Below are 57,671 nucleotides of genomic sequence, written 5' to 3' on the forward strand. Positions count from 1 at the left end.
GGGGTCTCCCCATGTGAGAGTAGGACATCGCCAGGCTTTATATTTAGCACCAAGCTAACCAATGCGGAGCGGTAGTTCAGTTGGTTAGAATACCGGCCTGTCACGCCGGGGGTCGCGGGTTCGAGTCCCGTCCGCTCCGCCACTTATTCTGTACAAACCGATTTTAGGGGTGTAGCTCCAATTGGCAGAGCAGCGGATTCCAAATCCGCGTGTTGGGAGTTCGAATCTCTCCACCCCTGCCATTATCATAAAGCCTCAGCGTAAGCTGAGGCTTTGTTGTATTTGGCTTTTAGAAAAGCCAGTGTTGGGAGCTGGAGCGCGAGCCCGGTCGAATCTCTCCACCTTTCCTTTATTATCGAGTCTCAGCAAAATTAGCGTCCAGAGTCTGAATAGTTCAACATTAACTTAGTAGCGATTTGTAACACTCAATATCTACCAAACATGTCACACTTTCCTATAGTTAAATAACGTCTTTTAGCCGAAGAAAACTTAAGGAAGAACGATGCCAAATGGAAAGAACGATGCCCAAGTGAGGGACATACCTCAGGAAGCTTTTGATTGGTATGATGAATATGCGCATGGGGTTATTGATAGGCGAGAGTTCATGAGGCGACTGTCTGGTTTGGCCGCTTTAGGATTTGCCATGACATCACTGACTGCTGCATTATTGCCAGACTATGCTCAAGCAGAACAAGTGTCTTTCAACGACCCAGAGATTAAAGCTCAGTTTGTAACGTTCCCATCGCCAAAAGGCTACGGTGAAGGGCGTGGATATCTTGTTGTGCCTAAAGATCCTGGCCCATATCCTGTCGTTTTGGTCGTTCATGAGAATAGGGGATTAAATCCATATATCCAAGATGTTGCGAGAAGGCTTGCTAAACTCGGGTTTATGGCGTTTGCACCCGATGCGTTATATCCGGTTGGAGGATATCCAGGTAATGATGACGATGGGCGAGCAATGCAAAGTAATCTCGATAAATCCAAAGTTGAAGAGGATTTTATCGCAGCAGCACATTTTTTGAAGGCTCATGAACAAAGCTCGGGTAAGTTAGGCGCGGTTGGTTTTTGCTTTGGTGGCTACATAGTCAATATGTTGGCTGCAACAATACCGAATGATTTGAGTGCTGCGGTCCCATTTTATGGTACGCCTCCTGTTGACTCGCTAAGGGTAAAAGTGACTGGTCCACTAATGATTCATTTTGCTGAATTGGACAAAAGAGTAAACGGTACTTGGCCTGACTATGAAAATCAATTAAAAGCGAATAAGGCTGACTACCAGGATTTTGTTTATACAGCCGTAAATCATGGTTTTCATAATGATTCAACTGCTCGGTATGACCAAGAGGCGGCTGAACTGGCGTGGAGTCGAACTGTAAAGTTCTTTAAGCAACACCTTACGTAGGTATTAATTGGTTATTAAACCGGCTACATAATATCGCATGGCTTTCTCTTAACTGGTATGATACCAAAAAAGAGGAAGTCCTATTTATGCCACATTTTCGCTTTCGCGCTGTCGAGCCCCAAACGGTTCAACCTTTATCGAAAACTCTAATTGATGATTTAGAGAGTCTGATGAAATCACCTCGTCCTGATTTTACGTTCGAATACATTTACGCAACGTTTTATCATGAAGGTGAAGTTACTCCCGCATACCCTTTTGTTGAAGTACTTTGGTTCGATCGAGGACAAGAAGTTCAGGATAAAGTTGCACAAATTGTTACTCAGCGAGTTAAAGAGTTAGTCGGCAATGATGTTGATGTTGCGGTTATCTTTACGGCTCTGAATCCTAATCAATATTACGATAATGCCAAACACTATTAAACTAAGGATAGATGATGACACCTGTAATTGACACAATAAAAAGTCACCGTTCAATTCGTGCTTTTAAAAATGAACCAATTAATGCAGAGTTGTTGGATCAAATCGTACAGTCTGGTATTGCAGCATCATCTTCTAGTTTGCTTCAGGTCGTATCTATTATTCGTGTAACGGATAAAGATAAGCGTGAGAAACTGGCAGAATATGCGGGAAATCAACCATATGTAGCATCTGCTTCTGAGTTTCTTGTCTTTTGTATTGATTACCATCGTCATTTTGAACTGAATCCGAGTGTGCAGAGTGACTATATGGAGTTGACTCTAATAGGGGCAGCGGACGCTGGAATAATGGCACAAAACTGTCTTCTGGCTGCAGAATCACTTGGCCTAGGTGGTGTGTATATCGGTGGCCTTAGAAACCAAATTGACAATGTCGATAAACTATTAGGTTTACCTAGTCATTGCGCTGTTCTTTTTGGTATGTGTCTCGGATATCCAGATCAAGATCCACAGCTTAAACCAAGGCTACCTCAAAGTATTATCATGCATGAAAATACCTACCAGCCATTAGATAAGAAGATTGTTGAGCGGTATGATAAAGATATGCGTGATTACTATCGTTCGCGAACGTCTAACGCAAAAATATCCGGTTGGTCAGACGAAGCGACAGCAAAGCTTTCTAAAGAATCCAGACCGCATATATTGGGGTATCTAAATTCTAAAGAACTCGCCCGAAAATAGAAAAAAGCCCAATCAGTGATTGGGCTTTTTGATTTAAGTGAGGCCTTGAATTATAACGAACTTTTCCAGTAGTTCTTCTTCCGTTTCTATGTGTTCTGGGTCGGTAATAATACAATTATTAATGGGACACACTGATTCACATGTCGGTGTATCATAATGCCCTTTACACTCAGTACATAAATCAGGGTCTATTTCGTAAATATTCTCACCAAATGAGATAGCATTATTCGGGCACTCCGGTTCACACATATCGCAATTAGTACATTTACTGGTAATTAGCAAAGCCATTTTATTTGCCCGTTGCGTTACGAGTATCTTGTCCTGATTGAAGGTTACGCATTAGTAGAGCGTATGATAAATCTAAGTCTTGAGGCACAGGGATGAAGACAAAGTGACCATTACCTTTAGCATCATCAACAGCCTGTGACTTGCGGTTTTCCATTACTTCCAGATTGAAAATAATGTTTCCCTTTGGTGTCATCAATTCTAGGCTGTCACCAATACAGAATTTATTCTTAACTTCAACTTCAGCTAGGTCACCACGGCGTTTACCGGTAAATTCACCAACAAACTGTTGAGAATCAGAAATTGAATAACCATAATCATAGTTTTGATAAGTATCATGAGTATGGCGACGTAAAAAACCTTCGGTATAACCACGGTGAGCTAAGCTTTCGAGAGTACCCATTAAAGTTTCGTCAAATGGCTTGCCAGCAACAGCATCATCTATAGCTTTACGGTATACCTGCGCGGTTCTTGCACAGTAATAAAATGACTTTGTACGGCCTTCAATCTTAAGTGAGTGAATTCCCATTTTCGTCAGGCGCTCAACATGCTGTACAGCTCGCAGATCTTTCGAGTTCATGATATACGTGCCGTGCTCATCTTCATAAGCCGCCATTTTTTCTTCCGGACGATGACTTTCTGATAGTAAAACCACATCATCGATCGGTTTACCTAGCCCTATTGTGTTCTCGGGACGCTCTTCCAATACGTCGATTGGTGTGGCTTTACTAGGATCAAATTGCTCGACGATTTGACCAGCAGCGTCTTCGGTTCCTTTTTCTACTTTATATTCCCAACGGCATGCATTGGTACAGGTTCCCTGATTTGGATCGCGTTTATTGATGTACCCAGAAAGAAGACAACGACCAGAATAAGCCATACAAAGAGCACCGTGTACAAACACTTCAATCTCGATATTAGGGCATTGTTCGCGTATTTCTTCTATTTCTTCCAGAGAAAGCTCACGGGAGACAATGACTCGACTGATTCCCTGTGATTCCCAAAACTTCACTGATGCCCAGTTTACAGCATTTGCTTGTACTGATAGGTGGATGACCATGTCTGGAAATGCTTCTCTAACCATCATGATCAGGCCAGGATCGGACATGATAAGTGCATCCGGCTCCATATCGATAACGGGTTTTAAGTCACGTATAAAGGTTTTTAGCTTGGAGTTATGAGGCTGAATGTTGCATACAACATAAAAACGTTTGCCCTGAGCGTGAGCCTCATCGATCCCAATTTTTAAGTTTTCGTGATTGAATTCGTTATTACGAACACGGAGGCTGTATCGTGGCTGCCCTGCATAGACAGCATCTGCACCATAAGCAAAAGCGTAGCGCATGTTTTTTAGGCTTCCGGCTGGCGATAATAGCTCCGGAACAAAAGTAGTTTCTGATGTCATTGCTCTTTCCAAATCTGATTTCAAGTCAGGTCAATACCACCTAATGGTATTGAGAGGGCGCAAATTTTACGCCAAATATATCCCTATGACTAGTACTGTTTATCAACAAAAAAGGGAGCCACTTGGCTCCCTAAGTCTTATTCTTTATCAACTAATCTTGATTTGGCAGCCCACCTAGGACGTCATATAAATTAGGAAGGAATGCTCCTAATTCGCCGCAAAGAAGAGAAAAGTCCGCATCAAAACGAGCTGCATGTTCTTCGCGTGGAATATCATCATTTTGATCCTTTAGATCATCGCTATATGTAAGGCGTTTTAGTGATGAGTCCTCAGCGAGTACAAAAGAAATTCGGTCTTGCCAGCTTAAAGCCAACTTAGTCACCACTTTATTTGACTCAATGTGTTTTAGGATTTCGTCACTGGTTAAATCTTGATTTTTACAACGTATCGTTGCGCCATCGTCAAGCAGCGACTTGAGTTCTGCCTCTGCCATGATTTCAAAACCAGCAGGGATATTCCCAGACTGAATCCATCCAGTGAGAGTTGTTTCTATTGCCACTTCAGGAATTGCAGGTACAACCGGAAGGCTTCCCATTGATTTACGCAAAAGTGCGATGACATCTTCAGCCTTCTTGTAACTGCTTGCATCAACTACAATCAGGTTTTTTTCTGGCATAACCAAAACGTAAGTTAGCTGACTCTTACTAAAGGCACGAGGTAGTAAATCAATAATAATATCTTCTTTTATCGTGTCTTTTTCTTTTTTCTTAAGAGGTCGGCCTTCCTGTTCTTCAAGAGTTTCGACTTTATCGGTAAGAGAATCTTTTATGACAGATGCAGGTAGCATTTTTTCTTCTTTTTTGGCACACAACAAAATATTGCCGTCTGCAGTATGAGTCATCATGTCTCCAGATTTACCCATCGCGTGTACCCAGCCAAACTTTTGCTTATCCTGACTACCACATGGCGTAAATTTGAACTCAGAAAGCTGCTTTTCTAATTGATCTGCATCGAATTTTACGTCTTTGTTTACTCGGTAAACGATTGCGTTCTTAAACCACATAATTATCTCTAATACTCCTGACTTGGCTTGATATCTTAAGCCAATAATACGAAAAAGTCTTATCGCATTTTTTAAATATAACAATGAATTTGCTGCTAAAATTATATGAAAATTTGTTTTCAAGGGTCACAAAAGTGTCATAATTATGCTTAATAATGCACAGCGTTGACTGATAAATTAAAGGTAAATAGCTTTATGTCTAGAAGGATTCTGGTAGTTGAGGATGAAGCACCTATTAGAGAAATGCTCTGCTTTGTTCTCGAGCAGAAGGGTTATCAAGCCGTAGAAGCTGAGGACTATGATACAGCTGTAAATCGTCTGGCTGAACCTTATCCAGATCTTGTCTTGTTAGATTGGATGCTTCCTGGAGGAAGTGGTATCAATTTTATCAAGCATATGAAGCGAGAAGAACTGACAAGAAATATCCCTGTAGTCATGCTAACGGCTCGCGGAGAAGAGGAGGATAAAGTTCGTGGTCTTGAAGTCGGTGCTGATGACTATATTACGAAACCTTTTTCCCCTAAGGAGCTTGTAGCTCGCCTAAAAGCGGTCATTCGTCGAGTCACTCCGACCGCAGTAGAAGATGTTATTGATGTTCAGGGCTTAAAATTGGATCCAGTCTCTCATCGAGTAACAGCTAACGATCAGGCGCTAGATATGGGGCCTACCGAATTTAAACTGCTTCATTTCTTTATGACTCACCAAGAGCGTGTCTACAGTAGGGAGCTGCTTCTAAATAACGTTTGGGGTACAAACGTGTATGTGGAAGACCGTACTGTTGACGTACACATTCGTCGGCTGCGTAAAGCATTAGAAGATGCTGGCCATGATAAGCTCATACAAACTGTACGCGGAGCTGGTTATCGCTTCTCAACCAAGTCATAAGGTCATACTAAAGGATTGTAATGGTTGAACGTCTTACATGGAAAAGGCTAGCCTGGGAGCTGGCTTTTTTTTACTTGCCCTGGGTTATTATTGGGTGGATATTTGGCTACATGCCGTGGTTACTTTTGGCAGCGACGGCTATTCAGCTTATCTGGCATTTGAACAATCAAATCCGCCTATCTGCCTGGTTGTGGGATGATAAGCGGTTAACCCCTCCCTCAGGCTCCGGAAATTGGGAGTCTCTCTTTAATGGTATTTACCGCCTTCACCAAAGACATAGAAGGAAGAGAAAAGAACTTACTAACTTAATCCGCCGTTATAGAAATGGTGCTGAGTCGCTTCCTGATGCCGTCGTGGTTTTTAGAGACGAAGGTTATATTGTTTGGTGTAATAAACTGGCCCAACATTTACTCGGGTTTCGTTGGCCCGATGATGAAGGTCAGCCTATATCAAACTTACTTCGCACACCGGATTTTATCAAATACCTTAACAAACGCGATTTTGAGGCTCCGTTAGATATACGTTCGCCATTGAATCCAGAGCGAATGCTAGAGTTGAGGATTGTGCCTTATACCGAAGGTGAACATTTGCTTGTTGTTCGAGATGTGACTCAGCTAAAACAGTTAGAAGGTATGCGTAGAAACTTCTTCGCCAATGTTTCTCATGAATTAAGAACACCCATGACTGTGCTGCAGGGCTACCTTGAAATGACAGAGGACCCAGATATGTTAGTTGGTCCTATGTGGAGTAAAGCTCATGGAGTGATGACTGAACAACTGAATCGTATGAATAGTTTGGTTAATCAGTTACTGACGTTGTCAAAAATTGAAGCTGCACCAATGCATGAGTTGGAAGATGAGGTTGATGTTCCATCGATGCTTGAAGTGTTGGAAAAAGAAGCGATTAGCTTAAGTGGCGAACAAGCTCATCGGCTCTTTTTTGACGTCGATAAAGATCTGAAGGTTTTGGGAGACGAAGATCAGTTACGCAGCGCTATTTCTAATCTGGTCTACAATGCGGTTAAATACACACCGTCAGGTTCAGAGATTCATGTTCGTTGGTTTAAAACCTATCAAGGTGCGTGTCTCGAAGTTCAGGACACGGGAGATGGAATAGAAGCGCAGCATATTCATCGATTGACTGAGCGCTTTTATCGGGTTGATAAAGCCAGATCAAGAGATACTGGTGGTAGTGGGTTAGGGTTGGCGATAGTCAAGCATGCTTTATCTCATCATGACTCTCACCTGAGCATTGAAAGTGAAGTTGGTGTTGGTAGCAAGTTTTCCTTTATTTTACCATTAAGGCTCGTTGTAAGATGAAATGCCTAAAGCTGCTTACTTTACTGGTGAGTTCCATGTGTGTTGCTCATCCTGCCTTATCTGAAGAACTCCATGATTACGATAAAACAGTTGGTGTATCGGGGAGTCTGCTTACGGTTGGGTCGGATACGCTCGCAGGTATCACGACACTATGGGTGGAAGCCTTTAAATCCATATATCCTAATGTGAATGCCCAAGTTCAAGCTTCTGGTTCCTCTACTGCTCCGCCTGCACTGACTGAAGGTACTGCGCAATTCGGACCAATGAGCCGTCCAATGCGGAATCGTGAAGTTGAGTCTTTTAAAAATGCTTATGGCTACAAGCCAACTCAGTTAAGAGTTGCTGTTGATGCGATCGGTATTTTTGTACAACGAGATAATCCTATTAAGGGATTAAATTATCAACAACTTGATGCCATTTTTTCATCAACAATGCTCTGTGGTGCTACAAAGAGGATTACTACCTGGCAGCAGTTGGGAATACCATATCAATGGGCTAAGCGTTCAATCCAATTGTTTAGTCGCAACTCTGTCTCAGGTACTTACGGATACTTCAAAAACAACGTTCTATGTGGTGGAGATTTTGCTAAAAACGTCAACGAGCAGCCCGGGTCAGCCTCAGTAGTTCAATCTGTAGCATCCTCAATCAACACCATAGGGTATTCTGGTATGGGGTATATGGTTTCAGGCGTAAGACATGTCCCTATTGCCAAAGAAGGCAACAACTATGTTGAACCCTCTGTTGAAAATATTCTCAACGGCAGTTATCCCTTGTCTCGGTACTTGTACTTATATGTGAATAAGAAGCCAACCGCTCCATTGACTCCTTTAGAACGTGAATTTATAAAGTTTATTTACTCTCGTCAGGGACAACAACTGGTGGCGAAAGAGGGGTACGTGCCCATTTCTCCAGTTGTTGCTCAACAGGAACTGCAAAAGGTAGGAATTACTCTTCCGTAGTATTTGGTTTTGGCTGATGGGCTATATTTAATGTCCAGCCAGCGCTTTCCCAGTACCCTTTTTCATTATTAAGGTCTGCTTCCAACAGTTTGTTATCAATTAGCCAGTCTTTATCCTCGCATAGAATTGACCATTCATCATCTTTGCTGATGTCAATTGAAACTGATGGGAGAGGTGAGTCGTTCCTCTGACCGTTGAGCACAACAGCAAGTCTAAGTATTCGAATCAACTGTATAATATGTTTCTTTTTATAAATCGTGAATTCATTCATCTCTCCTAACTTGAGTGCTTTGCGATGAAAGCGTGCTAGCGTCGAAATGACCAGTTGCTGCTCACTATTAAAGCCAGGCATGTTGGTATATCTAAGAATGTACGCTGAATGTTTATGGTAGCCCTGCAGACTCATACTTAGGCCAACTTCATGTAGGAGAGCGGCCCATTTGAGTAGTGAGAATAGCTCATCAGTCGTTCTTTTTGGTAAGTTAAGTTGTGATGCTGACTGAACGAAAAATTCACTGGCAAGCGCTTTGACGTTATGAGCATGGGCTAAATCAACGTAGTGCTTATTGGCAAGGTTTTCGGTAGTACGAATTCGAATATCGTCGTATTTAAACGTGTCTTCGACTTCATAGAGTAGTCCTTCTCTTAGCGCCCCATCAGAAAAATGCATTTCTTTGATTTTTAACGATTTAAAGACAGCATGCATGATGGCCAACCCAGCGACGAAGACTGGTTTTCTGTCATCAGAGAGATTTTTCACATCGAGTTCATTGAGATTGTTTGCTTTTAGGCAAGCTTGTATCAAGCTATCTAAACGGTCTTGAGTGATGATTCCATCATCGTGGCCTAAGCCAACAATCGCTTCACGAATGGCTTTTGCCGTTCCTGATGAGCCAAACGCTTTTTCCCACCCGCGTTTTTTATATTGTGCGGATAAGTTTTCTAATTTTTGTTCGGCAGCTAGACTAGCTTTATAAAAGTTCTTTTCCGTTAGCTTACCCTTGTTGAAAAATCGCTCTGTATAGCTTACACAGCCCATCTGCAAGCTGTTGACCAACTGCGGTTCAAATCCTTGGCCAATAATTATCTCTGTGCTACCTCCACCGATATCGACAACTAACATCGACTCTGCTTGTGGTTGGGTATGAGCTACGCCTAGATAGATTAAACGAGCCTCTTCAACTCCGGGAATAACCTCGATGGGATAGGGAATAACTTGATGAGCTCGGGATAAGAATTGATTGCGATTGATAGCTTGGCGTAAAGTATGCGTTGCCGCGATGCGCACATCTTCTTCTTTGAAATCCTGAATTCTTTCAGCAAACATAGCCAAGCAATCCAGGCCGCGTTGAATAGCCTCATCACTCAGTATTCTGTCATCATCTAAACCAGAGGCCAGGTGCACTCTCTGTTTATGTTTACTGATAAGCTGTAGATCATTGTTGACTATTTTTGCTACAACCATATGGAAGCTGTTTGAGCCCAGATCGATTGCAGCGATGTGGCGAGAATTTTCCGTTTCATTGCTCATAAGGCACTTGTCTGCTCTTTTTGCTTGCGCGTCCTTCTTTCTAGAGAGCGGATGTAGTCATAAATAGCGACCTGAGAGCGGATCTTTTTCTTATTTCCCCGGCTCACGTAGGCATTACTCATCTCTTTATCGATCCAGCGCGCTTTTACTGTGTCAGTAAAATGGATATTTAATATATCTATAATACGCTGTTTTAAACGTTCGTCACGTATTGGTGTCGCGACTTCAATTCGATAATCGATATTTCTTGTCATCCAATCTGCAGAAGAAATATAAACGTCAGGGTTACCATTGTTATAACCAATAAAGACGCGTGGGTGCTCCAAAAAACGGTCGACGATACTGATGATTTGAATGTTCTCACTTATCCCTTCAATACCGGGAACGAGAGAACACATACCACGAATAATCATCTTAATTTGTACACCCGCAGTACTTGCTTCGTAAAGTTTACTGATTAATCCCTTATCAACCAGATTATTTACTTTAATGGTTAAACCAGCTTTTTTTCCATTAAAGGCATTCTCTATTTCTCGTTCTATTAGCTTGTATAATCGTGAACGAGAGTTCTGTGGTGATACGATTAAGTGTTTGAAGTCATGGGTTCTGTATGGGTTTTGGATATAACCAAATACGTTACGTACCTCATTGGTAATAACAGGATCGGCCGTTAGTAGAGAAAAATCAGTATAGATCTTCGCTGTTTTTTCATGGAAGTTCCCTGTCCCAATATGCGCATAGCGTTTTATCTCGTCGTCTTCTCTTCTAGAGATCAGAAGAAGTTTGGCGTGTATTTTTAATCCAGGCGCACCAAAAATAACCTGAACACCAGCCTCAGTTAGTATTCTGGACCATTCGATATTTGCTTCTTCATCAAATCTGGCTTGTAACTCGACGACGACGGTTACTTTTTTCCCATTGTGCACAGCATGAATTAATGAGTGCATGAGACGGGAGTCTTTCGCAACACGATAAATATTGATACGAATACTGATAACCTTTGGGTCGAAAGATGCTTGTCGCACAAACTCTGTTATATGGTCAAACGTGTGATAAGGATAGTAAAGCAATATATCCTGAGCTTTGATTGCATCAAATTTGTTAGCAAAGCCTTCAAAGTCAGCACATTTCATCGGTGGTAACGGTTTATTTTCCAGATAATCACGCCCAACGTTGGGAAAAGAGATAAAGTCTTTAAAGTTGTGATATCTATTTCCCGGAACCATACTGTCGTAACTCGAAATCTCGAGCTTATTGCAGAGAAACTCAAGCATTTCACCGGGCATGTTCTTTTCATATACAAATCGTACCGGCATTGCGGTCAAACGTTGGCTGAGCCCTTCGGACATTTGCTCCAATAGACTGTACTCGACTTCGTTACTCAGATCGTATTCCGCATCTCGAGTCATTTTCATCGCATATCCGTTGAGTTCGTCATAGTCAAAGAAACCCTGGAATATATCGTGTAAACAGTAACGTATAATATTATCGAGCAGGATAATGGTTTTGCGCCGCTTGCCTTTTTGTTCTGGGACCATAATAAAGCGTGGTAACTGATCCGTTGGTATCTCGATTAAGGCATACTGTGATTTGTCATCTTTTCGCAAGTCTACGGCGATATACACATATTCGTCTTTTAGGTTATGCAGAATGTCGGCCGATTCATTCATTAGCCAAGGTGTGATATGAGGTAAGACTTTGTCTGAAAAGTAGTGTTTAACCCATTTTTGTTGGTATTCATCCAGTTGGTTTTCATTGACCAAAAAAATGCGCCGACGAGCCATCTCTTTGATCAGTTCACCGTATAGATTTTCGAAATCTTCGTTAAGACGCAGTGCTTTTGACTGCATTTTTATCAGTAAATGTTTATAGCTGTTATTGCCACCTTGCTCTCTATCAATCAGAATACGACGCTTAACGTCAGCAAAGCGAACCTTATAAAATTCGTCTAAATTATTGGAAAAGATACCTAAAAATCGAACACGCTCTATCAGTGGGACGGTTTTATCTGCGGCTTCTTGAAGAACACGTTCGTTGAATGAGAGCCAGCTTAGCTCTTTCTCTATATATAACTTTTCCGAGCTCATTGGGTATTCCCTGAATACATAAGATAATTTCATAAGCGGTGCGAGTAATGTGCAGGAAAGTTTTTTAGACAATATTACTCAATAAGAATAGACGTTATGTGCAAAGTGTTACACTTTTATTGCAAGTAAATATTTACTGGCATTTTTTTGATTTCAGTGAGTTAAGCTTAATTTGTAATAAAAGTGTCAAGTTAACGAAATAAACTGGGAGAGCTTTCTGTCGTATGGATTATCATGCCTCAAATTAGATTCACACTTAAATCATCCGATCGTATCCGGCTGCTCAAAGATCGTTTTGCGCGATATGCAGTGACTGCTGGAGGGGTTAGTGTGCTTGGTGCTCTAATCTTGATTTTTGTGTATCTGCTTTGGGTGGTGATCCCTTTATTTTCTGAGGCCTCGCTCAAAGTCGAAAACTGGCGTTTATCACTGCCTTCGGAACATCCTGTTTTTCTTACCTTAGATGAATACGGACAGCATTCTTTTCTCATTGATGAATCTGGTAAAACGGCTTTTGTGGTTCTGAAACATGAGACGAATAAATCTGAATTGATTCTTAAGTCTCTTCCATTTGAACCTGAGCAATGGTTTAAGCCTGTTGTGGGTAATTGGGCATTGGCTCTAACCAAACAGCGAGAAGCAGTACTGATTGCACCCGATTATCATTATGTTCAAAATGGCGATCAAAAAATATTTTCCCCGAAAATTCAAAAGGTAAAGTTACCTCGTCAGCTCAGTTATTTGATTGCAGATGCAAAGAAAGTCAGCTTTAGCGTTCAAAATGATCGTCTTGCCTTAGCTTTGTACTCGAAAGATAACCACATTTACTGGATATCTCAGCCAATAAATAGATTGTCTGATGGTTTACTTAGAGTCATGGCTCTGCCTAATACAATTCAGGACGCAGAGCAATTACTTTTAACTCCTAATGGTGATCGACTGTTCATCAGAGAGTCTGACAATGAGCTAATTGTTGCTGCACATAAAGATCATAAAGCTTTCATCCAGAGTGTTGTAAAACTCAATAGGAATGAAGATCAAACCATTCAAAATATGACTTTGCTGCCGGGAGCGAGTTCTCTTCTCACCGTGGATAATCATGGTGAAGTTTCCCAGTGGTTTGAAATTCTCAATAATGGTCAGCATGAATTAACCTATATTCGGCGGTTTGAATTAGGCAAAGATCTCGATTTAATTCTTCCTAATATGTACTCAAAAGGTTTTTTTGCGTTTTTCAATAGCGGTACTGTCCAAAGTTACTTTACGACAAGTGAAAAACTGGTGTTGTTCGAAAGAGCTTATCGGTTTGGACCGCAATTAGCCGCTATTTCAAAGAATGAGCGACGTTTAGTGACGGTCGGTAAAGGTTTTATGCAAGTTGCAGATGTTGACCTTGGCTATCCAGAAATATCATTTTCTGCCTTGTGGAACAAAGTTTGGTACGAAAATTATTCACAGCCAGATTATGTATGGCAATCCACATCAGCAAACGATACGTTTGAACCTAAGTTCAGTTTGGTGCCGATTGCTTTTGGTACGATTAAGGCTGCTGCATTTGCCATGCTATTTTCTGTTCCGATTGCCGTTCTGGCGGCTATTTACACGGCTTATTTCATGACGCCCAAAATGAGACGTGTTGTTAAGCCGACGATAGAACTCATGGAAGCTTTGCCTACCGTTATTATCGGTTTTCTCGCGGGTCTTTGGTTCGCCCCTATTGTTGAACGACACCTTGTGTCGACAGTCTTGATGGTGATTGGACTACCGCTTTCAACCATTGTAGCAGGTGCATTATGGCGACTGCTTCCAAAATCGTACAACCGGTGGTCAAGAAGAGGGTGGCACTCTCTTTTGTTGCTGCCATTTTTAGCATTCGTTATGGCTATCTTATTACCTTTAAGTTTCGATATCGAACAGTGGCTTTTTGGTGGCGACATTCGCGTATTTCTTGCCGATTATGGATTCAATTTTGATCAGAGAAACGCACTTGTCGTTGGGTTGGCAATGGGTTTTGCGGTTATTCCAACCATATTCACGATTGCAGAAGATGCTGTTTTCTCCGTGCCTAAGCACCTTTCGGATGGTTCGATGGCTCTTGGGGCGACGCAGTGGCAGACGTTGTCACATTTAATTATTCATACGGCAAGCCCAGGAATATTCTCTGCCATTATGATGGGACTGGGGCGCGCAGTTGGTGAAACCATGATTGTCCTAATGGCAACGGGTAACACGCCAATTATGGACTGGAATATTTTGGAGGGAATGAGGACTCTGGCTGCCACAATAGCCGTCGAGTTACCTGAATCTGAAGTAGGTAGTTCGCATTACCGTATTCTCTTTTTGGCTGCTCTGATTTTATTCATATTTACATTTGCAGTGAACTCTCTTGCTGAGTGGATTCGATTGCGCTTAAGGGAGAAATATCGTGCTCTTTAAAGCCATTCATTTGCCTTTTTCCTTATTACGCTGGTTTCGCTCAGGAGCACCATGGATTTGGTTAACAGGGGGAGCTGTAAGTTTTTGTCTTTTGTCCGTGATGGGTTTGCTACTTTTGATTGGTTGGAAAGGGTTAACTTACTTTTGGCCGGCGCCGCTATATGAGTGGCATACTACGGACGGAAAGATAATAGCTGGTCAGCTTTATGATACTCAGTCTATTCCGATATCCCATATACAATATCTTCCAGCGGCAAAGCAGTTGATGGATAGTGGAGTACAGTCGGTTGACCGCTTGCATATAAAAACCGCAAACCGGGATATTTCAAACACCGATTTTACGGCCTTATTTGATTATGAAATAAAAAATGTAGAAATGCCGTCAGGTTGGGTTGTCTTGGATAGGATTCGTGATGGGCAATTTTTCGGTAAGCCTCTTAGTTATCATACGAAAGAAGGGTTGCACTCGAAAGATATTGCGCTGTATCTCGAAGCTGGCATCGCTCAGGCTCAGAGTATTCGTGAGCAAATTAAAACCATCATCGATGTGAATATTCAAAAAATTAGCTCTTCTTTAGAAAGAATACGATTGGAGCGACGCAAGAGGGAACTTAACAAGAATCTGACGCCAGAGTATGAGTCATCTTATATCCAGAAAAAAGCCACTCTTGATAAGAAGCTGCAAGAGACTGAGCTGTCGTTGGATATGTTACGAGCATCATTGAAAGAGCAGTGGCTGGTGGTGAATGATATTAAAGGAAGGCAAGTCAGCGTTCCTGTCAGTCAAATTCTTGATGCCTGGTATCCCAATAACATGTCTGTGTGGCAGAAGATTACACATTGGGGACATCAGGTTTGGGTATTCTTAAGTGATGACCCAAGAGAATCTAATTCTGAAGGCGGTGTTTTCCCGGCCATATTCGGTACCATTCTTTTAGTGCTGCTGATGTCTATCATCGTTATGCCTCTGGGGGTAGTTGCCGCTATCTACTTGCATGAATATGCGAAAGATAACTTTTTTACTCGAATGATTCGGGTTGCTGTGATTAATCTGGCTGGAGTACCGTCTATTGTTTATGGTGTATTTGGCTTAGGTTTTTTTGTCTATACGATTGGTTCTGGAATCGATCATATGTTTTATGCGGAAAAGCTGCCTGTACCTACGTTTGGTACACCAGGTCTCCTATGGTCAGCTTTAACTCTCGCAGTACTCACATTACCTGTTGTCATTGTTGCGACTGAAGAAGGGTTAACTCGAATACCGACGTCAGTGAGACATGGCTCCATGGCTTTAGGCGCGACACAGTTTGAAACTATCATGCGTGTTGTCTTACCTATGGCGTCTCCTGCGATTATAACCGGGCTTATTTTGGCAATTGCGAGAGCTGCTGGTGAAGTGGCGCCTCTTATGCTAGTCGGCGTCGTGAAATTTACATCAAGTCTCCCAGTGGATGGTGAGTTTCCATACCTCCACCTTGAAAGAAAGTTTATGCATTTAGGGTTTCATATCTATGATGTCGGATTTCAGACCAGTAACATTGAGGCGGCGAGACCACTGGTTTATGCTACCGCATTTCTTTTAGTGACTGTAATTGTTACTCTAAACTTAACCGCCATAAGTATTCGAAATAACTTACGCGAAAAATATCGGACGTTGGGACAGGACTAACCGTATGCCATTAAGCTCCCCATTAGGGTTTGACAATATACTTGATGTAAACAATCTGACTGATCAACAAACCGCTATCGATATTGAGCATCTGAATTTGTTTTATAATTCGGCACATGCATTAAAAGACATTTCAATGCGAATTCCAAAAGGACAGGTGACGGCCTTCATTGGTCCTTCAGGATGCGGAAAATCAACGCTTTTACGCTGTATCAACCGAATGAATGATCTAGTTGAAGGGTGTCGTGTCGAAGGTCAGGTTAAGTTACATGGCAAGGATGTTTATTCGTATGATGTCGATGTACCGACGTTAAGGCGCCGGGTGGGGATGGTTTTTCAAAGACCCAATCCATTTCCTAAATCGATATATGAAAACGTCGTTTATGGACTGCGATTACAAGGCATTAAAAATACCCGGGTTTTGGACGATACAGTAGAAAGGTCGCTTCGCTCTGCTGCATTATGGGACGAAGTAAAAGACCGGCTTCATGAAAATGCGTTTGGTTTATCTGGTGGTCAACAACAAAGGTTGGTCATTGCTAGAGCGATTGCGATAGAGCCTGAAATTATGTTGCTAGACGAACCTACATCGGCGCTTGATCCTATTTCGACATTGACGATTGAAGAACTTATTAATGATCTTAAAACGAAATATACCGTAGTCATCGTTACGCACAATATGCAGCAGGCTGCTAGGGTTAGTGATCATACGGCTTTTATTCATATGGGGAAACTGATCGAATATTCTAATACAGATGCGATCTTTACTTCTCCTGAGAAAAAGCAAACAGAAGATTATATTACCGGAAGATACGGATAACGATCGACCGGAATGCGTGGTTAAGGATAAATCAGATGCAATTTGGACGTCATATATCCGGACAGTTTAACGTCGAACTCGAATCAATACGAACTCACGTTCTAGCAATGGGGGGATTAGTTGAGCAACAGCTATCTCTGGCCATGCAATCGATGAACAAGCAAGACGTCGTGTTAGCAAAAGAGGTCATTCGCGACGATCATAAAGTGAATACGATGGAAGTGTCGATTGATGAAGCATGTACTCGCATTATCGCTAAGAGGCAGCCAACGGCAAAAGATTTACGTTTGATCATAGCCATCATTAAAACCATTACCGATTTAGAACGTATTGGTGATGTGGCAACAAAAATGGCTCATGTTGTGGTTGAAACTCCATCCAGCAAAGACCGTAAATTTCAGGTTTCGCTCGAGCCTTTGTGTCGTCAGGCTATAGCAATGTTACATGATGTGCTTGATGCATTCGCGAGAATGGATGTAGAGGCTGCAGCTCGTCTACACAAGGAAGACGACAAGCTGGATAGTGAATATGAGGCTGTTATTCGTCAGTTAATGACTTATATGATGGAAGACACAACAAATATTCCGCATATTCTGCAGGTTATGTGGTCTGCTCGGGCAATCGAGCGTGTCGGTGACCGATGTCAGAATATTTGTGAGTACATTATTTATTTCGTCAAAGGAAAAGATGTGCGCCACTTGGGTGAACAGTCTATTGATGAACTACTGAAATAATGTGCTTTGCTGTAAATAGAAAAAAGCCGAGGGTTACCTCGGCTTTTTATTTCGACTTTACTTAATTGGCTGGTTATCTTTATTTTTCCAACCCGAGAATCTGGTTGAGCACAGATTCTAAGTATTATTATTTTTTATCTAAGTCAGCAGTGTGCTCAGAAAGGTAAGCTGCAACGCCGTCTGGAGATGCTTTCATACCTGATTTGCCTTTTTCCCATTGAGCTGGACATACTTCACCGTGCTCTTGGTGGAATGCTAGAGCGTCAACCATACGTAGCATTTCGTCGATGTTACGTCCTAGAGGACCATCGTTGATTACTTGGTGACGTACTACGCCTTCTTCGTCGATTAGGAAAGAACCACGAAGTGCAATTCCTGGGCCATTTGGATCAACCACGTCGTAAGCTGCAACAACTTCGTGAGTAGTGTCTGCAACTAGAGGGTATTTAACTTCGCCGATACCGCCTTTGTCTACAGAAGTGTTACGCCATGCGTTGTGTGAGAACACAGAGTCGATTGAAACACCGATTACTTCACAACCTTTTTCTTGGAAATCTGCAAGGCGTTTGTCGAATGCGATGATTTCTGATGGGCAAACGAAAGTGAAGTCTAGTGGGTAGAAGAATAGAACAGCTTTTTTACCTTTGATAAAATCTTTTAGGTTGAAGTTATCTACGATTTCACCGTTACCTAGCACAGCTCCAGCAGTAAAATCAGGGGCTTGACGACCTACTAGTACCATTATTTTGCTCCTAATGATTATATTTACTTCCAAACTTACGCATTCCATATGCGATTTTTGTTTGGTCCGTGTTTGTACGAGACAAACTATAGAACACATTGTAGTATAGAAAAAAGTGAAATAAATAGATTAAGTTAATCGAAAAAAACGATTAACCTGTAAATGCTACATTAAGTGCAAAATATGGATAGGTTATTAAGAAATCTATGAATAAGTGGCCGAGTTTAAAACAAATCCATTATCTGGTTACCCTGTACGAAACCCGTCATTTTAGTGAAGCGGCAGAGCGTTGCTATGTTAGCCAGTCAACGTTAAGTAAGGGAGTACAAAACCTTGAAGAGATGATCGGCTGCCCTCTCTATGAGAAGAAAGACAAAAAGAGCCCTCTTGTTTTTACTCATGCTGGAGAGCAAGTCGTAAAACAGGGTAGAGAATTATTAGCTAAAGGGCAAGACCTTGTGGAACTGGGGAAATTTTGTCAGGGCGATTTAATGGAAGGGCAAGTTAAGTTGGGTTGTATTCCGACGATTGCTCCTTTTCTTCTCGGAGACCTCGTTCAGGAAGTGAATATTCGCTATCCAAATCTTCACTTATTGTTGCGTGAGGATACGACTGCAAATCTGTTATCTGCTCTGAAGAATGGTGAACTGGATGTGCTCATTCTAGCCTTACCTATCGATATAGGTACGATGGAAAGTCGTATTGTAGGGCAGGACCCATTTAGAATGGTGATTAGTCGCAATGAGGTTAATCACATACGAGTACCAATTACGTATGATGATTTGCCTGATGAGTCTGTCTTCCTGTTAGAAAACGAGCATTGCTTAACTGAACATGCGGTATCTGCTTGCAAACTCACAGCGAAGGAAAAGATTAATCCCTTCATGGCGACCAGTTTGCATACCCTGGTTCAGATGGTCGCGAATGGCCTTGGTACGACATTTATTCCGCAAATGGCGATTGATCATGGACTATTGGATAATCAGAATTTAGTTGTCGTCGATCCTCCAGGTCAAAATGCCTACCGCTCAATTGGCCTAGTTTGGCGGCCTAGTTCATCAAGACGTGAAGTCTTTTCACATTTATCAGATTTAGTTTCTGAGTTGCTTTAGAAAATAGTCTAACGTGGTGGCATGTTCGAAATAGTAGGCGCCAAAGGCATCTGAATATGCCTTTGGCGCCTACTATTTCTTATTGATAGATATGTATAAAACATGAACTTTTCATAAAAAGAAAAATATTCACAATGTGAATTTTACAAGTTTAGTGAGAAGAACTTTTTGCCTGATATTCCAACCAAGTTCCTGATCTTATGTACCTTTAATTTTTTACTCAGCTAGTTGTGAAATTATCCTTGTAAAATTCATTATTTAAAAATTACGAAATTAAATTACAACCATTGAAATGCGTTATTTTTCTAACCTTACCTATTTTACTAATCTATAGTCTTATCAATTTTCATTTATCCTAAAATTTTTAAGCGAAATCTACTGTTTCATATAGACTTATGTCTAATACTTTTTCTCTCAAAACCATCCTTTAATCCATCCATACGCTAACGACAAAGACCAAAAATGAAATGCATTCCAGCATCGTTTGTTGTTTTAAAGTTACAAATGGAAGAAGAGGTTTAGAATGATGGAAAATGTAACGGCAGAGTGCTCTGCTCAGCCTCAGTATCATAATCATGAGACGTTAAGCCGCTTGCGAATCATGGCACCAATGAGCGATTTACATAGGCAAGTTATCAGTGAAGAAGCAACGGCATTTTTAGCCGAACTGTGCTCTCGATTTGCTCCAAAAGTCAGTGGGCTGCTGGTTGAGCGACAAAAATTTCAGCATAAAGTCGATCAGGGGACATTACCGGATTTTCTGGAAGAAACGAAAGATATCCGGGAAGGGAGCTGGAAGATACTAGGTATCCCTAAAGACTTACAGGATCGTCGTGTTGAGATCACCGGTCCAACAGAAAGAAAAATGGTCATCAATGCGCTCAACGCCAATGTGAAGGTATTTATGGCGGACTTTGAAGATTCATTGTCTCCGAGCTGGACTGCTCTATTAGACGGTCAGGTTAACCTCCGTGATGCCGTAAACCGAACTATCAGTTATCAAAATCCTCAGATAGGCAAACATTACAACTTGTGCGATGACCCGGCAGTACTTATTTGCCGAGTTCGCGGGCTGCATCTTTATGAGAAGCATGTGACGTTTGATGGACAGGAAATTCCCGGCGCTTTATTTGATTTTGCGTTCTACTTTTTCAATAACTATCGCGAATTATTGTCACGCGGAAGCGGACCGTACTTCTACCTACCTAAATTGCAGTCATTTCATGAAGCTCTGTGGTGGAGTGATGTATTTCATTTTACAGAAGAATATTTCGGACTGGATACCGGGACAATTAAAGCGACGGTATTAATCGAAACCCTTCCAGCTGTGTTTCAAATGGATGAAATTCTTTTCTCACTGAAAGAGCATATTGTCGGCCTAAATTGTGGTCGATGGGACTACATCTTTAGTTATATCAAAACCTTGAAGGAACATGAAGATAGAGTTCTGCCTGATCGCCAAGCTGTCACCATGGACAAGCCCTTTTTAAATGCGTATTCCCGACTTTTAGTGAGGACTTGTCATCGTCGTGGTGCGTTTGCTATGGGGGGAATGGCTGCGTTTATTCCGAGTAAAGATCCAGAGCAAAACAAGCTGGTACTCGAGAAAATCCATCAAGATAAGTCCTTGGAAGCCAAAAATGGACACGATGGAACTTGGGTTGCTCATCCAGGATTGGCAGACACTGCTATGCAGGTATTTAGTCAGGTGTTGGGCGAGCGTAAAAATCAGCTAGATGTGAAGCGTTTGAGTGACGCCCCTGTTTTGGCTGAGGACTTGCTTGAAGCCTGTCCTGGCGAAAAAACAGAACATGGTATGAGACACAACATTCGTGTTGCGTTGCAATACATTGAATCTTGGATTTCTGGTAACGGCTGCGTCCCTATTTACGGATTAATGGAGGATGCCGCAACAGCTGAGATTTCAAGAACCTCGATTTGGCAATGGATAAAGCATGGCCAGCATCTTAGCAATGGCATGTTAATTACTAACGAGCTTTTTGAACAATTTCTAGCAGAAGAAGTAATGGTAGTTAAGCAGGAAGTCGGAGATGAACGTTTTGCCAATGGACGTTTTGAACAAGCGGCGAAATTAATGCAAGAGCTAACGACCAGTAAGAAATTAAACGATTTCTTAACCGTACCGGGTTATGAATACCTTGAATAATAATTTTAATCCAAAACGTGATAACTGACTTCACTGAGTGCAAACTCAGTCAACATGAGGGACAGAAAAATGACAATGAACCGTCAAGAGCAAATTCAGGCATTAGAGAATGATTGGGCAACTAATCCTCGTTGGAAAAATGTCAGGAGAACCTACACTGCGGAAGAAGTTGTTTCGCTTAGAGGTTCTGTTATGCCAGAACATACATTAGCGCAAAGAGGTGCTGATAAACTGTGGAGCCTAGTGAATGGAACAGCCAAGAAAGGTTATGTCAATTGTCTTGGTGCACTCACTGGTGGACAGGCTGTTCAACAGGCTAAGGCTGGATTAGAAGCCATCTACCTATCTGGTTGGCAGGTTGCTGCAGACAACAATACGGCTTGTTCTATGTATCCTGATCAGTCATTGTATCCTGTCGATTCTGTTCCTGAAGTCGTCGAAAGAATTAATAATTCGTTTCGCAGAGCGGACCAAATTCAGTGGGCAAGTGGGATCGATTTAAATGATCCCAAAGCCATCGACTACTTCCTACCAATTGTCGCAGACGCTGAAGCCGGTTTTGGTGGTGTTTTAAATGCTTATGAACTGATGAAACGGATGATTGAAGTAGGAGCTGCGGGGGTGCATTTTGAAGACCAACTTGCGTCAGTGAAAAAGTGTGGCCACATGGGCGGAAAAGTTTTAGTCCCTACTCAGGAAGCGGTACAAAAATTGATTGCAGCTCGCCTTGCCGCCGATGTTGCTGGGACGACAACACTAGTTGTTGCTCGAACTGATGCGAATGCTGCTGATTTAATGACTTCTGATGCGGACCCGTACGATCATGATTTTATTGTTGGTGAACGTACTGCTGAGGGATTTTACAAAGTGAGGGCTGGAATTGATCAGGCGATTGCTCGTGGTCTTGCTTATGCACCTTATGCTGATTTAGTCTGGTGCGAAACAGCCAAGCCAGATTTGGATGAAGCTCGTAAGTTTGCTGAGGCTATTTTGGCAGAGCATCCTGAACAATTACTGGCATATAACTGCTCCCCTTCCTTCAATTGGGAGAAAAATCTCGACGCGCATACTATTGCGAAGTTCCAACAAGAACTGTCTGATATGGGTTATAAGTATCAGTTTATTACCTTAGCGGGTATACACAACATGTGGTACAACATGTTCGACCTAGCTCACTCCTATGCACAGGGAGAGGGTATGCGCCATTATGTTGAGAAAGTTCAACGACCTGAGTTTGAAGCTGCGGAACGTGGTTATACATTTGTTGCTCACCAGCAAGAAGTGGGAACTGGATACTTTGACCGTATGACTAACATTATTCAGGGTGGTAAATCTTCGGTTACCGCGTTAAAAGGTTCGACTGAGGAAGATCAGTTTTAGTTCATCACTGTCTTTAGTGCGGGTAATTAGCCCGCACTATTCATGAGTTTAAAAATCATTATCCCCATCGTCAGTTATTTCGTCTGGTTCAACCTCTTCCTGAATTTCAAGCAGGTTAATGGCAATGGTTACAAAGTCACTGTCAGTGATAATACCCACAAGGCGTGTATGATCCACAACGGGCAAGCAACCAACACTGTGTTTTTGCATATAGAGTGCACTTTCTTTTAAGCCAGCTTTTGGGGAAACCGTCATTACGTCTTTATGCATGATGGTCATCAATGGATTAGACATAGTGTCATCCTGAGATATCGGCTGGCTCAGACTGGATTCCTGAGCGCTGAGGATATCTCTTTGGGAGACGACACCTAACAATTGATCGGCTTCATCAATGATTGGCAGATGATGTATATCATGTTTACGCATGAGTAAACTGGCTTTACGAATAGTATCCGTAGCCGATAGTGTATGGGGATGACGTGTCATCATGTCTTCGACTTTAATCATAATCGTCTCCTTCATCATATTTAACGAAGAATCTAAGTCGTAAAACTGAAGATTCGAATGCAATTAGTGTTTACGAATCATTATTATGTTTTCAATTTCAATGTAGTTTGGAATTGCCTAAAAAGGTGCGAAGTCATCAGCTTTTTTAATGAAAAATCCGAATTTATTATTAAAAGGTATTGCTCTGGGGATGGCGAGTAGCCGAACAGATCATAAGCTGTATCTTAGTGTGACTTGAGTATATACTAGCGCGCTGCTTATGATGACATCAGAAAAAAGTTAGACCCAAATTATGCATGTTTCAGATTTTCACTTCGATTTACCCAATGAGCTCATCGCTCGTTATCCCAAAGAAGAACGCACTGCTAGCCGACTTTTACAGTTGGATGGTAAGACTGGTGAGTTGACGGACCGTACGTTCAAAGATGTATTGGATATTGTTCAGCCAGGCGATCTTCTGGTCTTTAATAACACTCGAGTCATTCCTGCTAGGATGTTCGGGCGTAAAGCGTCTGGCGGTAAGATTGAAGTGTTGGTCGAGCGAATGTTGGACGAGCACTCAATACTTGCTCATGTTCGTTCGTCTAAACCACCAAAACCGGGGGCTGACCTGTTTTTAGGTGATGATGATCAGTATCCTGCCACAATGGTAGCCCGTCATGATGCGTTGTTTGAAATTCGTTTTGAAAACGCAAAAGTGGTATTGGACATACTGAACGATATCGGTCATATGCCGTTGCCTCCTTATATTGACCGCCCAGATGAAGATGCGGATAAAGAACGTTATCAGACTGTTTATGGTGAAAAGCCTGGTGCTGTCGCGGCGCCAACTGCAGGTTTGCACTTCGATAAGCCATTGATTGAACAGATTGAAAAAAAAGGCGTTCAGCTCGCCTATGTGACTCTTCATGTGGGAGCGGGAACATTTCAGCCAGTGCGTGTTGAAGATGTTGAAAATCATCACATGCACTCAGAATATGTCGAAGTATCACAAGACGTGGTAGATGCAATAAAAGAGACCAAAGCGAGAGGCGGTAGAGTTATTGCTGTTGGAACGACATCAGTTCGTTCTTTAGAAAGTGCGGCTCAGAGCGCTATTTCTAAGGGTGTTGAGTTAGAAGCGTTTTTCGGTGATACCGAGATTTTTATCTATCCAGGCTATGAATATCAGATTATTGATTGTCTGATTACTAATTTCCATTTACCCGAGTCAACATTGATTATGCTAGTCAGCGCTTTTGCTGGTTACGAGCATACTATGAACGCTTATCATCATGCTGTGGAGCAGAAATATCGCTTCTTTAGTTACGGTGATGCAATGTTCATTGAAAAGAAAGTCTAACCTTAAAAGGTTACTATTGAGTCAGTCGTCCGGTAGTCGACTACTGATTACTGAAAACTAAAAAACCGATTACTATCAGACCGTCAGATTGTTTCTCTGGCACTGTGGAGGCTTTGTGAAGTTAAAGTTTGAATTAAAGAAAACAAATGGGAATGCACGTCGTGGACAGATTACCTTTGAACGAGGTACTGTTCAGACTCCGGTATTCATGCCTGTAGGGACATATGGCACAGTAAAAGGTATGACACCAGAAGAAGTGAAAGATACGGGTGCCGAAATTATTTTAGGGAATACCTTCCATCTATGGCTACGTCCTGGTCAGGAAGTGATGAAGATGCATGGAGACCTGCATGACTTCATGAACTGGCAGGGACCCATTTTGACTGATTCAGGCGGTTTTCAGGTGTTTAGCCTGGGTGATATCCGTAAAATCACTGAAGAAGGAGTTCATTTTCGTAACCCTGTGAATGGTGAAAAAATCTTCATGGATGCAGAAAAGTCAATGGAGATTCAGAATGATCTTGGGTCTGACATCGTGATGATTTTCGACGAATGCACGCCATATCCAGCAACGCATGATGAAGCGAAAAAGTCGATGGAAATGTCGTTACGCTGGGCACAACGATCTCGAGAGCATTTTGATAAACTGGAAAATCCTAACTCACTATTCGGTATTGTTCAGGGCGGTGTTTTTGAAGACTTACGTGATGTTTCAGTAAAAGGGCTTACCGAAATCGGTTTTGATGGTTATGCTGTGGGTGGACTTGCCGTTGGGGAACCTAAAGACGATATGCATCGAGTGTTAGAGCATACCTGTCCTCAGCTTCCTAAAGACAAACCTCGTTACTTAATGGGGGTTGGCAAACCAGAAGATTTAGTAGAAGGTGTACGTCGCGGGATTGATATGTTCGATTGTGTGATGCCAACACGAAATGCGCGTAACGGACACTTGTTTGTCACAGGTGGCGTGGTGAAAATTCGTAACGCTAAGCACAAAACAGATACAACACCATTGGATCCGCATTGCGATTGCTATACATGTAAAAACTACTCCAAGTCGTATTTACACCATTTAGACCGTTGTAATGAAATTCTGGGTGCGAGATTAAATACCATCCATAATTTACGTTATTATCAACGTCTAATGGCTAGTATTCGTCAAGCGATTGAAGAAGACCGCTTTGACCAGTTTGTGGAAGAGTTTTACGCTCGTCGTGACCGTGAAGTTCCACCACTGAAAAAATAGTCGGGGAAAGGTGATGAAAATGATGACGTGTTCTTGATTTTTCGTCACTTTAACCCAATTGATTGATACAACTAAACAACAATAACTTAGAGGACGTTTCTCGATGAGTTTAATTTCAGTTGCCCACGCTGCGGGCTCAGGTGCCCAACAGGGCGGTGGTTTTGAAATGGCAATTATGTTGGCAGTGTTTGCTGTCATATTCTATTTCATGATCTATCGTCCACAGGCGAAACGCCAGAAAGAGCACAAGAACCTGATGTCATCGATGTCAAAAGGGGACGAAGTTCTAACAAATGGTGGCCTTGTTGGTAAGATTACAAAAATCTCTGAAGACAATGCTTTCATTGCAATCGAACTTAATCCAAATAATGAAGTTGTCATTAAAAAAGACTTTATTACAGCAGTGCTACCAAAAGGTACGCTGAAATCTCTATAAAACAGCTATAGGATCCTCGCTGTGTTAAACCGATATCCTTTGTGGAAGTATTTAATGGTGGTGTGTCTTATCGCCATTTGTGCATTGTATGCTCTTCCGAATATCTACGGTGAAGATCCGGCTGTTCAAATAACAGGGGCGCGTGGCGCCTCTGTTGAAATGTCTACGCTGGATACTGTCACTACTGCTCTTAAAAAAGAGCAAATTCCTTTTAAATCCGCAGCCTTAGAAAACGGGTCTATTCTCGTTCGCTTTAAAGATACGGATACACAAATTACTGCTCGAGACGTAATTAATACTGCTCTGGACAACAACTCCATTGTGGCATTGAATCTAGCGCCATCGACCCCTTCATGGCTTCAGTCAATCGGGGCCTCACCAATGAAGCTTGGTCTTGATCTTCGTGGTGGTGTGCACTTCCTCATGGAAGTGGACATGGATGCCGCGATGGAAAAGCTTATCGGTCAGGAAGAAGAGTCTTTCCGCTCTGAGCTACGTGAAGAGAAATTACGTTACCGAGCGATTAAAACAACAGATAATCATGCGATTGAAGTTGTACTTAAAGATGAAGAGCAAGCTAATCAAGCTTTGGATATTCTTCGCTCTAAACACAATGACATGACGTTCAACGCTCAGGAGAACAATGGCCGATATAGTTTGGTCGCTAGTTTTACTGAGACTCGCTTACAAGAAATTCGTAATTATGCGGTAGAGCAAAATATCACTATTTTACGTAATCGTGTTAACGAGCTTGGTGTTGCCGAACCGTTGGTTCAACGTCAGGGTGCAAGTCGTATTGTGGTTGAATTGCCTGGCGTACAAGATACAGCGCGAGCTAAAGAAATCCTTGGTGCAACTGCCACTCTTGAGTTCCGTGAAGTGGATACTAGTGTCGATGCTTCTGCCGCTGCGGCTGGTCGAGTTCCACCTGGAACAGAAGTCAAACTTGATCGTCAGGAACGCCCTGTTGTACTGAAAAAACGCGTTATTCTTGGTGGTTCTAGTATTACGGATGCAAGTTCAAGCACTGACGAGTATGGACGCCCACAAGTTAACATCTCACTAGATAGTGAAGGTGGTAGCAAAATGTCAGCGTTCTCGCAAAAAAATATCGGTAAGCTAATGGCGACTGTATTTGCTGAGTACAAAGACAGTGGTCGTAAAAATGCAGAAGGCAAAGTTATTCTTACTAAGCATGAAGAAGTTATCAACCAGGCGACGATTCAGTCTGCGCTAGGCCGTAACTTCCGTATTACCGGTATTGATTCAACAGCTGAAGCACATAACCTAGCATTGTTACTTCGTGCCGGCGCCCTGATTGCACCGATTTCTATCGTCGAAGAAAGAACTATTGGTCCATCAATGGGACAACAAAACATCGATATGGGTGTTCAGGCATGTGTCTGGGGGCTTGTGGCTGTTATGATCTTTACGCTGCTGTACTATCGTAAGTTCGGTCTTATCGCTGATATCGCTCTTATTGCAAACCTAGTTATGATTGTTGGTGTGATGTCTTTAATCCCTGGAGCAACGATGACGCTACCCGGTATTGCAGGTATCGTACTTACGGTCGGTATGGCGGTTGATGCCAACGTTCTGATATTTGAACGTATTCGTGAAGAAATTCGTGATGGCCGTAACCCGCAACAAGCGATACATCAGGGTTATGCAAATGCGTTTAGCACCATTGCCGATGCGAACATCACCACGTTAATTACAGCAATTATCCTATTTGCTGTCGGTACGGGGGCGATAAAAGGGTTCGCAGTAACACTTTCCATCGGTATTTTAACTTCTATGTTCACCGCTATTGTGGGTACACGTTGTATCGTGAACCTCCTTTATGGTGGTAAACGTATTAGTAAGTTATCGATTTAAGGAGGCAAACGTATGTTTCAAATTTTGAAAACCAGTGGCACGATTCAGTTTATGCGCTGGTCGAAGTTTGCTTTCGCATTCTCGTTATTAATGATTGTCGCTTCAATCGGCACGCTTGCAGTTAAAGGTCTTAATTTTGGTTTGGATTTTACTGGTGGTACGTTAATCGAAGTCGGGTTCGAGCAGCCAGCAAATCTAGAAAAAGTTCGCACAGCGCTTTCTGACAAGGGATTTGATGATGCTACAGTACAAAACTTCGGTTCTACTCGTGAGGTAATGGTTCGTCTTCGCCCGCGTGATAACGTTGCAGGTGAAGTGTTAGGCAACCAGATTATCAGTGCAATCAAAACCGGAACGGGGCAAAGTGTTGAAATGCGCCGTATTGAGTTTGTCGGTCCTAGTGTAGGTGACGAACTGGCCGAAGCGGGTGGTATGGCTATTATCGTATCGTTGATCTGTATCTTGCTTTACGTTTCAATGCGGTTCCAGTGGCGTTTGTCAGCTGGTGCGGTACTTGCGTTAGCACATGACGTTACTATTACTTTAGGCGTATTTTCCTTTTTACAAATTGAAGTAGATTTAACCATCGTTGCAGCATTGCTTACGGTTGTGGGTTACTCTCTTAACGATACCATTGTGGTATTTGACCGTATCAGGGAAAACTTCCGTAAAATGCGTAAGGGTGAACCTGCAGATATTATGGACAACTCAATTACTCAAACGTTGAGTCGTACTTTAATTACGTCTGGTACTACCTTATTCGTAGTAATTGCACTGTTTGTTAATGGCGGCGCGATGATTCACGGATTTGCATTAGCGTTACTACTTGGTATTACAGTAGGTACATACTCTTCGATTTATGTGGCTTCAGCGTTAGCACTCAAACTGGGCATTACTCGTGAGCATCTAATGCCACCACAAGTTGAGAAAGAAGGCGCAGAGTTTGACAGTATGCCATAGGCATTTGTCGGATTTGTGATAAAAAAAACCGCTGACATGTCAGCGGTTTTTTATTGAATTAAGCAATTATTTGATGATTGCTTCGTTTCCATTTTCACGGATATGTTTAAGCATTGATTTCACTAGACGTGGGCTAGATGCCACAATATTACCTGATTTCATGTAATCAGTGCCGCCAGAAAAATCGGTAACGATGACGCCTGCTTCACGAGCAATCAGTTCCCCCGCAGCCATATCCCAAGGCTTTAGGCCTAATTCAAAGTAGCCATCAACACGACCAGCAGCAACGTAGCAAAGGTCCAACGCCGCAGAACCAGCACGACGGAAGTCCGCACATTCAGTGAATAGAGCCGAAAGAATTTTAAGGTAAGATTCGGAATGTTGCTTTTGTTTAAATGGGAAGCCTGTTGCTAATACTGTACCGTTCAGGTCTTTACCTGGTTGGATACGGATGCGAGCGTTGTTTAATTGCGCGCCTGAACCACGTTGAGCTGTGAAAAGATCGTTTAGCATTGGGTCATAAACACAAGCTACTTCTGTCCTGCCTTTGATGCGAACAGCGATAGACACAGAAAAGTGTGGTAGGCCTTTAACGAAATTTGTTGTTCCATCCAGTGGGTCTATGATCCATTGTACTTCAGAGTCTTTTCCGTCGATAACGCCACTTTCTTCTGCAATGATAGAGTGGTCTGGATAAGAAGTTTTGATCACATCAATAATGATGGACTCAGCTTCTTTATCAACATTAGTAACGAAATCATTAGTGCCTTTTTGAGCTGATTGAATCTTGTCAGCGTTTTCTAGAGATTTAGCAATATGATTACCTGCTTTTCGCGCAGCGCGAATAGCGATGTTTAGCATTGGATGCATACGATTTTCCCAACGGATGTTAAAGAACGAATATAAAAGCGGGCGAGAGTATACCAAAGTTTTATTAAAAAGGAAGTGGTTAAATTATGTTCTGTTAGTCGGATGTATAGAAGGCTAATTATTATTTTATGCATCTTAATATGATAGTATTCCCCCCTGCCTTGAGATTCTAAATTGTAAACATCATGCTTGAAAACGTAAAAGTGGTACTTGTTGGTACTTCTCACTCCGGTAATATTGGCTCAGCAGCAAGAGCAATGAAAGTGATGGGACTAAAAAATATGGTCCTTGTTGATCCTCAATGCGAAGTTGATGGCCAGGCTGTTGCTCTCTCTGCGGGTGCAAGTGAAATTGCACTGAATGCCCCTATCGTAGCTACGTTGGAAGACGCCGTTAAAGAGTGCAGTTTAGTTGTGGGTACGAGTGCTCGCTCTCGTTCTCTCGAATGGCCAATGCTTGACTCGCGCGAGTGTGGTGAGAAAATTGCAGATGAATGTCGTACCAGCCAGATTGCAATGGTTTTTGGTAGAGAAAGAACCGGATTAACGAACGAAGAGCTTCAGCTTTGCCACTATCATGTGTCAATCCCAGCTAATCCCGAATATAGCTCATTGAATCTCGCCATGGCGGTTCAGACTCTTTCCTATGATGTGCGCTTGGCATATCTAAACTTGCTTGATTCGCAGTACCCAGAAATTCGCGAGCAAGAGTATCCTCGTCATGAAGAGTTAGAAATGTTTTATGCACACCTTGAAAAAGTGTTACTTAAGACAGAGTTTATTGAGCAGGACCGTCCTAATCAGGTGATGAACAAAATGCGCCGCCTTTTTAATCGAGCGCGCCCAGAAACTCAGGAGCTCAATATTCTTCGCGGAATACTAACTTCGGTTGAGAAGAAACGGTAGAGACTCTAATTAACCTTGTTTTCTTTAAGGATGAATACCTGACTATTTTGGTCAAATAAATACTTGACCAAAATAGTCAGGTATGTGAAAATTGATCCCACATAAATGATGTGGATAGGGTAATGTTATGAGACTCACCTCAAAAGGAAGATATGCTGTGACTGCCATGCTAGATGTCGCGTTGCATTCACAAAAAAATCCAGTGCCTTTAGCGGATATTTCTGAGAGACAGGGTATCTCATTGTCTTACTTAGAGCAGCTGTTTGCGAAACTACGCAAAGGTGGACTGGTTGCAAGTGTCCGTGGTCCCGGTGGTGGTTATCGCTTGGGCGCAGATGCATTTACTATCTCAGTTGGTCAAGTGATCGCAGCTGTTGATGAATCCGTTGATGCGACAAAATGTAATGGTAAAGGTGATTGCCAAGGTGGTACTCGCTGTTTGACTCATACATTGTGGCGTGATTTAAGTTCACGAATCACAGACTTTTTAAATAATATTACGCTTGGCGAATTAATGAATGATAACGAAGTGTTAGAAATTTCAGATCGTCAAGATGTCGACCTTGCTATTGGCCAACGCCAAAATCACAATGATACGAATTCTGTCTCAATTAGTGTGGCAAATGCAGGTTTGAGTGCTCGCTCGTAAGAAGCGAAGTTATACATTGGAGTAGAAGATGAAACTGCCTATTTATTTAGACTATTCAGCAACATGTCCCGTTGATACTCGTGTTGCTGAAAAGATGGTTCAGTACATGACAATGGATGGGGTTTTCGGTAACCCAGCATCTCGATCGCACCGTTATGGCTGGCAGGCAGAAGAAGCAGTTGATACCGCTCGTGAGCATATCGCTAATCTATTGAACGCGGATCCACGTGAAATTGTTTTCACGTCTGGCGCAACAGAATCGGATAACCTTGCAATTAAAGGTGCGGCTCACTTCTACGGTAAAAAAGGCAAGCACGTGATTACGTGTAAAACAGAACACAAAGCGGTTCTGGATACTTGTCGTCAGTTAGAACGTGAAGGTTACGAAGTCACTTATCTTGAGCCTGAAACAAATGGCTTAATCGATATGAACAAGCTTGAATCTGCGATGCGTGACGACACAGTTCTTGTTTCTATCATGCATGTGAACAATGAGATTGGTGTTATTCAGGATATTGCTGCTATTGGTGAGCTGTGTCGTGAACGCAAAATTATTTTCCATGTTGATGCTGCTCAATCTGCAGGTAAATTACCAATCGATGTTCAAGAGCTAAAAGTAGACTTAATTTCTCTTTCTGCTCACAAAATTTATGGTCCTAAAGGAATTGGTGCCCTGTACGTTCGTCGTAAACCACGTATTCGCCTTGAAGCGCAAATGCACGGTGGTGGTCATGAACGCGGTTTCCGCTCTGGTACTTTGGCGACTCATCAAATCGTCGGTATGGGTGAAGCATTCCGTATCGCGAAAGAAGAAATGCAGCAAGATTATGACCACGCAAAACAACTTCGTGATCGCTTGCTAAACAATTTGAAAGACCTTGAAGCTTTAACCATCAATGGTGATTTAGAGCAACGTCTGCCGCAAAACTTGAACATTAGCTTTGCTTTTGTTGAGGGTGAATCTTTGCTTATGTCACTGAAAGATCTGGCTGTATCATCAGGCAGTGCGTGTACATCTGCAAGTCTAGAGCCTTCATATGTATTGCGTGCATTAGGTCTGGATGATGAGCTGGCACACAGTTCTATCCGTTTCTCATTTGGTCGTTACACGACTGAAGAAGAGATCGACTACGTAGCAGAACAAATCTGCGTAGCGGTTAATAAACTCCGCGACATGTCTCCTCTATGGGATATGTATAAAGAAGGGATTGACTTGGGCTCTGTAGAGTGGGCTCATCACTAATCACTCCAAGGAAGTAGAGGATTTGAGGTATTAAATCATGGCATACAGCGAAAAAGTATTAGATCATTATGAGAATCCTCGTAACGTGGGTTCTTTTGATAAAGAAGATCCAACCGTAGGTAGCGGTATGGTAGGTGCACCAGCATGTGGTGACGTTATGAAACTGCAAATCAAAGTATCAGCAGATGGTATTATTGAAGACGCTAAATTCAAAACGTATGGCTGTGGTAGTGCGATTGCCTCAAGCTCACTAGTTACAGAATGGGTTAAGGGTAAGTCGATTGATGAAGCTGCAGCTATCAAGAATGCAGAGATTGCTGAGGAGCTTGAATTGCCTCCAGTGAAAGTTCACTGTTCAATTCTTGCTGAAGATGCAATCAAAGCAGCTGTTGCAGACTACAAGAAAAAGCACCAGTAATCGGTTAGAATGGAAGGATGCAATTTTAGCGTCCTTCTCATTAACAGTTTTTGTACATAAGGTTTTTAAGTATGGCCATTTCTTTAAGTGAACCCGCAGCAGAGCGTGTTAAAGCCTTTTTAGATAATCGTGGAAAAGGACTTGGCTTACGCCTTGGTGTTAAAACCACGGGCTGCTCTGGTATGGCATACGTTTTAGAATTCGTTGACGAGCTTAACGAAGAAGATCATGTGTTCGAAGAGCGCGGTGTCAAAATTATTGTCGACCCAAAAAGCTTAGTCTATCTCGACGGCACTCAGCTTGACTACGTTAAACAAGGTTTAAATGAAGGCTTTGAATTTAACAACCCAAATGTGAAAAGCGAGTGTGGTTGTGGCGAAAGCTTCAACGTTTAACGATTTATATCGTCAACGTGATCCGATTTGAGAGCCACAGATTAAGGCTATTATCGACATGAATTATTTCGAATTATTTGGGCTACCAACACAATTTTCTGTGGATGGTAGCCTTCTTTCTTCTCAGTTTCGCGTGTTACAAAAACGTTTTCACCCAGACAACTTTGCGTCGGGTACAGAACGTGAACGTTTGACTGCTATTCAAAAAGCATCCGAAATTAACGATGCGTTTCAGATCCTGAAAAATCCTATTTCCCGCACCGAGTATCTCTTATCACTGAATGGTGTTGATATTCGCGACGAACAGCAAACGATGCAGGATCCTGAATTCTTAATGCAGCAAATGGAATTACGCGAAGAGCTGGAAGAGATTGAATCAAGCAGTGATATAGAAAGCGCGCTTTTCGACTTTGATGCTAAAGTTGCGAAGTTATACAAAGAGCTCATTCAACAGGTTGAAACCGAGCTTGAACAGGCGCATTGGGAAACGGCTGCAATCACCGTTCGCAAATTAAAATTCATTGCAAAATTAAAGAATGAAATAGCTCGAGTAGAAGATAAGCTCCTGAGCTGATTCAAATAGAAAGGAAGTTGTAATGGCATTACTTCAAATAGCAGAGCCGGGTCAGAGTTCAGCTCCTCATGAGCACAAACTCGCTGCCGGTATCGATTTGGGTACGACAAACTCGTTGGTCGCCACAGTCAGAAGTGGTAAGGCCGAAACATTAGCGGAAAACCAGCGTAGTATTGTTCCTTCTGTCGTGAACTATGGTAACGAGAATGTTTTGGTAGGGGATACCGCTCGCCAGCTCGCTCAGACAGATCCTGAAAATACCATTATTTCTGTGAAACGCTTGATTGGTCGTTCTCTAGAGGACATTCAACAACGCTACCCTAATATGCCATATCACTTTAAAGCGAGTGACAATGGGTTACCTATTTTACAAACTGCTGGTGGTGATAAAAATCCAGTCCAGGTTTCAGCCGATATTCTTAAAAGCCTCGGTAAGCGTGCATCAGATAGTCTTGGCGGTGAGTTAGCGGGAGTGGTTATCACGGTTCCTGCTTATTTTGATGATGCCCAAAGAGCGAGTACAAAAGATGCCGCGCGCCTTGCTGGACTGCATGTATTGAGATTACTCAATGAGCCAACCGCAGCGGCTATCGCTTATGGGTTGGATTCCGGCAAAGAAGGCGTAATTGCCGTTTATGACCTAGGTGGCGGTACGTTTGATATTTCAATTTTACGTTTGTCCAAAGGTGTGTTTGAGGTCATGGCAACGGGTGGTGATTCAGCGCTAGGCGGTGATGATTTTGACCATTTGATTGCTGACTACATCAAAGAACAGGCGGGTATAGAAGATAAGCTATCTGCTGAGCAATATCGAATGTTACTTGATGCCTCTACGGCAGCTAAGATCGCTCTTTCTGATCAAGACGAAGCTGAAATAGAAGTTCTCGGTTGGCGTGGTAGCCTAACAAAGGCGCAGCTTGATCAACTTATTCAGCCTTTGGTTAAGAAGACATTGATGTCATGTCGCCGGGCTTTAAAAGATGCGGAAGTGGATGCCGATGAAGTGATGGAAGTAGTGATGGTTGGTGGTTCCACACGAACTCGTTATGTACGTGAAATGGTGGGTGAATTTTTTGGTAAAACACCATTGACCAGTATCAATCCTGATGAGGTGGTAGCTATAGGTGCGGCTATTCAAGCGGATATCCTTGCTGGTAATAAACCCGATAGCGAGATGCTATTACTGGACGTTATTCCTCTTTCATTAGGAATTGAAACGATGGGTGGTTTGGTTGAAAAAATTATTCCTCGTAACACGACGATTCCAGTGGCGAGAGCACAGGAGTTTACCACGTTTAAAGATGGCCAAACTGCAATGACAGTTCATACCGTTCAAGGTGAACGGGAGCTTGTTGACGATTGTCGTTCTCTTGCTCGTTTTGCGTTAAAAGGTATTCCACCAATGGCCGCAGGTGCTGCGCACATTCGTGTTACCTATCAAGTTGATGCCGATGGATTGTTGTCTGTCACAGCAATGGAAAAAAGCACCGGAGTACATGCAGAGATTCAGGTTAAACCATCCTATGGTTTAAGTGATGACGAAGTCGCTAATATGCTTAAAGACTCTATGTCGCATGCTGAAGATGATATGAAGGCGAGAGCTTTGGTCGAACAACGAGTTGAAGCTGACCGTGTCATTGAAGGTTTAATTGCTGCTATGCAAGCCGATGGCGATGAGTTACTTAGCGAAGAAGAGCGTCAAGCATTAATAAAATCCATCGAAGCTTTGATTGAGCTCAGAAATGGAGATAATGCGGATGCAATTGAGCAAGGAATTAAAGATACAGACAAAGCAAGTCAGGAGTTTGCATCACGTCGTATGGATAAATCCATTCGTGCTGCTCTGTCTGGTCAGTCTGTAAATGATATATAACAAGTAGAGAAAGCCAGTATGCCAAAAATTATTGTTTTACCGCATGATGACCTTTGTCCAGAAGGTGCGGTCCTTGAAGCCCAAAAAGGCGAGACGATTCTGGATGTTGCACTAAAAAACGGTATTGGAATTGAACATGCTTGTGAAAAGTCGTGTGCTTGTACCACGTGTCACGTGATCGTACGCGAAGGCTTCGACTCACTTGACGAGAGTGATGAATTGGAAGAAGACATGCTAGATAAGGCTTGGGGCTTAGAGCCAGAGTCTCGTTTAGGGTGCCAGGCTAAAGTGACAGATGAAGATTTAGTGGTAGAAATTCCTAAATATACGCTAAACCTCGCTTCTGAAAATCATTAGAATATAAGTGGGGCAACATAATGAAATGGACTGACTCAAGAGACATCGCTATTGAACTAAGTGAAGAATATCCTGATATCGATCCTAAAAATGTTCGATTTACCGATTTGCATCAATGGATTTTAGATCTTGAAGACTTTGATGATGATCCGAATCGTTCAAATGAGAAGATACTCGAGGCTATCATCCTTTGTTGGATGGATGAACTGGATTAGTTGAATCGTTATAAAGTAAAAAAGCGAGCGTAAGCTCGCTTTTTTGTTTTATGTGAAAGTCAGATTATTTAGATCTTAAATTGTGATAACTGTTTTTTCTGCTCGTCAGCGTTTTTACTTAATGAACGGGTTACTGACGTGACCTCATCAATAGCTGCGACGTTTAGATTCACCATATCAACGGAAGTGGCGATATTTTTTGAAATTTCGTCAGTGACACTGGTTTGTTCATTTGAGGCAGTCGCAACAAGATTATTCATATCCGAAATCGAGTTAACAGCATCCGCAATATGAGAGAATGACTTGCTTACCAATTCAACCATTTTTTGCGATTCATTTACCAGTGATAAATTCGATTGCATGTAGTGGTCGGCTTGTTCTGCCTGCTCTTGTAGTTTGGTTATAATGTCTTTGATATCCACTGTCGATTTTTGAGTTTTAGCCGCCAACGTTCGTACCTCATCGGCTACGACTGCGAATCCACGTCCCTGCTCGCCAGCTCGAGCTGCCTCGATAGCTGCATTGAGCGCCAGTAGGTTTGTCTGTTCCGAGATACCGTTTATTACGTCGATAACAGCTCCAATTTCTGTCGAGTGAGCCTTGAGCGTATTTACCAGCGCAGCAGACTCTTCCATGGAGGACTCTATTTTTGTGGCAATACTATTAGATTGCTCAATCGATTTATAACCCTGCTTAACACTATCAAGGGCATCATTAGCTGAGCTCTTGGCCATCGACGCATTTTGACTGATTTCGGCTGCTGCGCTGGCCATTTCCGTTATTGCTGTCGCTACCATTTCGACTTGAGCCAGCATTTCTTGGGAGTTGTGCCCAGTTTGACTCATTGTATTTTCAAGAGTCAGGGAGTTTTGATTGACGATATCTGCTACGGAAGTCAACTTCGTGGTTATGGTATGGAATTGTTTCGATGATGTATTGAAGTTTTCTGCCAGGATTCCTATTTCGTTGTTACCCATTGGCTCTAACGTTGTGCGTAGGTCACCTTGTGACATCGCGATAATCGCATTTTGTATGGTTTGAATCGCTGATGTAAGGTAGCGAGAGATAACAAACGCGATGCCCAGAACAATAATCGCAGCCGCAATAACGGAAATAATCAGAATATTTTTTGATTCTCCATATACCACGTCACCATATAAACTGGCCTCTTTGGCTGAACGACTGTTTAACTCTGATAGATTGAGTAACACGTCTGAGTATTGATTATACGCATCTAGAGATTGTCCTAGAAACAGCTCCTTTGCTTCCTCGTCTTTATTCTCTCTCGATAGGGTTAACAGTGACTCTTGAATAGACAAATAGCTTTGATAGTCACGCTCGAATTGATTCATAAGGCTGCTCTCCTCATTACTGGAGATCAGCTTTTTGTACGACGCTATGGTCTTATCAATACTGGTTTTGACTTGGGTGATTGTACTATCTGCTTTGGCAATTTCTTGCGCATTTGTCGAAATGATATGGACCGCTTCATTATTTCTCAGATCGGCTGTTTGGGTATTAAGCCTTTCTACGAGGCGAACTGAGGGCAACCAGTTGTCTGATATAATAGTTGATTGATCATTGATTATGGTCATTTGTCTCATTGAAATAATGAGTAAGGCGACCAGGGCTACTATTGGAACAATAAAGCCAAAGGCCAAAATATGACTTAGCTTAAAATTTCTCATATGGGTTTTCCCAATAAACGGTTTAATTAAAGAATGTCACGGAACGTTCAATGAGAATTTAGTTCAACTCGGGTTAAAGCGCCAAGTCGACAGCAGAATAAAGTGAGATGAATTTGACTAAATTAACAGCGCTCGTCACTTGGCTTTTGCGCGATAGTCAGTAGATGTTTATTAAGTTGACATATTTACCCCACATAATGCTAACATCAGTAACGTTAACTATATGAAATGGCAACTATCAAGCCAGAGACAAGGAGAAACCATGTCTGCAAGTATGTCGGTATATATCAGTCAATCAAAAGCTCCGGAGCAATGGGGAGAGAAAGCGCTTCTTTCTTTCGGACAGTCGGGAGCCACTATTCATCTGTTCGAGAGCCAAGATCCTCTCGCTCTTGTTCAAAAAGCAGCTAGAAAACTTGATGGTCAGGGTATTCGAAATGCTGAATTAAGCGGATCTGATTGGGATCTGGAATCCATTTGGGCATTCTATCAAGGTTACCGTGATCCAAAGAAAGCAAATCAATTATCTTGGCCTGACTTAGAAGAAGCTGAACAGGCAGAACTTGAGGCTCGCATTAAAGTATCCAGTTGGGCTCGAGATATTGTTAATAAGAGTGCAGAGGAAGTTGCTCCAAGACAGTTAGCGACAATGGCGGCTGAATTTATTAAATCCCTTGCTCCAGAAAAGGTCACTTATCGAATCGTTAAGGACAAAGATCTTCTCGCTGAAGGATGGGAGGGCATTTTTGCTGTTGGTCGTGGTTCGGATAGAACATCGGCGATGCTGCAATTAGATTACAACCCCACTGGCGACGAAAATGCTCCCGTATACGCTTGCCTAGTAGGGAAAGGTATTACTTTCGATTCTGGTGGTTACAGCCTTAAGCCGTCAAACTTCATGTCATCCATGAAATCTGACATGGGTGGTTCAGCAATGGTTTCTGGTGGCTTAGGTCTTGCTATCCTCAGAGGCTTAAACAAACGTGTTAAGCTTATTCTTTGCTGTGCTGAGAACATGGTTAACGGCCGAGCCCTCAAATTAGGTGATATCATCACTTACAAGAATGGTAAAACCGTTGAGATTATGAATACTGATGCGGAAGGGCGCTTAGTTCTTGCCGATGGTCTCATTTTTGCGTCAGAACAAAAACCAGAATTAATCATTGATTGCGCTACACTTACTGGAGCTGCCAAAAATGCTCTTGGTAACGATTATCACGCATTGCTCTCATTCGATGATGAGTTATCGCATAAAGCATTAACAATTGCTAAGCAGGAAAAAGAAGGCTTATGGTCTTTACCTCTGGCTTCTTTCCACAGAGAGATGTTGCCATCGAGCTTCGCTGATTTGTCTAACATTTCTTCTGGTGATTATTCACCAGGTGCAAGCACAGCAGCTGCATTTTTATCGTATTTTGTCGAAGACTACCAAAAAGGTTGGTTGCACTTTGACTGTTCAGCTACTTATCGTAAATCACCTAGCGATAAGTGGTCCTCTGGTGCTACAGGTACTGGAATTAGAACCCTAGCAGGGATATTAGGTGAGTCAGCTTAAAATATAAAATAAAGGATATGCTTATGGCGCGCGAAAGAACATTTTCTATTATAAAACCGGACGCCGTTGAACGTAATTTGATTGGTGAAATCTATCATCGTATGGAAAAAGCCGGGCTTCAAATTGTGGCAGCGAAAATGGTGCATTTAACACAAGAGCAGGCTGCCGGTTTTTATGCCGAGCACGAGGGTAAACCATTTTATGAACCGCTTGTTGAGTTTATGACTTCAGCTCCAATTATGGTTCAAGTCTTGGAAGGCGAAAATGCCATTACGCGCTATCGTGAATTAATGGGTAAAACCAATCCAGAAGAAGCTGCATGTGGTACTTTGAGAGCGGATTATGCTAAAAGTATGAAGTATAACTCAGTGCATGGCAGTGATAGCCCTGAGTCTGCAGCGAGAGAAATCGCTTTCTTTTTCCCTGAGTCAGAAATCTGCCCTCGATAAGCTTTATGCTATTAGGTAAAATTGAAGATAAATCCCGGAGCTTATATCCGGGATTTTTTCTATGTAGTTGTATAGAAAGTATCTTTATGAAATGCTCACGGTGCCAAATTTGGAAACACTTGTTGACCTTGATTAAAGGCTGTACAATGCGCGCCCTGAATTTAATGTTCGGTTTATGAGAGGCTCCATGACCACAAAAATCAATCTACTCGACTTTAATCGCCAAGCTATGCGAGAGTTCTTTGTCGAAGAACTGGGCGAAAAAGCGTTTCGCGCCGATCAGGTGATGAAGTGGATTTATCACTTTGGTTGTGATGACTTTGATAAGATGAACAACATTAATAAAGTGTTGCGTCAAAAACTTCATGCCCGTTGTGAGATTAAGGCACCAGTAGTGGCCGAAGCCCAGCATTCGTCTGATGGTACAATCAAATGGGCGATGAAAGTCGGAGATCAAGATGTTGAAACGGTTTATATACCAGAAGATGATCGCGCAACATTATGTGTTTCTTCTCAGGTTGGTTGTGCGCTTGAATGTAAGTTTTGTTCAACAGCTCAACAAGGGTTTAACCGTAACTTGAGAGTGTCCGAAATCATTGGTCAGGTTTGGCGAGCAGCCCGAGAAGTTGGCCTAGAAAAAGAAACTGGCCGTCGACCTATTACTAACGTCGTTATGATGGGTATGGGTGAGCCATTGCTCAATATGAAAAACCTGATTCCGGCTCTGGAAATCATGTTAGATGACCTAGGTTTTGGTTTATCAAAGCGTCGTGTAACAGTGTCAACGTCTGGTGTTGTATCTGGCCTTGATCAAATGACTGGCAAGATTGACGTTGCATTGGCGATTTCTCTGCATGCTCCGAATGATAAACTGCGCAGCGATATTATGCCGATCAATGATCGTTGGGATATACAAGACTTTTTGGCGTCTGTTCGTCGATATATCGCGACATCGAATGCCAACCGTGGAAAAGTAACGGTTGAATATGTGCTGCTAGATCATGTAAATGATGGTACTGAACATGCCCATGAACTTGCGGAACTGATGAAAGATACTCCGTGTAAAATAAACCTTATTCCATTTAATCCTTACCCAGGATCGCCGTACAAAAAGCCGAGTAACTCTCGAATCGATCGCTTCATGAAAACGTTGACGAGTTACGAGCTCACCGTAACCGTACGCAAAACTCGTGGTGATGATATCGATGCTGCTTGTGGGCAGTTAGTTGGTGATGTTATTGACAGAACCAAGAGAACAAAATTAAAACAGAGTGTTGGGGAACCAATTCCTGTAAAAGCGGTCAATTAATCAATAAGCCAGACAAATGTCTGGCTTTTTTGTATATTCTTTAAACGACGCATATGACTTTTGTCAAAGAAAAGAAAAACCTTAGGCTCAAAAGAAGCTCAAATGGAACAGTCTGTTGTTTAACGTATATAATTCTTTAGAATGTGTTTTTTTAAATATCGAAACTATTTGAGTTATTGATATTTTTAACGCTAAGATTGTCTATACTGACTTAAATGTATACACTTTTTATAAAAACGATGAAAAGAAATAGATAAAAAGGGTTTACTCAACGCAAAACGAATAAGAGATAGAATTCGCGGATGAATACAGAGACAGAAACAGTCAAAGAAGAGGCTCCAGTAACACCTGGACAATTACTCAGGGAAAAACGTGAATCTCTTGGCCTTTCAATTGAACAGGTTGCTAACCGTCTGAGGTTAAGAGTCGCAATTATAAACGCCATCGAGGCCGATAATTTCGATATTGATAAGGTAACAACGTTTACCAAAGGTTATGTGCGTTCTTACGCTAAATTAGTAGGAATAGAAGAAAGCATCATTCTTGCTGCATTCAATAGATGTACCGGCGCCGATGATAGAAAAGAAGTTGAATCGGTTGAAATGAAGAGTTTCTCACGCCAAACATCGAAGAAGCAGCACAATAACCGTATTAATTTAATCACGTTTTGTATTGTCATTATTGTTGTGGGAATTTCATCTGTATGGTGGTACCAAAATCAGCAGCAAGATTCTTTGAGACCATCCTCTGCAGCTCAGGCTCAAGAAGAGCAGGAAGGTGATAATGTTGCGCCGACAGAAGATATTTCAACAGATGAAGCTACGGCTGAGGATGTTGATGCTCAGAAGAAGATAGAAGAAGAAATTGCACCGGAAGAGCCTGCAGCTGATGATTCAGTTAACAGCGAATCAGCGGAATCAGCATCTGAAACAACTGATACTGGTTCGGTAAGCGATGAGACATCAGATGTCTCGGATGATTCTAATGTCAGTGAGCCAACAGACGCAGTTGTAACTACTACAGCTAGCACCCCAGAACTTGTGATGAATTTTACCAAAGATTGCTGGATTAGCGTGAAGGACTCATCCGGCAAAACTCTTTCTATTGGTCTTAAAAAAGCGGGTAGTCATCTTAATCTTGAAGGTGAAAAGCCATTTAGTGTTGTTTTAGGTGCTCCTGAGAGCGTTTCAATGACATTTGCAGGTGAACCCGTCGACCTTTCTGGGTATACTTCAGGCAAAGTAGCTCGATTCACCTTACCATAGAAACGAATATGCAACACGAATCTCCAATTAAGCGTCGTCGCTCGACACGTATATACGTGGGCGACGTTCCAATCGGTGATGGTGCGCCCATCGCTGTACAATCCATGACGAACACGCGTACTACTGATGTGGACGCTACCGTTAAACAAATAAAGGCTCTAGAGAAAGTGGGTGCAGATATCGTTCGTGTTTCTGTTCCTACCATGGATGCTGCTGAAGCGTTTAAGCTGATAAAACAGCAGGTATCTGTTCCCTTGGTTGCCGATATCCATTTCGATTACCGTATCGCATTACAAGTCGCTGAGTACGGTGTTGATTGTCTGCGTATTAACCCTGGAAACATAGGGCGAGAAGATCGAATCCGTTCGGTTGTCGATTGTGCTCGTGATAAGAATATTCCTATTCGTATCGGAGTTAACGGTGGATCGCTGGAAAAAGATCTTCAACTAAAATACGGTGAACCAACGCCCGAAGCTTTAGTTGAATCGGCAATGCGCCACGTTGATATCTTAGATCGTATGAACTTCGATCAATTCAAAGTCAGTGTAAAAGCGTCGGATGTTTTTCTGGCTGTTGACTCGTATCGATTACTCGCTAAAAAGATAGATCAACCTCTCCATCTTGGCATTACTGAAGCGGGCGGTGCTCGTGCTGGTTCTGTGAAATCGGCTGTGGGACTGGGAATGCTTCTTGCTGAAGGTATCGGTGATACATTGCGCATTTCTCTTGCTGCTGATCCTGTTGAAGAAATTAAAGTTGGCTTTGATATTCTAAAATCCTTACGTATCCGCTCAAGAGGAATCAACTTTATTGCCTGTCCATCCTGTTCACGCCAAGAGTTTGATGTAATCGGTACTGTCAATGCTCTCGAACAGCGGCTCGAAGATGTGCTTACTCCAATGGATGTGTCTATCATCGGTTGCGTTGTTAATGGCCCAGGTGAAGCGGAAGCATCTCATCTAGGACTCGCTGGTGGTAACAGAAAAAGTGCATTTTATGATGATGGTGTCCGCCAGAAAGAGCGATTCGACAATGATGATCTCGTCGATCAGTTAGAAGCAAAAATTCGTGCTAAAGCGTCGATGCTTGATGAAAAAAATCGCATTGATGTAACTTCAGTTGATGAATAAATTTAAAGAATTACGGTAACTATCGTGGCAAAAACAATTCAAGCAATTCGTGGGATGAATGACTGTCTCCCAACCCAGTCACCTCTTTGGCAGAAAGTCGAAGGTGCGGTGAAAAATGTTATCAGTGCATACGGATACAATGAAGTGCGTATGCCTATCGTGGAAGTCACTAACCTGTTCAGCCGAGCAATTGGTGAGGTTACTGATGTGGTTGAAAAGGAAATGTATACCTTTGCTGACCGCAATGGCGACAGCCTGACTCTTCGTCCAGAAGGCACGGCTGGCTGTGTACGTTCAGGAATCCAAAATGGTCTGATTTATAATCAAGAGCAACGCTTATGGTATATGGGACCAATGTTCCGTCATGAACGCCCACAAAAAGGTCGTTACAGACAATTCCATCAGTGTGGTGTTGAAGTGTTTGGTCTCGATGGTCCAGATATCGATGCTGAATTGATCATGATGACAGCGCGTATGTGGCGAGATTTGGGTATTGCGGAATATGTTCGTTTAGAACTTAATTCTATTGGTTCTTTAGAAGCTAGAGCTGAATACCGCACGGCTTTGATTGAATTCTTTGAACAGCATGAAGAAGTGCTTGATGAAGATGCTAAGCGTCGTATGTATACCAATCCGCTACGAGTTTTGGATACTAAAAATCCTGATATTCAAGCTATCTTAGGCGATGCACCAAAACTTTCGGAGTATTTGGATGAAGAATCGAAGCTGCATTTTTCTGGTCTGTGTGAACTTCTAGATGCCGCTGGTATCAAATACACTGTTAACGAACGTCTGGTTCGTGGCCTAGATTATTACAACCGCACCGTATTTGAATGGATTACTGAGAGCCTTGGTGCTCAAGGTACCGTTTGTGGCGGTGGCCGTTATGACGGTTTGGTTGAGCAGCTTGGTGGTAAGCCTGCACCAGCAGTCGGTTTTGCTATGGGCCTAGAACGTTTGGTTCTCATGGTTGAAACTCTGGGACTAACAGAGACTCGTCGTAGTGTTGATGTCTATGTTGTTACTGGCGGTGAAGGTACAATGATGAGCGGTATGAAACTCGCTGAATCATTGCGTGAAGCCGTTCCGGGACTTCGAGTGATGACTCATTGTGGCGGTGGTAACTTTAAGAAACAGTTTAAGCGTGCAGACAAAGTAGGTGCTGCTGTAGCCTTGGTTCTTGGCGAAAATGAAGTAGCTGAAAATACTGTGGTATTTAAAGATCTCTCTGGTGGTGAGCAGGAAACGATCGCTCAGGCAGACATCGTGGAAAAAGTGAAAGGGCTGGTTTAATCCCGCTCTTGATGAAGTGTAATGAGGACATAAAGTGGAACTCTACGATACCGAAGAACAACAAGTTGAAGCGATCAAAGATTGGTGGAAACAAAATGGGAAGGCCGTCATCATCGGTACGGTAATTGGACTTGCTGCTATCGGTGGATGGAAGTACTACGAAAATCACACGCAGAAAACTCAAGAATCGGCCTCTCACGCATATACGAACGTGATTTCTACTTTGGATAGTGAAGGTGCGAAAGCTGAATCGACTGTTCAGTCATTTATTGATGGCAATAAAGATAGTCAGTATGCCGTCCTTGCTGCTCTACAATTGGCAAAAGTCCAGATTGAAGCGGGTAACCTAGACGAAGGCTTAGCTCAGCTTGAATGGGCGAAAGGGAACACTAAAGATGAAGCGTTGTCAGCACTGATTAATTTCCGTGCAGCTCGAGTTCAAGCTGAACAGGGTGATTATGATCAGGCAACCAAGTCTCTTGATGCAATCAAAAATGATGATTGGCAAGGACGAGTTCTCGAGCTAAAGGGTGATATTGCGCTTCGCCAGGGTGATAAAGACGCAGCTTACATTGCTTATACAGAAGCTCAGCAAGCGAAAGATGCTAGCCAAACGCTACAAATGAAATTAGATGATTTGGCAAAATAAGGGCACATCTTAATGCGAGAATTGTTGAAAATAAAAAATAAACATTGGTTGGCTATCGCTCTTATTTCAGGAGCTATGATGGGATGTTCTAGTGAAGAAGATTCTATCGTTATGGCTCCCGTTCCTCAGGTGAATAGTCAATTTACGCCTGATGTTGATTGGAGTACCTCAGTCGGTAGTGGCGTTGGACATTATTTTTCTAAGTTAAAGCCAGAATACGCTTATGGAAAAATCTTTGTTGCAAGTCGCGATGGTGAAGTGAGAGCTCTTGATCCTGAAAATGGTAAAGTGCTCTGGTCAAAAGACCTGGAAGTTGGCTCGCCTGTTAAATTAGCTGGCGGCATCAGTAGCGGTATTAACAAAGTCTTTGTTGGTAGTGAAACTGGGGTTATATATGCCCTTGATGCTGAAAACGGCAACGTTGACTGGACAGCGAACGTGTCTGGCGAAGTTTTGGCTGCTCCGACAACTGATGGTTCACTAGTTATCGTCAATACCAGTGAAGGTGAGCTAATCGGTCTTGATCAGCAAGACGGTAAACAGAAGTGGGTAATAAACACTGAAGTTCCTAATCTTACTCTTCGAGGTGACAGCGCACCGGTAGCAGTGTCGGGTGGTGTCTTTTGGGGAACCGCCAGTGGTCGTCTAGCAGCGGCTATATCTGCTCGTGGTCAATTAATTTGGCAACAATCTGTCGGTATACCAAAAGGTTCTACGGAAATCGATAGACTCGTTGATGTTGACTCATCACCACTTGTTCTCGGTGCAACGCTTTACACCGTGGGTTATAACGGACAGTTGATTGCTATCGATCTACGTTCAGGCAAACCAAAATGGAAAAGAACGTATTCATCGGCACTCGATCTCGCTAGCGATGGAGCCAATATATTTCTAGTGACATCAAAGGATCACCTTGTCGCAGTTGATGCTCGTAGTGGAACCGAACTTTGGCAAAACAAAAAGCTTGAAAATCGTCTTGTGACATCCCCAGTAATCATCAATGACTACGTTGTCGTGGGTGACAGTGAAGGGTATCTATACTGGATTGATCGCAATACTGGTGAGTTTGTATCTCAACAGCATGTTAATAATAGCGGCTTTGCCGTCGCACCGATTGTCTTGCCTGATGGCTATTTGATTGTCACTCGTAATGGTGACGTGAAGAAACTGACGATCAAATAATTTTTTGTGATACACTTCGCACCCGGCTCCTGGTTGGAAACAGTCAGGGGCCGTTTTATTGTAATAAAATGTATGTAGGTAAAGGTAAAAATTAATGCTTTTTCATGAGTGTTTACCTATACCTACATAGCAAAAGACTAGTTTAGAGGTTGTTATGATACCTGTTGTGGCTCTTGTTGGCCGTCCGAATGTCGGAAAATCCACATTATTTAACCGATTAACCCGGACCCGTGATGCGCTGGTTGCAGACTTTCCCGGTCTGACGCGCGATCGTAAATACGGTCAGGCTAGGTTAGGTGAACAAGATTATATTGTTATTGATACCGGCGGTATCGATGGTAGTGAAGAAGGGGTTGAGACTAAAATGGCTCAGCAATCCCTTGCTGCTATTGAAGAAGCCGACGTAGTGCTTTTCCTCGTAGATGGACGCGCAGGTTTGACGTCATCGGATGAGGGCATCGCACAGCATCTTCGTCGTATCGAAAAGCCAACATTCCTTGTTGTGAATAAGGTTGATGGTATTGATGGTGATGCTGCAGGAGCTGAATTTTGGCAATTAGGCATGGATAACATGTATAAAATTGCTGCTGCTCATGGCCGTGGTGTTAATGCTCTGGTCGAGAAAGCGCTTAATCCTTTCGCTGAATCGTTAAAAGACTCAGAAGAGGGTGAAATTGAAGATTTAACTGGTTTTATCGACGCAGAAGAAAAACTGGATTATTCGGAAGAAGAAGCGGAAAAAGTATATCAACGATTACAGGAACAACCGATTAAGCTGGCCATTATTGGTCGCCCAAACGTTGGTAAATCTACGCTAACAAACCGAATTTTGGGTGAAGAACGTGTCGTTGTATATGATATGCCAGGAACCACTCGTGACTCTATTTATATTCCAATGGAAAGAAATGGACGTGAGTATGTATTAATCGATACCGCTGGAGTGAGACGACGTAAACGTATTAACGAAACTGTTGAAAAGTTTTCTGTTGTCAAAACGTTGAAAGCGATTGAAGATGCGAATGTTGTTCTGCTCGTAGTCGATGCCCGCGAAAATATTTCTGACCAAGATTTATCGTTACTAGGATTTGCACTTAATGCAGGTCGTTCAATCGTATTGGCGGTTAACAAATGGGACGGTTTGGATACAGATGTAAAAGAGCGAGTGAAGAAAGAGTTGGATAGACGTTTAGGGTTTGTTGACTTTGCGCGTATTCACTTTATCTCAGCTCTACATGGTACTGGTGTTGGACACTTGTTTGAATCTGTAGACGAAGCGTATAAGTCGGCAACCACTCGAGTGGGAACCTCTATTCTAACGAGAATACTTAAGATGGCGACAGATGATCACCAACCACCATTAGTTCGTGGACGTCGTGTTAAACCTAAGTACGCACATGCTGGTGGATATAACCCGCCAATTATCGTGGTACATGGAAACCAGGTCAATGAGTTACCAGATGCCTATAAACGGTATTTAATGAACTACTACCGTAAATCTCTTGAGATTGTGGGAACGCCAATTAAGATACAATTCCAGAGTAGTGATAACCCGTTTGAAGGTAAGACGAACAAGGCGACCTTATCTCAGGAAAGAAAACGTAAACGTCTTATGGATATGGTTAAAAACCGTAAAAAGTAAGCGTTAGAGATAAAACAAAACCCAGGCTTAAACCCTGGGTTTTTTGTTGCGCGTCATCTTCGGAGACGAATGCTACTATCGGAAAGATGAAAATATCGTTATTTTCTGCATAAGTTACATAGTGAGAGTGATTGAAATACGATCTTTTTATTAAATTCTTAAATTTAGGTTAAAAATCAAATTTTAAAGGATATTTATCTTTATATAATCCATATGCAGAACATGTAACTTATGCTTTCGGGGTGTGGTTATATAAAAGTTCTTTTTGGGCTAGATCGCTGATCAAAGTGGATAAAGCTCTCGATCGCAAAAAGATCATAAATAGAGGGGAAATGATCACTTTAATAGTCGCTATAGTAACGAATTGTTGCACAAAGAAAAAGGCGCTTTAACGAAAGCGCCTTTTAAAGGTTGATAGATAGTGAGTGATTGTCGGTTGTTAACGAGAGACGATTACTCTACGTTGCCGGTTGCTGTAGCCAGAGCAAGTTTAGCTTTATTACGTTTGGTATCGTTCACGTATGTCACCATTGATCCAACGAGAATAAGCAGAATACCTGCAATTACATTTTCAGTAAGACCTTCACTCAAAACGATCAACGCGAGGATAGGGGCAAGTGCGGGTTTGATAAAAAATACCATGGAGGCGGTTGAAGCGGATGTTTCTTCCATTGCAAGAAAGTAAAAGCAGAAACCCAAGCCTGTAACAAAAATTCCTAAGTAAACTAGAGATGGAATACTGTGCATGCTCAAGCCTTCTATTATTGGCATATCTGCAAATATTGACAAACCATCTGCTGTTAACCAGTTTGCGACAAATGGAATTTCAGAAATCCACATGAGAACTAATAGCTCTGCTGAACCTGCCACAAAACTTAAGCAAGTAAGTGAAACACCGGTTAAGCCAAATCTGTTTCTACCTCTATGACCAAAGACACCATAAAGAGCAAATGAAACAGCAGAAATCAACGCACATACTATTCCTGCTACGTTGGTTAAATTCATCGGATTTACGATAAATAGAATACCAACAATACTAAATAATAGAGAAATAATTGTGAGTGGAGTGATATTCTCTTTTAGCAGGATATAAGCAAACGGAATGACGAATACAGCATTACAGCTAAACAGAATCGCGACAGTGGATGCCTTGGTGTACATGATAGCTAGCTGAAAGAATGTCATACTGACAACGACGCACAGAAAACCAGACATAGCGAGAAAGTGAACACTTTCTTTAGTGAACTTAAAGTTCGTTTTTCTAAGGCTTTTAATGGCTAGTGGTGCCAATATTATTGCACCAATAATAAAACGCAATAAATTTAATTGCATTGGATTGTATTCACTGGATACAAGTTTAATTGCAATTTCCATTGAACTAAAGAGCAGTGTTGAACCTGCAATATATAGGTAACCCTTATTCATGAAGAACCTCACGTTAAAAGATGTAAAATAAAATTCGATTCTTCAGACAAATTGGTTTTATAACACCAAATAATTTTTAATTTGGCGCAAAAATACAAGTCATTACTAACCTGTTAATAATGATAATACTGAGTGTATTTTTCTACTGGCGGGTGAGAATTGGCTTAGAAATCGACGCAATTTATGAAAGCACCACAGTAGTCTAGGAACCTTATATTATTGTTTTATTGATAGTTCTATTTAACCTCATTTCTATTTTTTATTTAAGATCATCAAAGTTGATCTCACAAAAACGGAAACCAATTTATAGTCTGAATTAATACTGGAGTTACCTTTTTTCTAGCACGAAAAATTAGTTTAGAAACTAAAGTAACTTTAGTATATGTAGTTATGTTACTGCTACGATAAAAAGGTGTCTTGGGGATTTAAAAAGAAAATAACTAAATATTAATTAAAATCAAAATTTCGCAGTTAATAATATTTTTTAACTATGGATTTACAATGATCTATAAATAAAATCTTATAACATAACCAATACATATGTCATTTACAAAAGCCTGTTATATTTTATATTTATGATATCTATAGTTAGTATTTTTGATTACTATGAGTTTTTGTGATTGTTTATAGTAAACTAGTGTTTGTTGTACTGTAACAGAGAGTTGATTAAATGAATGATTGCCCTAAGTGTGACAAAGAGTTGGATTGGGATGGGAAGTATTTTTGTACACAGTGTCGAGTGCACTTTTTAAAGATTGGTATTTGTCCTGACTGCCATAGTGATCTAGAGAAACTCAATGCTTGCGGAGCTGCGAATTATTTTTGTAATCACTGTAATGAATTAAAATCGAAGACGCGGGTCACATTTCGTTTCGATGAAACAGACTAAATTACTTTTGATTTAATAACTGATTTACTTAGAGTTGTTTCAATTGTTTCTCCAGCTACTACCTCTGAGGCGTCTTTAACGACTCTTCCGTCAAGGGTTCTTGTTACTGAATAACCTCTTTTTAGTGTTGCTAGAGGACTAACTGCATCCAAAGTTTCCATTGAAAGAGATAATTGGTGTTGCTTCGCTAAAAGCGTTTTCTTTATAGCATCACAAAGTCTTTGTTGCCTGTTTTCTAGCTGCTGCTGTTGTCGATGAACCTGAGCGATTGGAGATGCATATTTAAGTCGTTGTTCACTACGATCTAAACGTTGCTGTTCTCTTTGCATTCTCTGTGTGACCGCGCGTGATGAGCGTCCCCTTAATTCATCTAATTGCTGCATTTGTCGTTGCAATTGATGCATCGGGTGATGTTTCTCAAGAGCATACTGCCGTTTTTGCGCACGAGAACTCTGAGTTGAAATATAGTAGCGCATCGCGTTAAACAGCTTTTGTTTAAAGTGTTCAAAGCTAGCACTTTTATGGCTGTTATCTCTACTCACCAGCTCCGCGGCTGCTGACGGTGTCGGCGCTCTAACATCTGCAACGAAGTCCGCGATGGTTATATCGATTTCATGACCTACCGCGCTTATTATCGGAATTTGACTGGCTGCAATCGTGCGGGCAACAATTTCGTTATTAAAGCACCACAAATCCTCTAGAGAACCACCTCCGCGACCTACAACAAGAACATCACATTCATTACGCTCATTTGCTCGACCAATTGCCTGAGCAATGCTAATAGACGCATCATCTCCTTGAACCATGGTTGGGTAAATAATAATTGGAAGCGATGGGTCGCGCCGTTTTAGAACATTGAGAATATCAAATAATGCGGCGCCAGTTTTCGATGTAATAATGCCAACGCAACGTGGATGTTCTGGTATGGGCTTTTTCGATGATTGAGCGAAGAGTCCTTCACCAGCTAGCTTTACTTTGAGCTTTTCAAATTCCTGTTGTAGTCGTCCATCCCCTTCGGGTTGCATCGATTCTATAATTAACTGGTAGTCCCCACGAGGCTCATAAAGAGAAAGGCGAGCTTTTACCAAAACTTGCTGCCCATTTTGCGGTTTAAATGTCACACGACGGTTATTCCCGCGAAACATAGCGCATTTAACCTGAGCTCTGGAATCTTTTAAAGTGAAGTACCAATGACCTGAGACTGGAGCTGAAAAGTTAGAGATTTCGCCAAGTAACCAGACAATACCCATCTCGTTCTCAAGGAGTAGACGAACTTCAGCATTGAGGCGTGAAACAGTGAAAATGTTTTGGTTATTAGCAGCTAGCAAAGCGTATTTCGAGGCCGTAAGGATGGAATGTAGCGGCAATATAATACATATCAAGGGGGTAATTGCAAATAAAAAATTAAAAAATGTGTAGTAAAACTGATGTTGCCTCGGTATAATCCCACCGCAATATCAAATCCAAAACACTTTATTACGCGAAACGATAAAGCTTTGGATATTTTCTTTTAACACCTTTGTTGTGAGATATTGCTAATGCTACGAATTGCAAAAGAAGCACTTACTTTTGACGACGTACTACTCGTACCGGCTCATTCAACCGTTCTTCCGAACACCGCCGATCTTCGCACTCGGCTCACTAAAGATATCACTCTTAATATTCCTATGCTGTCAGCATCGATGGATACTGTTACGGAAGCTCGCCTAGCAATCGCACTGGCTCAAGAAGGTGGTATTGGTTTTATTCACAAAAACATGCCTATCGAAGAGCAAGCTCGTCAAGTTCGCCAGGTTAAAATCTTCGAAGCAGGTATGGTGACTTCACCTATCACTGTCGCTCCAGAAGCCACTATTGCTGATGTCATGGAATTGACTCAAAAACACGGCTTTGCAGGGTTCCCTGTGGTTAATGAAAACCAAGAATTGGTTGGTATCATTACGGGTCGTGATGTACGTTTCGTTACGAATCTTCAGAAGAAAGTGTCGGTTGTTATGACACCAAAAGATCGCCTTGTCACTGTTAAAGAAGGTGCATCTCGTGAAGAAGTTCAAGAAAAAATGCATGATGCTCGCGTTGAGAAAGTGCTTGTTGTTGACGATAACTTCAAGCTATCGGGCATGATTACTGCAAAAGATTTCCATAAAGCAGAACGTAAACCTAACGCGTGTAAAGACTCACAGGGTCGTCTACGCTGTGGTGCTGCTGTTGGCGCTGCGCCAGGTAATGAAGAGCGTGTCGCTGCTCTTGTTGAAGCAGGCGTTGACGTTCTTCTTATTGACTCATCTCATGGTCATTCAGAAGGTGTCTTAAATCGTATCCGCGAAACTCGCGCTGCGTATCCAGATCTACAAATTATCGGTGGTAACGTAGCTACAGCTGAAGGTGCACGTGCACTGATTGAAGCTGGTGTAAGTGCGGTTAAAGTAGGCATCGGCCCTGGTTCAATCTGTACTACTCGTATCGTTACCGGTGTTGGTGTTCCTCAAATTACCGCCATTTCTGATGCTGCGACTGTTGCTGATGAATACGGTGTTCCTGTTATCGCTGATGGCGGTATCCGTTTCTCTGGGGATATCAGTAAAGCGCTTGCTGCTGGTGCATCATGCGTTATGGTTGGCTCTATGTTTGCTGGTACCGAAGAGGCTCCAGGAGAAGTTGTATTGTTCCAAGGTCGTTCTTATAAAGCATACCGTGGAATGGGTTCGTTAGGTGCAATGTCTCAGGGTTCATCAGATCGTTACTTCCAATCTGATAATGCTGCTGACAAATTGGTACCAGAAGGTATTGAAGGTCGTATCGCCTATAAGGGTCGCCTTAAAGGCATTATCCATCAACAGATGGGTGGTTTACGTTCATGTATGGGTCTTACTGGCTCAGCGACAATTGAAGATCTTCGTACTAAAGCTCAGTTCGTACGTATTTCTGGTGCGGGTATTCAAGAATCTCACGTTCACGACGTGCAAATTACGAAAGAAGCTCCAAACTATCAGAGACAGTAAACGTAACCGTTTGCTTTTTTACTTGATGACTGTAAGTGAGGCGGGTAAACTCGCCTCGTTTTTTTATAACTCAGCTTTAAAGACGGCTCAAAATGACTAAGAACATTCATGACCAACGAATTCTGATCTTGGATTTCGGTTCTCAATATACTCAGCTAGTAGCCCGCCGTGTTCGTGAGATTGGCGTTTACTGTGAACTATGGAGTTGGGACGTAGATGAAGCGGATATCCGTGAATTCAATCCTAACGGTATCATTCTTTCTGGCGGCCCAGAAAGTGTAACTGAAGAAAACTCTCCTCGTGCACCACAGTATGTATTTGATAGTGGCGTTCCTGTTTTCGGTGTTTGCTACGGTATGCAAACAATGGCGGAACAACTTGGTGGTAAAGTTGCAGGTTCAAATGAACGTGAATTTGGATACGCTCAGGTTCAGGTCGCTGGTGAATCCGCATTATTTGCTGGTCTACAAGACGCTTTGACTGCTGAAGGAGCTCCGCTGCTTGATGTCTGGATGAGCCATGGCGATAAAGTTGTAGAGATTCCATCTGATTTCGTTCAGATAGGTAAAACGGACACTTGCCCATTTGCAGCTATGGCAAATGAAGAGAAGAAATACTACGGCGTGCAATTCCACCCAGAAGTAACTCATACTAAACAAGGTATGAAGATGCTTGAGAATTTCGTTCTTGGTGTTTGTGGTTGTGAACGACTATGGACTTCTGCTTCAATCATTGAAGACGCTGTTGCTCGTATTAAAGAGCAAGTTGGTGATGATGAAGTTATCCTTGGTCTATCTGGCGGTGTTGATTCTTCTGTTGTTGCTATGCTTGTGCATCAGGCAATCGGTCCTAAGCTCACTTGTGTATTCGTAGATAATGGTCTGCTTCGTTTGAATGAAGGCCAACAAGTTATGGATATGTTTGGTGATAAGTTTGGTCTGAACATTATCAAAGTCGATGCAGAAGATCGTTTCCTAAATGCTCTAGAAGGCATCGATGAGCCAGAAGCTAAACGTAAGACTATCGGTCGTGTGTTTGTTGAAGTGTTCGATGAAGAGTCACGCAAGCTGAAAAATGCTAAGTGGTTAGCGCAAGGCACAATTTATCCTGATGTTATTGAGTCCGCGGCTTCTAAAACAGGTAAAGCTCACGTGATCAAATCTCACCATAACGTAGGCGGATTGCCTGACGATATGGAAATGGGATTAGTTGAGCCACTACGTGAACTATTTAAAGATGAAGTACGTAAGATCGGTCTTGAGCTTGGTCTACCATACAACATGCTATACCGACACCCATTCCCTGGACCTGGCTTAGGTGTTCGTGTTCTTGGCGAAGTGAAGAAAGAGTACTGCGACTTACTACGTCGTGCTGATGCTATCTTTATCGAAGAGCTGCATGCTGCAGACTTATACAATAAAGTTTCACAAGCCTTTACTGTTTTCCTTCCTGTACGTTCTGTTGGCGTAATGGGTGATGGACGTAAATACGATTGGGTTGTCTCTCTACGTGCTGTTGAAACTATCGATTTTATGACCGCTCATTGGGCACATCTACCATATGACTTCCTAGGTAAAGTTTCCAACCGCATTATCAACGAGATCGATGGTATTTCGCGTGTTGTTTACGATATCTCAGGTAAGCCACCAGCAACAATCGAGTGGGAATAATCCTAATTTGATAAATAGCTTTGAAAGCCTCTCTTCGGAGAGGCTTTTTTATGTCTTCTCGAAAAGCCATAAAAAACATGTGGTATATAAATCGTGCTTTTTGAGGTAGATTATGCCGCATAAAAATACACCATAAAAACACACCATAAAAACACAACACAAAGTAACACAGGAACGATTATGTTAAGGACACTCACAAATTTATTCCCGCTATGGGCAATAGTATTTTCATTGGCAGCCTATTTTTCTCCCGAAACGTTTACTAGCCTGAAAAGCAATATTGTCCCTCTACTGATGATTATCATGTTGGCGATGGGTTTGACTCTCAAACCAGAAGACTTCGCTAACGTGCTTAAAAATAAAAAGGCCGTAACGATTGGATTGATACTTCAGTTCACTATTATGCCTTTAGTTGCTTTACTTGTTAGCATGGCGCTCGGCTTCTCCGCTGAACTAACCGTTGGTATGGTATTGGTTGGCAGCGTAGCTGGAGGTACATCCTCAAATGTTATGTGCTATCTGGCAAAAGGCGATGTTGCACTGTCTATATCTATGACGGCAATCTCAACACTACTCGGCGTTATCGTTACGCCTTTACTAGTTGAGTTTCTTGCAGGTAAGGCTGTTGATGTGCCAGTGTCTGGTATGTTGCTAAGCTTGGTTAAAATCGTGATGGTGCCAGTACTTATCGGTATTGTGGTTAATTCATTTATGCATTCCGTGACTAAGAAGCTAGAGCCTGTTTTACCATTAATATCAATGTTAGCAATTGTTATGATCATAGCGATCGTTGTTGCGCTTAATGCTAGTCAACTAAGCCAGATTGGTCCTATTGTTGCGTTAGCAGTCATTTTGCATAATTCAATTGGTCTTACTGCAGGCTATTGGATTTGTAAAGCTCTGGGATTCGAGGAAAGAACGTGCCGTACCATTGCGTTCGAAGTGGGACTACAAAATTCAGGTCTTGCAACAGCCCTTGCGATGAAATTCTTCACGCCAGCTTCTGCTGTAGCAGGAACGATTTTCTCAATTTGGCATAACCTCTCAGGCTCAATGTTAGCGGGATATTGGTCGCGTAAACAATCCGTAAAAGGACAGACTCTCGCGAGTGAAGCGAAATAGTTACCCTAAAGCAGAAAGCAGATTGTACAGCCTCCTCATATTGGAGGCTTTTTTATATCTAACTAGCGGTAGTGTTAAGTCAAGACTACTATATATTTATATTAAGGTACTTAATTAAACATATGGGTTAAATATACTAATTAAATTGTTATTAAGGTAGTTGTTAATATATTTAATTATATGCGGTTTACATGTGTTTAGTTCTACTTTAATAGAAGTATTATTAATACAATTATCATTCTATTGGTATCGATTTCATGAGTGATATATAGGTTTTTTTATGGTTTTATAATGATTTAATTTATAGTTTTATGGTTTTTTATTGAGGGTGTTTTAGTAGTAAATCACATTACAAAAAAGTTCATTACTAAATTTTTCTTTTTT

Annotated in this window: 51 protein-coding genes and 2 tRNA genes; 42 read left to right on the forward strand and 11 right to left on the reverse strand. The window is 42.0% G+C overall.

Going from position 1 to position 57,671, the window contains the following annotated elements; all coding sequences use genetic code 11:
• Positions 1–65 precede the first annotated feature (65 nt).
• The 5 genes from EES38_RS13825 to nfsA all read left to right on the forward strand — a co-directional run bounded on the left by EES38_RS13825 (position 66) and on the right by nfsA (position 2,558).
• Positions 66–142 (forward strand) — tRNA-Asp (locus tag EES38_RS13825).
• A 23-nt stretch (positions 143–165) separates the two neighbouring features.
• Positions 166–242: transfer RNA gene (locus EES38_RS13830), tRNA-Trp, on the forward strand.
• Positions 243–502: 260 nt separating this feature from the next.
• Entirely contained in the window at positions 503–1,402 is a 900-nt protein-coding gene (locus EES38_RS13835; RefSeq protein ID WP_124937804.1) for a dienelactone hydrolase family protein, read from the forward strand.
• Between the two features lie 86 nt (positions 1,403–1,488).
• Positions 1,489–1,821 (forward strand): DUF1904 domain-containing protein, encoded by a 333-nt coding sequence (locus EES38_RS13840; RefSeq protein ID WP_124937805.1) that lies wholly within the window; start codon positions 1,489–1,491, stop codon positions 1,819–1,821.
• 14 nt (positions 1,822–1,835) lie between these two features.
• Entirely contained in the window at positions 1,836–2,558 is a 723-nt protein-coding gene (gene nfsA, locus EES38_RS13845; protein WP_124937806.1) for an oxygen-insensitive NADPH nitroreductase, read from the forward strand.
• Between the two features lie 33 nt (positions 2,559–2,591).
• On the opposite strand, the gene EES38_RS13850 is transcribed toward nfsA, so the two are convergent.
• From EES38_RS13850 to rdgC, 3 genes are all read right to left on the reverse strand, one after another.
• On the reverse strand, positions 2,592–2,846 hold the full coding sequence (locus EES38_RS13850) for a YfhL family 4Fe-4S dicluster ferredoxin (RefSeq protein ID WP_124937807.1): 255 nt from the start codon (positions 2,844–2,846) through the stop codon (positions 2,592–2,594).
• Between the two features lies 1 nt (position 2,847).
• Positions 2,848–4,248 carry a prephenate-dependent tRNA uridine(34) hydroxylase TrhP gene (gene trhP, locus EES38_RS13855; protein WP_124937808.1) on the reverse strand — a complete coding sequence of 467 codons (1,401 nt, stop codon included), beginning with the start codon at positions 4,246–4,248 and terminating at the stop codon, positions 2,848–2,850.
• Between the two features lie 151 nt (positions 4,249–4,399).
• The gene (rdgC, locus tag EES38_RS13860) at positions 4,400–5,311 is read right to left on the reverse strand and encodes a recombination-associated protein RdgC (protein WP_124937809.1); all 912 of its coding nucleotides are present in this window, start codon (positions 5,309–5,311) and stop codon (positions 4,400–4,402) included.
• Between the two features lie 195 nt (positions 5,312–5,506).
• Here rdgC and phoB point away from each other — a divergent pair, with 195 nt between their 5' ends.
• The 3 genes from phoB to EES38_RS13875 are packed head-to-tail and all read left to right on the forward strand — an operon-like array spanning position 5,507 to position 8,474.
• The gene (gene phoB, locus EES38_RS13865) at positions 5,507–6,196 is read left to right on the forward strand and encodes a phosphate regulon transcriptional regulator PhoB (protein ID WP_124937810.1); all 690 of its coding nucleotides are present in this window, start codon (positions 5,507–5,509) and stop codon (positions 6,194–6,196) included.
• A gap of 20 nt (positions 6,197–6,216) precedes the next feature.
• Positions 6,217–7,515 (forward strand): phosphate regulon sensor histidine kinase PhoR, encoded by a 1,299-nt coding sequence (phoR, locus tag EES38_RS13870; protein WP_124937811.1) that lies wholly within the window; start codon positions 6,217–6,219, stop codon positions 7,513–7,515.
• Positions 7,512–8,474, forward strand: coding sequence for a PstS family phosphate ABC transporter substrate-binding protein (locus tag EES38_RS13875; protein ID WP_124937812.1), 963 nt, complete (start codon positions 7,512–7,514; stop codon positions 8,472–8,474). Before phoR ends, EES38_RS13875 begins: the two co-directional genes overlap by 4 nt.
• On the opposite strand, the gene ppx is transcribed toward EES38_RS13875, so the two are convergent.
• Positions 8,461–10,005 carry an exopolyphosphatase gene (ppx, locus tag EES38_RS13880; protein ID WP_124937813.1) on the reverse strand — a complete coding sequence of 515 codons (1,545 nt, stop codon included), beginning with the start codon at positions 10,003–10,005 and terminating at the stop codon, positions 8,461–8,463. The two genes, EES38_RS13875 and ppx, sit on opposite strands and share 14 nt — an antisense overlap.
• Positions 10,002–12,092: a polyphosphate kinase 1 gene (gene ppk1 / locus EES38_RS13885; RefSeq protein WP_124937814.1), complete on the reverse strand. Its 2,091-nt coding sequence runs from the start codon at positions 12,090–12,092 to the stop codon at positions 10,002–10,004. Before ppk1 ends, ppx begins: the two co-directional genes overlap by 4 nt.
• Before the next feature lie 234 nt (positions 12,093–12,326).
• Between ppk1 and EES38_RS13890 the strand changes: the two genes are divergently transcribed.
• The 4 genes from EES38_RS13890 to phoU are packed head-to-tail and all read left to right on the forward strand — an operon-like array spanning position 12,327 to position 17,751.
• A complete protein-coding gene (locus EES38_RS13890) occupies positions 12,327–14,528 on the forward strand; it encodes an ABC transporter permease subunit (RefSeq protein WP_124937815.1) in 2,202 nt (733 codons plus the stop codon).
• Positions 14,518–16,197: a phosphate ABC transporter permease PstA gene (gene pstA, locus EES38_RS13895; RefSeq protein WP_439333258.1), complete on the forward strand. Its 1,680-nt coding sequence runs from the start codon at positions 14,518–14,520 to the stop codon at positions 16,195–16,197. Before EES38_RS13890 ends, pstA begins: the two co-directional genes overlap by 11 nt.
• A gap of 4 nt (positions 16,198–16,201) precedes the next feature.
• The gene (gene pstB / locus EES38_RS13900; protein ID WP_124937816.1) at positions 16,202–17,017 is read left to right on the forward strand and encodes a phosphate ABC transporter ATP-binding protein PstB; all 816 of its coding nucleotides are present in this window, start codon (positions 16,202–16,204) and stop codon (positions 17,015–17,017) included.
• 35 nt (positions 17,018–17,052) lie between these two features.
• Complete coding sequence (gene phoU, locus EES38_RS13905) at positions 17,053–17,751, forward strand: phosphate signaling complex protein PhoU (protein WP_124937817.1); 699 nt, start codon at positions 17,053–17,055, stop codon at positions 17,749–17,751.
• A gap of 127 nt (positions 17,752–17,878) precedes the next feature.
• On the opposite strand, the gene EES38_RS13910 is transcribed toward phoU, so the two are convergent.
• Positions 17,879–18,493, reverse strand: coding sequence for a peroxiredoxin (locus EES38_RS13910; protein WP_124937818.1), 615 nt, complete (start codon positions 18,491–18,493; stop codon positions 17,879–17,881).
• 206 nt (positions 18,494–18,699) lie between these two features.
• Between EES38_RS13910 and EES38_RS13915 the strand changes: the two genes are divergently transcribed.
• From EES38_RS13915 to aceA, 3 genes are all read left to right on the forward strand, one after another.
• The gene (locus EES38_RS13915) at positions 18,700–19,605 is read left to right on the forward strand and encodes a hydrogen peroxide-inducible genes activator (RefSeq protein WP_124937819.1); all 906 of its coding nucleotides are present in this window, start codon (positions 18,700–18,702) and stop codon (positions 19,603–19,605) included.
• Between the two features lie 523 nt (positions 19,606–20,128).
• Positions 20,129–21,772 carry a malate synthase A gene (gene aceB / locus EES38_RS13920; protein ID WP_166434276.1) on the forward strand — a complete coding sequence of 548 codons (1,644 nt, stop codon included), beginning with the start codon at positions 20,129–20,131 and terminating at the stop codon, positions 21,770–21,772.
• A gap of 69 nt (positions 21,773–21,841) precedes the next feature.
• Entirely contained in the window at positions 21,842–23,152 is a 1,311-nt protein-coding gene (gene aceA, locus EES38_RS13925; RefSeq protein ID WP_124937820.1) for an isocitrate lyase, read from the forward strand.
• 48 nt (positions 23,153–23,200) lie between these two features.
• On the opposite strand, the gene EES38_RS13930 is transcribed toward aceA, so the two are convergent.
• Positions 23,201–23,659, reverse strand: a complete 459-nt coding sequence (locus tag EES38_RS13930) for a CBS domain-containing protein (protein WP_124937821.1) — start codon at positions 23,657–23,659, stop codon at positions 23,201–23,203.
• A 292-nt stretch (positions 23,660–23,951) separates the two neighbouring features.
• Between EES38_RS13930 and queA the strand changes: the two genes are divergently transcribed.
• The 5 genes from queA (at position 23,952) to secF (ending at position 29,521) form a co-directional block, all read left to right on the forward strand.
• Positions 23,952–25,001 carry a tRNA preQ1(34) S-adenosylmethionine ribosyltransferase-isomerase QueA gene (queA, locus tag EES38_RS13935; RefSeq protein ID WP_124937822.1) on the forward strand — a complete coding sequence of 350 codons (1,050 nt, stop codon included), beginning with the start codon at positions 23,952–23,954 and terminating at the stop codon, positions 24,999–25,001.
• Positions 25,002–25,116: 115 nt separating this feature from the next.
• Positions 25,117–26,247 (forward strand): tRNA guanosine(34) transglycosylase Tgt, encoded by a 1,131-nt coding sequence (tgt, locus tag EES38_RS13940; RefSeq protein ID WP_124937823.1) that lies wholly within the window; start codon positions 25,117–25,119, stop codon positions 26,245–26,247.
• Positions 26,248–26,350: 103 nt separating this feature from the next.
• Positions 26,351–26,683 carry a preprotein translocase subunit YajC gene (yajC, locus tag EES38_RS13945; protein WP_124937824.1) on the forward strand — a complete coding sequence of 111 codons (333 nt, stop codon included), beginning with the start codon at positions 26,351–26,353 and terminating at the stop codon, positions 26,681–26,683.
• Between the two features lie 21 nt (positions 26,684–26,704).
• On the forward strand, positions 26,705–28,561 hold the full coding sequence (secD, locus tag EES38_RS13950; protein ID WP_124937825.1) for a protein translocase subunit SecD: 1,857 nt from the start codon (positions 26,705–26,707) through the stop codon (positions 28,559–28,561).
• Between the two features lie 12 nt (positions 28,562–28,573).
• On the forward strand, positions 28,574–29,521 hold the full coding sequence (gene secF, locus EES38_RS13955) for a protein translocase subunit SecF (protein WP_124937826.1): 948 nt from the start codon (positions 28,574–28,576) through the stop codon (positions 29,519–29,521).
• Between the two features lie 66 nt (positions 29,522–29,587).
• On the opposite strand, the gene suhB is transcribed toward secF, so the two are convergent.
• Positions 29,588–30,391 carry an inositol-1-monophosphatase gene (suhB, locus tag EES38_RS13960; protein ID WP_124937827.1) on the reverse strand — a complete coding sequence of 268 codons (804 nt, stop codon included), beginning with the start codon at positions 30,389–30,391 and terminating at the stop codon, positions 29,588–29,590.
• A gap of 185 nt (positions 30,392–30,576) precedes the next feature.
• On the opposite strand from suhB, the gene trmJ reads away from it, so the two are divergent.
• From trmJ to iscX, 9 genes are all read left to right on the forward strand, one after another.
• Positions 30,577–31,296, forward strand: coding sequence for a tRNA (cytosine(32)/uridine(32)-2'-O)-methyltransferase TrmJ (gene trmJ / locus EES38_RS13965; RefSeq protein ID WP_124937828.1), 720 nt, complete (start codon positions 30,577–30,579; stop codon positions 31,294–31,296).
• Between the two features lie 127 nt (positions 31,297–31,423).
• Complete coding sequence (gene iscR / locus EES38_RS13970) at positions 31,424–31,945, forward strand: Fe-S cluster assembly transcriptional regulator IscR (protein WP_124937829.1); 522 nt, start codon at positions 31,424–31,426, stop codon at positions 31,943–31,945.
• 28 nt (positions 31,946–31,973) lie between these two features.
• Positions 31,974–33,188 carry an IscS subfamily cysteine desulfurase gene (locus tag EES38_RS13975; protein ID WP_124937830.1) on the forward strand — a complete coding sequence of 405 codons (1,215 nt, stop codon included), beginning with the start codon at positions 31,974–31,976 and terminating at the stop codon, positions 33,186–33,188.
• Positions 33,189–33,225: 37 nt separating this feature from the next.
• Positions 33,226–33,606, forward strand: a complete 381-nt coding sequence (gene iscU, locus EES38_RS13980; protein ID WP_124937831.1) for a Fe-S cluster assembly scaffold IscU — start codon at positions 33,226–33,228, stop codon at positions 33,604–33,606.
• A 71-nt stretch (positions 33,607–33,677) separates the two neighbouring features.
• Positions 33,678–34,001 carry an iron-sulfur cluster assembly protein IscA gene (iscA, locus tag EES38_RS13985; RefSeq protein WP_124937832.1) on the forward strand — a complete coding sequence of 108 codons (324 nt, stop codon included), beginning with the start codon at positions 33,678–33,680 and terminating at the stop codon, positions 33,999–34,001.
• A gap of 58 nt (positions 34,002–34,059) precedes the next feature.
• Complete coding sequence (gene hscB / locus EES38_RS13990; RefSeq protein ID WP_124937833.1) at positions 34,060–34,575, forward strand: co-chaperone HscB; 516 nt, start codon at positions 34,060–34,062, stop codon at positions 34,573–34,575.
• Between the two features lie 22 nt (positions 34,576–34,597).
• Positions 34,598–36,448: a Fe-S protein assembly chaperone HscA gene (gene hscA / locus EES38_RS13995; RefSeq protein ID WP_124937834.1), complete on the forward strand. Its 1,851-nt coding sequence runs from the start codon at positions 34,598–34,600 to the stop codon at positions 36,446–36,448.
• 18 nt (positions 36,449–36,466) lie between these two features.
• Positions 36,467–36,805 (forward strand): ISC system 2Fe-2S type ferredoxin, encoded by a 339-nt coding sequence (gene fdx / locus EES38_RS14000; RefSeq protein ID WP_124937835.1) that lies wholly within the window; start codon positions 36,467–36,469, stop codon positions 36,803–36,805.
• 20 nt (positions 36,806–36,825) lie between these two features.
• A complete protein-coding gene (gene iscX / locus EES38_RS14005) occupies positions 36,826–37,020 on the forward strand; it encodes a Fe-S cluster assembly protein IscX (RefSeq protein ID WP_124937836.1) in 195 nt (64 codons plus the stop codon).
• A 68-nt stretch (positions 37,021–37,088) separates the two neighbouring features.
• Here the strand turns inward: iscX and EES38_RS14010 are convergent, their stop codons facing one another.
• The gene (locus tag EES38_RS14010) at positions 37,089–38,708 is read right to left on the reverse strand and encodes a methyl-accepting chemotaxis protein (RefSeq protein WP_124937837.1); all 1,620 of its coding nucleotides are present in this window, start codon (positions 38,706–38,708) and stop codon (positions 37,089–37,091) included.
• 262 nt (positions 38,709–38,970) lie between these two features.
• On the opposite strand from EES38_RS14010, the gene pepB reads away from it, so the two are divergent.
• From pepB to der, 9 genes are all read left to right on the forward strand, one after another.
• On the forward strand, positions 38,971–40,263 hold the full coding sequence (gene pepB / locus EES38_RS14015; RefSeq protein WP_124937838.1) for an aminopeptidase PepB: 1,293 nt from the start codon (positions 38,971–38,973) through the stop codon (positions 40,261–40,263).
• Positions 40,264–40,286: 23 nt separating this feature from the next.
• Positions 40,287–40,712: a nucleoside-diphosphate kinase gene (gene ndk, locus EES38_RS14020; RefSeq protein ID WP_124937839.1), complete on the forward strand. Its 426-nt coding sequence runs from the start codon at positions 40,287–40,289 to the stop codon at positions 40,710–40,712.
• Positions 40,713–40,899: 187 nt separating this feature from the next.
• Positions 40,900–42,021, forward strand: a complete 1,122-nt coding sequence (gene rlmN, locus EES38_RS14025; protein WP_124937840.1) for a dual-specificity RNA methyltransferase RlmN — start codon at positions 40,900–40,902, stop codon at positions 42,019–42,021.
• A gap of 302 nt (positions 42,022–42,323) precedes the next feature.
• Complete coding sequence (gene rodZ, locus EES38_RS14030; protein WP_124937841.1) at positions 42,324–43,286, forward strand: cytoskeleton protein RodZ; 963 nt, start codon at positions 42,324–42,326, stop codon at positions 43,284–43,286.
• 8 nt (positions 43,287–43,294) lie between these two features.
• Positions 43,295–44,416, forward strand: coding sequence for a flavodoxin-dependent (E)-4-hydroxy-3-methylbut-2-enyl-diphosphate synthase (gene ispG / locus EES38_RS14035; protein ID WP_124937842.1), 1,122 nt, complete (start codon positions 43,295–43,297; stop codon positions 44,414–44,416).
• A gap of 24 nt (positions 44,417–44,440) precedes the next feature.
• The gene (hisS, locus tag EES38_RS14040; protein ID WP_124937843.1) at positions 44,441–45,709 is read left to right on the forward strand and encodes a histidine--tRNA ligase; all 1,269 of its coding nucleotides are present in this window, start codon (positions 44,441–44,443) and stop codon (positions 45,707–45,709) included.
• 34 nt (positions 45,710–45,743) lie between these two features.
• Positions 45,744–46,358, forward strand: a complete 615-nt coding sequence (locus tag EES38_RS14045) for a YfgM family protein (RefSeq protein WP_124937844.1) — start codon at positions 45,744–45,746, stop codon at positions 46,356–46,358.
• 21 nt (positions 46,359–46,379) lie between these two features.
• On the forward strand, positions 46,380–47,540 hold the full coding sequence (gene bamB / locus EES38_RS14050; protein ID WP_439333259.1) for an outer membrane protein assembly factor BamB: 1,161 nt from the start codon (positions 46,380–46,382) through the stop codon (positions 47,538–47,540).
• Between the two features lie 154 nt (positions 47,541–47,694).
• Complete coding sequence (gene der / locus EES38_RS14055; RefSeq protein ID WP_124937846.1) at positions 47,695–49,179, forward strand: ribosome biogenesis GTPase Der; 1,485 nt, start codon at positions 47,695–47,697, stop codon at positions 49,177–49,179.
• Positions 49,180–49,632: 453 nt separating this feature from the next.
• Here der and EES38_RS14060 read toward each other — a convergent pair whose 3' ends face one another.
• Complete coding sequence (locus EES38_RS14060) at positions 49,633–50,604, reverse strand: DMT family transporter (RefSeq protein WP_124937847.1); 972 nt, start codon at positions 50,602–50,604, stop codon at positions 49,633–49,635.
• Positions 50,605–51,274: 670 nt separating this feature from the next.
• Here EES38_RS14060 and EES38_RS14065 point away from each other — a divergent pair.
• Positions 51,275–51,493, forward strand: coding sequence for a zinc ribbon domain-containing protein (locus EES38_RS14065; protein WP_124937848.1), 219 nt, complete (start codon positions 51,275–51,277; stop codon positions 51,491–51,493).
• Here the strand turns inward: EES38_RS14065 and xseA are convergent.
• Complete coding sequence (gene xseA / locus EES38_RS14070; RefSeq protein WP_124937849.1) at positions 51,490–52,821, reverse strand: exodeoxyribonuclease VII large subunit; 1,332 nt, start codon at positions 52,819–52,821, stop codon at positions 51,490–51,492. The two genes, EES38_RS14065 and xseA, sit on opposite strands and share 4 nt — an antisense overlap.
• 210 nt (positions 52,822–53,031) lie before the next feature.
• Here xseA and guaB point away from each other — a divergent pair, with 210 nt between their 5' ends.
• The 3 genes from guaB to EES38_RS14085 all read left to right on the forward strand — a co-directional run bounded on the left by guaB (position 53,032) and on the right by EES38_RS14085 (position 57,287).
• Entirely contained in the window at positions 53,032–54,495 is a 1,464-nt protein-coding gene (gene guaB / locus EES38_RS14075) for an IMP dehydrogenase (RefSeq protein ID WP_124937850.1), read from the forward strand.
• 92 nt (positions 54,496–54,587) lie between these two features.
• Entirely contained in the window at positions 54,588–56,165 is a 1,578-nt protein-coding gene (gene guaA / locus EES38_RS14080; protein ID WP_124937851.1) for a glutamine-hydrolyzing GMP synthase, read from the forward strand.
• 180 nt (positions 56,166–56,345) lie between these two features.
• The gene (locus tag EES38_RS14085) at positions 56,346–57,287 is read left to right on the forward strand and encodes a bile acid:sodium symporter family protein (protein WP_124937852.1); all 942 of its coding nucleotides are present in this window, start codon (positions 56,346–56,348) and stop codon (positions 57,285–57,287) included.
• Positions 57,288–57,671: the final 384 nt, after the last annotated feature.

The sequence above is a fragment of the Vibrio viridaestus genome (genome assembly GCF_003856525.1).
In the GTDB taxonomy this organism is placed as follows: domain Bacteria; phylum Pseudomonadota; class Gammaproteobacteria; order Enterobacterales; family Vibrionaceae; genus Vibrio; species Vibrio viridaestus.

What these genes read in the sequence shown, in the direction of transcription:
- EES38_RS13840 (WP_124937805.1), top strand. Translation starts at nt 1,489, where the DNA reads ATGCCACATTTTCGCTTTCGCGCTGTCGAGCCCCAAACGGTTCAACCT.
- trmJ (WP_124937828.1), top strand. Translation starts at nt 30,577, where the DNA reads ATGCTTGAAAACGTAAAAGTGGTACTTGTTGGTACTTCTCACTCCGGT.
- iscU (WP_124937831.1), top strand. Translation starts at nt 33,226, where the DNA reads ATGGCATACAGCGAAAAAGTATTAGATCATTATGAGAATCCTCGTAAC.
- suhB (WP_124937827.1), bottom strand. Translation starts at nt 30,391, where the DNA reads ATGCATCCAATGCTAAACATCGCTATTCGCGCTGCGCGAAAAGCAGGT.
- EES38_RS14065 (WP_124937848.1), top strand. Translation starts at nt 51,275, where the DNA reads ATGAATGATTGCCCTAAGTGTGACAAAGAGTTGGATTGGGATGGGAAG.
- pstB (WP_124937816.1), top strand. Translation starts at nt 16,202, where the DNA reads ATGCCATTAAGCTCCCCATTAGGGTTTGACAATATACTTGATGTAAAC.
- secF (WP_124937826.1), top strand. Translation starts at nt 28,574, where the DNA reads ATGTTTCAAATTTTGAAAACCAGTGGCACGATTCAGTTTATGCGCTGG.
- phoR (WP_124937811.1), top strand. Translation starts at nt 6,217, where the DNA reads ATGGTTGAACGTCTTACATGGAAAAGGCTAGCCTGGGAGCTGGCTTTT.
- EES38_RS13930 (WP_124937821.1), bottom strand. Translation starts at nt 23,659, where the DNA reads ATGATTAAAGTCGAAGACATGATGACACGTCATCCCCATACACTATCG.
- rdgC (WP_124937809.1), bottom strand. Translation starts at nt 5,311, where the DNA reads ATGTGGTTTAAGAACGCAATCGTTTACCGAGTAAACAAAGACGTAAAA.
- EES38_RS13835 (WP_124937804.1), top strand. Translation starts at nt 503, where the DNA reads ATGCCAAATGGAAAGAACGATGCCCAAGTGAGGGACATACCTCAGGAA.
- EES38_RS14085 (WP_124937852.1), top strand. Translation starts at nt 56,346, where the DNA reads ATGTTAAGGACACTCACAAATTTATTCCCGCTATGGGCAATAGTATTT.
- guaA (WP_124937851.1), top strand. Translation starts at nt 54,588, where the DNA reads ATGACTAAGAACATTCATGACCAACGAATTCTGATCTTGGATTTCGGT.
- iscX (WP_124937836.1), top strand. Translation starts at nt 36,826, where the DNA reads ATGAAATGGACTGACTCAAGAGACATCGCTATTGAACTAAGTGAAGAA.
- EES38_RS13850 (WP_124937807.1), bottom strand. Translation starts at nt 2,846, where the DNA reads ATGGCTTTGCTAATTACCAGTAAATGTACTAATTGCGATATGTGTGAA.
- trhP (WP_124937808.1), bottom strand. Translation starts at nt 4,248, where the DNA reads ATGACATCAGAAACTACTTTTGTTCCGGAGCTATTATCGCCAGCCGGA.
- queA (WP_124937822.1), top strand. Translation starts at nt 23,952, where the DNA reads ATGCATGTTTCAGATTTTCACTTCGATTTACCCAATGAGCTCATCGCT.
- EES38_RS13910 (WP_124937818.1), bottom strand. Translation starts at nt 18,493, where the DNA reads ATGGTACTAGTAGGTCGTCAAGCCCCTGATTTTACTGCTGGAGCTGTG.
- EES38_RS13975 (WP_124937830.1), top strand. Translation starts at nt 31,974, where the DNA reads ATGAAACTGCCTATTTATTTAGACTATTCAGCAACATGTCCCGTTGAT.
- rodZ (WP_124937841.1), top strand. Translation starts at nt 42,324, where the DNA reads ATGAATACAGAGACAGAAACAGTCAAAGAAGAGGCTCCAGTAACACCT.
- fdx (WP_124937835.1), top strand. Translation starts at nt 36,467, where the DNA reads ATGCCAAAAATTATTGTTTTACCGCATGATGACCTTTGTCCAGAAGGT.
- ppx (WP_124937813.1), bottom strand. Translation starts at nt 10,005, where the DNA reads ATGAGCAATGAAACGGAAAATTCTCGCCACATCGCTGCAATCGATCTG.
- iscA (WP_124937832.1), top strand. Translation starts at nt 33,678, where the DNA reads ATGGCCATTTCTTTAAGTGAACCCGCAGCAGAGCGTGTTAAAGCCTTT.
- ispG (WP_124937842.1), top strand. Translation starts at nt 43,295, where the DNA reads ATGCAACACGAATCTCCAATTAAGCGTCGTCGCTCGACACGTATATAC.
- phoB (WP_124937810.1), top strand. Translation starts at nt 5,507, where the DNA reads ATGTCTAGAAGGATTCTGGTAGTTGAGGATGAAGCACCTATTAGAGAA.
- aceB (WP_166434276.1), top strand. Translation starts at nt 20,129, where the DNA reads ATGATGGAAAATGTAACGGCAGAGTGCTCTGCTCAGCCTCAGTATCAT.
- yajC (WP_124937824.1), top strand. Translation starts at nt 26,351, where the DNA reads ATGAGTTTAATTTCAGTTGCCCACGCTGCGGGCTCAGGTGCCCAACAG.
- EES38_RS13915 (WP_124937819.1), top strand. Translation starts at nt 18,700, where the DNA reads ATGAATAAGTGGCCGAGTTTAAAACAAATCCATTATCTGGTTACCCTG.
- hscB (WP_124937833.1), top strand. Translation starts at nt 34,060, where the DNA reads ATGAATTATTTCGAATTATTTGGGCTACCAACACAATTTTCTGTGGAT.
- guaB (WP_124937850.1), top strand. Translation starts at nt 53,032, where the DNA reads ATGCTACGAATTGCAAAAGAAGCACTTACTTTTGACGACGTACTACTC.
- hscA (WP_124937834.1), top strand. Translation starts at nt 34,598, where the DNA reads ATGGCATTACTTCAAATAGCAGAGCCGGGTCAGAGTTCAGCTCCTCAT.
- aceA (WP_124937820.1), top strand. Translation starts at nt 21,842, where the DNA reads ATGACAATGAACCGTCAAGAGCAAATTCAGGCATTAGAGAATGATTGG.
- EES38_RS13875 (WP_124937812.1), top strand. Translation starts at nt 7,512, where the DNA reads ATGAAATGCCTAAAGCTGCTTACTTTACTGGTGAGTTCCATGTGTGTT.
- nfsA (WP_124937806.1), top strand. Translation starts at nt 1,836, where the DNA reads ATGACACCTGTAATTGACACAATAAAAAGTCACCGTTCAATTCGTGCT.
- ppk1 (WP_124937814.1), bottom strand. Translation starts at nt 12,092, where the DNA reads ATGAGCTCGGAAAAGTTATATATAGAGAAAGAGCTAAGCTGGCTCTCA.
- EES38_RS14010 (WP_124937837.1), bottom strand. Translation starts at nt 38,708, where the DNA reads ATGAGAAATTTTAAGCTAAGTCATATTTTGGCCTTTGGCTTTATTGTT.
- phoU (WP_124937817.1), top strand. Translation starts at nt 17,053, where the DNA reads ATGCAATTTGGACGTCATATATCCGGACAGTTTAACGTCGAACTCGAA.
- EES38_RS13890 (WP_124937815.1), top strand. Translation starts at nt 12,327, where the DNA reads ATGCCTCAAATTAGATTCACACTTAAATCATCCGATCGTATCCGGCTG.
- EES38_RS14060 (WP_124937847.1), bottom strand. Translation starts at nt 50,604, where the DNA reads ATGAATAAGGGTTACCTATATATTGCAGGTTCAACACTGCTCTTTAGT.
- ndk (WP_124937839.1), top strand. Translation starts at nt 40,287, where the DNA reads ATGGCGCGCGAAAGAACATTTTCTATTATAAAACCGGACGCCGTTGAA.
- der (WP_124937846.1), top strand. Translation starts at nt 47,695, where the DNA reads ATGATACCTGTTGTGGCTCTTGTTGGCCGTCCGAATGTCGGAAAATCC.
- rlmN (WP_124937840.1), top strand. Translation starts at nt 40,900, where the DNA reads ATGACCACAAAAATCAATCTACTCGACTTTAATCGCCAAGCTATGCGA.
- iscR (WP_124937829.1), top strand. Translation starts at nt 31,424, where the DNA reads ATGAGACTCACCTCAAAAGGAAGATATGCTGTGACTGCCATGCTAGAT.
- pepB (WP_124937838.1), top strand. Translation starts at nt 38,971, where the DNA reads ATGTCTGCAAGTATGTCGGTATATATCAGTCAATCAAAAGCTCCGGAG.